At 33.9% G+C, this 57,671-nt stretch carries 58 protein-coding genes (2 of these 58 cut by a window edge); 27 read left to right on the forward strand and 31 right to left on the reverse strand.

The annotated features are described in order from the left end of the window. Positions 1-2,455 carry the 3' portion of a carboxypeptidase-like regulatory domain-containing protein gene (locus Q0893_RS04515; RefSeq protein WP_298900773.1) on the forward strand. Its footprint begins 119 nt before the window's first position, so only the last 2,455 of its 2,574 coding nucleotides appear in the window; the start codon falls outside the window, past its left edge; it ends in the stop codon at positions 2,453-2,455. 11 nt (positions 2,456-2,466) lie between these two features. Then, on the forward strand, positions 2,467-4,158 hold the full coding sequence (locus Q0893_RS04520) for a choice-of-anchor J domain-containing protein (RefSeq protein WP_299272784.1): 1,692 nt from the start codon (positions 2,467-2,469) through the stop codon (positions 4,156-4,158). 72 nt (positions 4,159-4,230) lie between these two features. Here Q0893_RS04520 and gldD read toward each other — a convergent pair whose 3' ends face one another. From gldD to mutY, 4 genes are all read right to left on the reverse strand, one after another. Beyond that, positions 4,231-4,812: a gliding motility lipoprotein GldD gene (gldD, locus tag Q0893_RS04525; protein WP_298900771.1), complete on the reverse strand. Its 582-nt coding sequence runs from the start codon at positions 4,810-4,812 to the stop codon at positions 4,231-4,233. A 14-nt stretch (positions 4,813-4,826) separates the two neighbouring features. Then, the gene (locus Q0893_RS04530) at positions 4,827-6,158 is read right to left on the reverse strand and encodes a gliding motility-associated protein GldE (RefSeq protein ID WP_298900770.1); all 1,332 of its coding nucleotides are present in this window, start codon (positions 6,156-6,158) and stop codon (positions 4,827-4,829) included. A gap of 24 nt (positions 6,159-6,182) precedes the next feature. After that, positions 6,183-6,635 carry a single-stranded DNA-binding protein gene (locus tag Q0893_RS04535; protein ID WP_298900769.1) on the reverse strand — a complete coding sequence of 151 codons (453 nt, stop codon included), beginning with the start codon at positions 6,633-6,635 and terminating at the stop codon, positions 6,183-6,185. An 83-nt stretch (positions 6,636-6,718) separates the two neighbouring features. Beyond that, on the reverse strand, positions 6,719-7,759 hold the full coding sequence (gene mutY, locus Q0893_RS04540; RefSeq protein ID WP_298900768.1) for an A/G-specific adenine glycosylase: 1,041 nt from the start codon (positions 7,757-7,759) through the stop codon (positions 6,719-6,721). Between the two features lie 134 nt (positions 7,760-7,893). Here mutY and Q0893_RS04545 point away from each other — a divergent pair, with 134 nt between their 5' ends. Together Q0893_RS04545 and Q0893_RS04550 are read left to right on the forward strand one after the other, a co-directional pair. Next, complete coding sequence (locus Q0893_RS04545; protein ID WP_028870804.1) at positions 7,894-8,184, forward strand: HU family DNA-binding protein; 291 nt, start codon at positions 7,894-7,896, stop codon at positions 8,182-8,184. A gap of 315 nt (positions 8,185-8,499) precedes the next feature. After that, positions 8,500-10,044, forward strand: a complete 1,545-nt coding sequence (locus tag Q0893_RS04550; RefSeq protein ID WP_298900766.1) for a ribonuclease E/G — start codon at positions 8,500-8,502, stop codon at positions 10,042-10,044. Positions 10,045-10,119: 75 nt separating this feature from the next. On the opposite strand, the gene Q0893_RS04555 is transcribed toward Q0893_RS04550, so the two are convergent. From Q0893_RS04555 to Q0893_RS04575, 5 genes are all read right to left on the reverse strand, one after another. Next, positions 10,120-10,590, reverse strand: coding sequence for a hypothetical protein (locus Q0893_RS04555; protein ID WP_299272787.1), 471 nt, complete (start codon positions 10,588-10,590; stop codon positions 10,120-10,122). Between the two features lie 11 nt (positions 10,591-10,601). Beyond that, the gene (locus tag Q0893_RS04560; protein ID WP_299272789.1) at positions 10,602-12,176 is read right to left on the reverse strand and encodes a hypothetical protein; all 1,575 of its coding nucleotides are present in this window, start codon (positions 12,174-12,176) and stop codon (positions 10,602-10,604) included. Between the two features lie 469 nt (positions 12,177-12,645). Then, positions 12,646-13,683 carry an aldo/keto reductase gene (locus Q0893_RS04565; RefSeq protein WP_298900763.1) on the reverse strand — a complete coding sequence of 346 codons (1,038 nt, stop codon included), beginning with the start codon at positions 13,681-13,683 and terminating at the stop codon, positions 12,646-12,648. A 117-nt stretch (positions 13,684-13,800) separates the two neighbouring features. Further along, positions 13,801-14,760: an OmpA family protein gene (locus Q0893_RS04570; protein ID WP_299272791.1), complete on the reverse strand. Its 960-nt coding sequence runs from the start codon at positions 14,758-14,760 to the stop codon at positions 13,801-13,803. A 25-nt stretch (positions 14,761-14,785) separates the two neighbouring features. After that, positions 14,786-15,547 (reverse strand): exodeoxyribonuclease III, encoded by a 762-nt coding sequence (locus tag Q0893_RS04575; protein WP_299272793.1) that lies wholly within the window; start codon positions 15,545-15,547, stop codon positions 14,786-14,788. Positions 15,548-15,659: 112 nt separating this feature from the next. On the opposite strand from Q0893_RS04575, the gene Q0893_RS04580 reads away from it, so the two are divergent. Together Q0893_RS04580 and Q0893_RS04585 are read left to right on the forward strand one after the other, a co-directional pair. Beyond that, on the forward strand, positions 15,660-19,070 hold the full coding sequence (locus Q0893_RS04580) for a hypothetical protein (RefSeq protein ID WP_299272795.1): 3,411 nt from the start codon (positions 15,660-15,662) through the stop codon (positions 19,068-19,070). A 114-nt stretch (positions 19,071-19,184) separates the two neighbouring features. After that, positions 19,185-19,730, forward strand: coding sequence for a DUF3575 domain-containing protein (locus tag Q0893_RS04585; protein ID WP_299272797.1), 546 nt, complete (start codon positions 19,185-19,187; stop codon positions 19,728-19,730). A gap of 56 nt (positions 19,731-19,786) precedes the next feature. Here the strand turns inward: Q0893_RS04585 and Q0893_RS04590 are convergent, their stop codons facing one another. Continuing rightward, positions 19,787-20,743, reverse strand: a complete 957-nt coding sequence (locus Q0893_RS04590; protein ID WP_299272799.1) for a hypothetical protein — start codon at positions 20,741-20,743, stop codon at positions 19,787-19,789. A 3-nt stretch (positions 20,744-20,746) separates the two neighbouring features. Further along, entirely contained in the window at positions 20,747-21,076 is a 330-nt protein-coding gene (locus tag Q0893_RS04595) for a TM2 domain-containing protein (RefSeq protein ID WP_299272801.1), read from the reverse strand. A gap of 98 nt (positions 21,077-21,174) precedes the next feature. Between Q0893_RS04595 and Q0893_RS04600 the strand changes: the two genes are divergently transcribed. Further along, entirely contained in the window at positions 21,175-22,044 is an 870-nt protein-coding gene (locus Q0893_RS04600) for a hypothetical protein (RefSeq protein WP_299272803.1), read from the forward strand. A 51-nt stretch (positions 22,045-22,095) separates the two neighbouring features. Here Q0893_RS04600 and Q0893_RS04605 read toward each other — a convergent pair whose 3' ends face one another. After that, positions 22,096-23,637: a glycine--tRNA ligase gene (locus tag Q0893_RS04605; RefSeq protein WP_298900756.1), complete on the reverse strand. Its 1,542-nt coding sequence runs from the start codon at positions 23,635-23,637 to the stop codon at positions 22,096-22,098. Positions 23,638-23,700: 63 nt separating this feature from the next. Beyond that, positions 23,701-24,585 carry a hypothetical protein gene (locus Q0893_RS04610; RefSeq protein WP_298900755.1) on the reverse strand — a complete coding sequence of 295 codons (885 nt, stop codon included), beginning with the start codon at positions 24,583-24,585 and terminating at the stop codon, positions 23,701-23,703. A gap of 69 nt (positions 24,586-24,654) precedes the next feature. On the opposite strand from Q0893_RS04610, the gene Q0893_RS04615 reads away from it, so the two are divergent. Together Q0893_RS04615 and Q0893_RS04620 are read left to right on the forward strand one after the other, a co-directional pair. Continuing rightward, positions 24,655-25,335, forward strand: coding sequence for a ComF family protein (locus tag Q0893_RS04615; protein WP_298900754.1), 681 nt, complete (start codon positions 24,655-24,657; stop codon positions 25,333-25,335). Between the two features lie 64 nt (positions 25,336-25,399). Continuing rightward, positions 25,400-27,004 (forward strand): Ig-like domain-containing protein, encoded by a 1,605-nt coding sequence (locus Q0893_RS04620; RefSeq protein ID WP_299272806.1) that lies wholly within the window; start codon positions 25,400-25,402, stop codon positions 27,002-27,004. On the opposite strand, the gene Q0893_RS04625 is transcribed toward Q0893_RS04620, so the two are convergent. From Q0893_RS04625 to Q0893_RS04635, 3 genes are all read right to left on the reverse strand, one after another. Further along, on the reverse strand, positions 26,991-27,770 hold the full coding sequence (locus Q0893_RS04625) for an amidohydrolase (RefSeq protein ID WP_299272808.1): 780 nt from the start codon (positions 27,768-27,770) through the stop codon (positions 26,991-26,993). The two genes, Q0893_RS04620 and Q0893_RS04625, sit on opposite strands and share 14 nt — an antisense overlap. Before the next feature lie 96 nt (positions 27,771-27,866). Further along, positions 27,867-28,457: a hypothetical protein gene (locus Q0893_RS04630; protein ID WP_299272810.1), complete on the reverse strand. Its 591-nt coding sequence runs from the start codon at positions 28,455-28,457 to the stop codon at positions 27,867-27,869. Between the two features lie 66 nt (positions 28,458-28,523). After that, entirely contained in the window at positions 28,524-29,666 is a 1,143-nt protein-coding gene (locus Q0893_RS04635) for a methionine aminotransferase (protein WP_298900750.1), read from the reverse strand. 302 nt (positions 29,667-29,968) lie between these two features. On the opposite strand from Q0893_RS04635, the gene Q0893_RS04640 reads away from it, so the two are divergent. The 3 genes from Q0893_RS04640 (at position 29,969) to Q0893_RS04650 (ending at position 33,526) form a co-directional block, all read left to right on the forward strand. Continuing rightward, complete coding sequence (locus Q0893_RS04640) at positions 29,969-30,523, forward strand: hypothetical protein (protein WP_299272812.1); 555 nt, start codon at positions 29,969-29,971, stop codon at positions 30,521-30,523. 57 nt (positions 30,524-30,580) lie between these two features. After that, positions 30,581-32,671 (forward strand): S46 family peptidase, encoded by a 2,091-nt coding sequence (locus tag Q0893_RS04645; protein ID WP_299272814.1) that lies wholly within the window; start codon positions 30,581-30,583, stop codon positions 32,669-32,671. 90 nt (positions 32,672-32,761) lie between these two features. After that, positions 32,762-33,526 carry a hypothetical protein gene (locus Q0893_RS04650; RefSeq protein WP_298900747.1) on the forward strand — a complete coding sequence of 255 codons (765 nt, stop codon included), beginning with the start codon at positions 32,762-32,764 and terminating at the stop codon, positions 33,524-33,526. A gap of 125 nt (positions 33,527-33,651) precedes the next feature. Here the strand turns inward: Q0893_RS04650 and Q0893_RS04655 are convergent, their stop codons facing one another. Together Q0893_RS04655 and ahcY are read right to left on the reverse strand one after the other, a co-directional pair. After that, positions 33,652-33,945, reverse strand: coding sequence for a GIY-YIG nuclease family protein (locus Q0893_RS04655; protein WP_299272817.1), 294 nt, complete (start codon positions 33,943-33,945; stop codon positions 33,652-33,654). 201 nt (positions 33,946-34,146) lie between these two features. Continuing rightward, the gene (gene ahcY / locus Q0893_RS04660; RefSeq protein ID WP_298900746.1) at positions 34,147-35,460 is read right to left on the reverse strand and encodes an adenosylhomocysteinase; all 1,314 of its coding nucleotides are present in this window, start codon (positions 35,458-35,460) and stop codon (positions 34,147-34,149) included. 136 nt (positions 35,461-35,596) lie between these two features. On the opposite strand from ahcY, the gene Q0893_RS04665 reads away from it, so the two are divergent. The 8 genes from Q0893_RS04665 to Q0893_RS04700 all read left to right on the forward strand — a co-directional run bounded on the left by Q0893_RS04665 (position 35,597) and on the right by Q0893_RS04700 (position 42,989). Next, positions 35,597-36,223 carry a 4'-phosphopantetheinyl transferase superfamily protein gene (locus Q0893_RS04665; protein ID WP_299272819.1) on the forward strand — a complete coding sequence of 209 codons (627 nt, stop codon included), beginning with the start codon at positions 35,597-35,599 and terminating at the stop codon, positions 36,221-36,223. Further along, positions 36,224-36,949 (forward strand): geranylgeranylglyceryl/heptaprenylglyceryl phosphate synthase, encoded by a 726-nt coding sequence (locus Q0893_RS04670; RefSeq protein ID WP_298900744.1) that lies wholly within the window; start codon positions 36,224-36,226, stop codon positions 36,947-36,949. 7 nt (positions 36,950-36,956) lie between these two features. Beyond that, positions 36,957-37,217: a hypothetical protein gene (locus Q0893_RS04675; RefSeq protein ID WP_299272822.1), complete on the forward strand. Its 261-nt coding sequence runs from the start codon at positions 36,957-36,959 to the stop codon at positions 37,215-37,217. Next, complete coding sequence (pnuC, locus tag Q0893_RS04680) at positions 37,201-37,842, forward strand: nicotinamide riboside transporter PnuC (protein ID WP_298900742.1); 642 nt, start codon at positions 37,201-37,203, stop codon at positions 37,840-37,842. The genes Q0893_RS04675 and pnuC overlap by 17 nt, the downstream gene beginning before the upstream one ends. A 5-nt stretch (positions 37,843-37,847) precedes the next feature. After that, positions 37,848-38,369 (forward strand): AAA family ATPase, encoded by a 522-nt coding sequence (locus Q0893_RS04685; protein ID WP_367180638.1) that lies wholly within the window; start codon positions 37,848-37,850, stop codon positions 38,367-38,369. After that, entirely contained in the window at positions 38,366-39,922 is a 1,557-nt protein-coding gene (locus Q0893_RS04690; protein ID WP_298900740.1) for a DUF4301 family protein, read from the forward strand. Before Q0893_RS04685 ends, Q0893_RS04690 begins: the two co-directional genes overlap by 4 nt. Before the next feature lies 1 nt (position 39,923). After that, a complete protein-coding gene (gene arfB, locus Q0893_RS04695) occupies positions 39,924-40,331 on the forward strand; it encodes an alternative ribosome rescue aminoacyl-tRNA hydrolase ArfB (protein WP_298900739.1) in 408 nt (135 codons plus the stop codon). Between the two features lie 264 nt (positions 40,332-40,595). Further along, entirely contained in the window at positions 40,596-42,989 is a 2,394-nt protein-coding gene (locus Q0893_RS04700) for a TonB-dependent receptor (protein ID WP_299272828.1), read from the forward strand. 77 nt (positions 42,990-43,066) lie between these two features. On the opposite strand, the gene Q0893_RS04705 is transcribed toward Q0893_RS04700, so the two are convergent. After that, positions 43,067-43,501 carry a hypothetical protein gene (locus tag Q0893_RS04705; protein ID WP_299272830.1) on the reverse strand — a complete coding sequence of 145 codons (435 nt, stop codon included), beginning with the start codon at positions 43,499-43,501 and terminating at the stop codon, positions 43,067-43,069. A 191-nt stretch (positions 43,502-43,692) separates the two neighbouring features. On the opposite strand from Q0893_RS04705, the gene greA reads away from it, so the two are divergent. Beyond that, positions 43,693-44,166, forward strand: a complete 474-nt coding sequence (gene greA, locus Q0893_RS04710; RefSeq protein ID WP_299272832.1) for a transcription elongation factor GreA — start codon at positions 43,693-43,695, stop codon at positions 44,164-44,166. A gap of 87 nt (positions 44,167-44,253) precedes the next feature. Continuing rightward, the gene (locus Q0893_RS04715) at positions 44,254-44,643 is read left to right on the forward strand and encodes an HIT family protein (protein WP_298900735.1); all 390 of its coding nucleotides are present in this window, start codon (positions 44,254-44,256) and stop codon (positions 44,641-44,643) included. Here Q0893_RS04715 and Q0893_RS04720 read toward each other — a convergent pair whose 3' ends face one another. Both Q0893_RS04720 and Q0893_RS04725 read right to left on the reverse strand, forming a co-directional pair. Continuing rightward, positions 44,644-45,000: a hypothetical protein gene (locus Q0893_RS04720; protein WP_298900734.1), complete on the reverse strand. Its 357-nt coding sequence runs from the start codon at positions 44,998-45,000 to the stop codon at positions 44,644-44,646. Positions 45,001-45,009: 9 nt separating this feature from the next. Then, positions 45,010-46,215: a HAMP domain-containing sensor histidine kinase gene (locus Q0893_RS04725; protein ID WP_298900733.1), complete on the reverse strand. Its 1,206-nt coding sequence runs from the start codon at positions 46,213-46,215 to the stop codon at positions 45,010-45,012. Positions 46,216-46,367: 152 nt separating this feature from the next. Between Q0893_RS04725 and Q0893_RS04730 the strand changes: the two genes are divergently transcribed. The 3 genes from Q0893_RS04730 (at position 46,368) to aat (ending at position 48,547) form a co-directional block, all read left to right on the forward strand. Next, positions 46,368-47,237 carry a flavin reductase family protein gene (locus Q0893_RS04730; protein WP_299272836.1) on the forward strand — a complete coding sequence of 290 codons (870 nt, stop codon included), beginning with the start codon at positions 46,368-46,370 and terminating at the stop codon, positions 47,235-47,237. A 40-nt stretch (positions 47,238-47,277) separates the two neighbouring features. Then, a complete protein-coding gene (locus Q0893_RS04735; protein WP_298900731.1) occupies positions 47,278-47,649 on the forward strand; it encodes a DUF3127 domain-containing protein in 372 nt (123 codons plus the stop codon). Positions 47,650-47,920: 271 nt separating this feature from the next. Continuing rightward, on the forward strand, positions 47,921-48,547 hold the full coding sequence (gene aat / locus Q0893_RS04740) for a leucyl/phenylalanyl-tRNA--protein transferase (RefSeq protein WP_299272838.1): 627 nt from the start codon (positions 47,921-47,923) through the stop codon (positions 48,545-48,547). Between the two features lies 1 nt (position 48,548). Here the strand turns inward: aat and Q0893_RS04745 are convergent, their stop codons facing one another. Beyond that, entirely contained in the window at positions 48,549-49,112 is a 564-nt protein-coding gene (locus Q0893_RS04745; protein ID WP_298900729.1) for a DNA-3-methyladenine glycosylase I, read from the reverse strand. A 145-nt stretch (positions 49,113-49,257) separates the two neighbouring features. Here Q0893_RS04745 and Q0893_RS04750 point away from each other — a divergent pair, with 145 nt between their 5' ends. Then, a complete protein-coding gene (locus Q0893_RS04750) occupies positions 49,258-49,878 on the forward strand; it encodes a thioredoxin family protein (protein WP_298900728.1) in 621 nt (206 codons plus the stop codon). Here the strand turns inward: Q0893_RS04750 and Q0893_RS04755 are convergent, their stop codons facing one another. The 9 genes from Q0893_RS04755 to Q0893_RS04795 are packed head-to-tail and all read right to left on the reverse strand — an operon-like array spanning position 49,879 to position 55,651. Next, positions 49,879-50,640 carry an energy transducer TonB gene (locus tag Q0893_RS04755; protein WP_298900727.1) on the reverse strand — a complete coding sequence of 254 codons (762 nt, stop codon included), beginning with the start codon at positions 50,638-50,640 and terminating at the stop codon, positions 49,879-49,881. A gap of 58 nt (positions 50,641-50,698) precedes the next feature. Continuing rightward, positions 50,699-51,238: a hypothetical protein gene (locus tag Q0893_RS04760; protein WP_298900726.1), complete on the reverse strand. Its 540-nt coding sequence runs from the start codon at positions 51,236-51,238 to the stop codon at positions 50,699-50,701. 35 nt (positions 51,239-51,273) lie between these two features. Then, positions 51,274-51,969 carry a tRNA pseudouridine(55) synthase TruB gene (gene truB, locus Q0893_RS04765; protein WP_298900725.1) on the reverse strand — a complete coding sequence of 232 codons (696 nt, stop codon included), beginning with the start codon at positions 51,967-51,969 and terminating at the stop codon, positions 51,274-51,276. Next, positions 51,966-52,757, reverse strand: coding sequence for an undecaprenyl-diphosphate phosphatase (locus tag Q0893_RS04770; protein ID WP_298900724.1), 792 nt, complete (start codon positions 52,755-52,757; stop codon positions 51,966-51,968). The genes truB and Q0893_RS04770 overlap by 4 nt, the downstream gene beginning before the upstream one ends. Before the next feature lie 50 nt (positions 52,758-52,807). Next, positions 52,808-53,071: a DUF3098 domain-containing protein gene (locus tag Q0893_RS04775; protein WP_298900723.1), complete on the reverse strand. Its 264-nt coding sequence runs from the start codon at positions 53,069-53,071 to the stop codon at positions 52,808-52,810. 9 nt (positions 53,072-53,080) lie between these two features. Next, on the reverse strand, positions 53,081-53,458 hold the full coding sequence (locus Q0893_RS04780) for a hypothetical protein (RefSeq protein WP_299272844.1): 378 nt from the start codon (positions 53,456-53,458) through the stop codon (positions 53,081-53,083). 57 nt (positions 53,459-53,515) lie between these two features. Beyond that, the gene (locus Q0893_RS04785; protein WP_298900720.1) at positions 53,516-54,205 is read right to left on the reverse strand and encodes a hypothetical protein; all 690 of its coding nucleotides are present in this window, start codon (positions 54,203-54,205) and stop codon (positions 53,516-53,518) included. A 12-nt stretch (positions 54,206-54,217) separates the two neighbouring features. After that, positions 54,218-54,772 carry a hypothetical protein gene (locus Q0893_RS04790; RefSeq protein ID WP_299272846.1) on the reverse strand — a complete coding sequence of 185 codons (555 nt, stop codon included), beginning with the start codon at positions 54,770-54,772 and terminating at the stop codon, positions 54,218-54,220. Then, a complete protein-coding gene (locus Q0893_RS04795; protein WP_298900718.1) occupies positions 54,773-55,651 on the reverse strand; it encodes a permease-like cell division protein FtsX in 879 nt (292 codons plus the stop codon). Positions 55,652-55,773: 122 nt separating this feature from the next. On the opposite strand from Q0893_RS04795, the gene leuS reads away from it, so the two are divergent. Continuing rightward, positions 55,774-57,671, forward strand: the 5' portion of a protein-coding gene (leuS, locus tag Q0893_RS04800) for a leucine--tRNA ligase (RefSeq protein WP_299272849.1). It continues 946 nt past the right edge of the window; 1,898 of the gene's 2,844 nt are visible here — the first part of the coding sequence; it begins with the start codon at positions 55,774-55,776; the stop codon falls past the right edge of the window.

Here is a 57,671-nt window from a genome sequence, read left to right on the forward strand (position 1 = left end):
TGGAGCAAATATCATTGAAAAGGGAACATCAAATGGTACCAACACCGATTTTGATGGAAATTTCACCCTTAAAACTCAAGCGTCGTCTGGAGAAATAGTAATTACTTTTGTGGGTTATAACTCGCAAACAATTACTTTTTCAGGAGATATGGATCTTGGGACGATTACTCTTGTTTCGAGCGAAGTAGGCTTACAAGAAGTTCAAATTATTGCATCTGTAGCAGTAGACAGAAAAACACCTGTTGCTGTATCAACGGTAAGAGCTGCAGATATTCAATTAAAATTAGGAACACAAGAATTTCCTGAAGTATTAAAATCTACACCTGGTGTTTATGCTACTAAAGCAGGTGGTGGTTTTGGTGATGGTCGTATTAATTTACGTGGATTTAATTCTGAGAATGTTGCCGTAATGATTAATGGTGTTCCAGTAAACGACATGGAAAATGGTCGTGTATTCTGGAGTAACTGGGCTGGATTAGGAGATGTTACTAGTTCAATGCAAGTGCAAAGAGGTCTTGGAGCAGCAAGAGTTGCCGTGCCATCTGTAGGAGGAACAATCAATATCTTGACTAAAACGACAGATGCTGAAGCTGGTGGAAACATTATGACAACACTTGCTAATGATGGGTACCGAAAATTTGGAGTAACGTATTCTACAGGTTTAATGGAAAATGGTTTCGCTGTTACAGTTTCAGCCGCTAAGACTGATGGTGATGGTTATGTAAGAGGAACACCTTTTAATGCTGTTTCATATTTTGTAAACGTATCTAAAGAACTTAATGATCAACACAAATTATCTTTTACCGCTTTTGGCGCAAAACAACGTCATGGTCAAAGACAAAACAGACATTTAATTGATACATATAGATTGAGTGAAGATGGTATCAAGTATAACTCAGATTGGGGTTATAAAAATGGTCAGTTAACATCTATTGAAGATAACTTTTATCACAAACCTCAGATCTCTTTAAATCACTATTGGGATCTCAATGATAAAACAAGTATCTCAACAGCAGCCTATGCGTCCTTTGGTACTGGAGGTGGAGGTGGAACTCTAGGAAGTGATGCCGAAACACCAGGATTTGAAGGTGATGGAAGATTTAAATTCACAAGTCCAGATTACCGTATAGGTGTACTTGGTCCTTTAGATTTCGACCGCATAGTTGATGAAAATATTGCAAATGGAGCAAATGGTTCTAGTGCTGCTTTAAGAGCATCACGTAACGACCACAATTGGTACGGGATCCTATCTACATTGAAATCGGATTTATCAGATGACTTAGTGCTTTTGGCTGGATTAGACTGGAGAAGCTATACAGGAAAACACTTTAGAGAAGTTACAGATTTATTAGGTGGTCAATTCATAATTAATGAGGATAACGTTAATAACCCAACAGGTATCGCAAGAGTAGGTGATAAAGTGGCTTATAATAATGACGGAATCGTTGGGTGGTTAGGAGCATTTGCTCAGTTAGAATATGATGTAAACGAAAACTTCAACACATTCATATCATTAAACGCGTCGAACACATCTTATAAGAGAAAAGATTACTTTAACTATTTAAATAGCGATCCTCTTCAGGAAACAGATCGTTTCAACTTCTTTGGTTTTGGAGCGAAAGGTGGTGCTAACTATCGAATCGATATGAACCATAATGTATTTGTTAACATAGGGTATTTTGAAAAAGCAGCTGATTTTGATGCGGTTTTCCCTAACTTTAACAATGATGAGATTAATGAAAATGCCGAAAATCAAAAAATAACAAGTTATGAAATCGGCTATGGTTTCAGAGGCGAACGTTTTTCTGCTAATGTTAACTTATATAGAACTGCTTGGAGAGATAGAACGGAAACATTGTCTTTTCAGTTAAATGAAGATGAAACAGGGTTTGCTAACATTTTAGGTGTAAATGCAATTCACCAAGGTATTGAAATTGATTTTGTATATAAAGCAACAGATAAATTAGACATTACAGGTATGGCATCTCTTGGAGATTGGAGATGGGAAGAAGATGTTACTGGAGTTAATATTTTAAATGAAGAGCAGGAAGTAGTAGATACAGTAAACTTGTTTATTGAAGATACACCTGTAGGTGATGCTGCTCAAACAACTATGGCATTAGGTGTTAACTATAGATTTGGAGTAAAGACAAGATTATCTGTAGATTACAACTATTTCGATCGTTTGTATGCAGATTTTGATCCAAGTGATAGAGGAACACAAGGTGCTCCAGATCCATGGGAAGTACCATCGTATGGCGTATTTGATGCTGCTATTACTCATGGTTTCTCGTTTGGAGATTTCGACGCATCGTTAACAGCTAGAATGAATAATGTATTTAATACAGAATATATCGCTGATGCCTTAGATGGTGCAGATTCAAATGCTGAAACAGCTTTAGTTTATTATGGTTTTGGAAGAACATTTAGTGTTGGAGCAAAACTTAAATTTTAAAAAATAGAACAATGAAAAGAATAGTTTATGTATTAGCCTTTATAGGCGCAATTTTCACAGGATGTAATCCTGTAGAAGATATTAATGATGATCTTGCCAATCTGGGCGACCCAATAATTGGTGTTGATGAATTTACATTAACATCAGATGATTATGCAGCTCTAGTTGATCAAGGAGACGATGAAGATCCTGATTTTTACGAAACGTTTGAAGCATTTAGCGACATAGAGGACGCTAAAGTTATCTTACCTCCGTTTTTAGCAGATAGATACCCTTTTTGGGGAGACGGTTCATCAGTTACTGTTAGCTTTAACTTAATAGATGGTAACCCAGAAGATGTAAGTGCGTTCACTAATGCAGATGTATATAGTTTGGGATCTAGTGATTATCCAACAAGTAATAGTAATGCATTTTTGCCTAGTGAGAATGCTGGAAATACATTAGAAAATGTACTAGCCGATCAATTCGCCAGTCCAACAGAAGGACAAGTAGTGAGATTAGGTTATAATAGATTTACAGCAGAGCCTGAAGTTGGTTTGGCTAGCGTTTACGAAGCATCATTTCCACTTGATTTTGGTAATTTTGAACTTGTAGAAGTATTAGATGACGGATTAGAAGGTGATGATGATAATTTAGGCTGGAGAGATGAAGCTGCTTATGCTGAAGGGTCTGGTTTTTCAGGTGGTGCTAATGCCACTGAAGAATGGCTAATTTCTCCTGAATATGACTTATCTGGTAGTACAGGTTTATCATTTCAAATTACTCAAGAGATTGACTTTTTAGGAGATGAAACCTTATTTGATGTCTTAGTATCTATGGACTATACAACTGGTGGAGATCCTACGACTGCAACATGGACTGCTGTTGCTTTTGATAAAACAATGTTTGGAAGTATGACGACATCTGCTGATTTAGATTTTACTGCTTATGATGGACAAACTGTTCACGTAGCTTTAAAGTATAGCTCTACAGATTCTGATTCACCACGTTGGAGAGTTCAAGATTTTGCTATTAGAACTATCGGTTTTTCTGGCGATACCGAGTCATTATCTGCATATTACAAATATTCTGAAGGTGAATGGGATGAGGTAGATGGCGTGTACTATTTAAGTAGTGCTGATTATGATTCAATGGGTGAAGGTTCTGGTCAGCCAGGTGCATTTAATAACTTTAGTGGTTCTGTTTTACCAGAAAACTATTTACCACAGTTCTTAAGTATTAACTACCCGTTTGCTCAAGAAGGAGACGAACTATTTATAATCTATAGATTCTTTGGTGGTAGTGGTGTAGGTACTGTAACTAAAGGAAACTTATACACATTTAGTGGCGGAAACTGGTCACCTAGTATATCTTCTCTACAATTTGGTTTAGAAAATGGTATTTGGGTTCCAGATAATACAATTAGATATACCTTAACTGGTAGTGATTATACATTAGTAGCGTCAGAGTTAATAGCTGTTGAAGGTTTTGAAGCAGCGGCTGATAACTTAGATAACTTTGGTAACTTTAATAGAGCTGGAGGAAGTACTAACTGGACAGATGAGATGATAGTTACTGCATTAAATATTGTACTAGATAATTTGAATCCTTCTGCAGCAGATGGACAAAAATATATTGTTACAATAGCAACTTGGGCACCTGGAAATTCAACCGAAGATTTCTCGATGATTAAGAGTAGCGGTGAATGGGTTATTAATAACTAATTTTAGTAATATTCATAAAAATAAAAATGCCTATCAAAACTGATAGGCATTTTTTTATGTTTTAAATAGAATTTATTCTTTCCATTCTACAGACTCCATGATGCGCTTTATATCATTTTTTAAATATACTGCTGCTGGATAAATCGAATCGTAATTAGGTATGGCATGAAAGTATAAAGAGCCGCTTAAAAAATGTTTGGTACTATCGGTAACATAAAATTGTGATTGTGATGCTGCATTACCTCCAACTTCGTAAAACATTCCATATACATTTTGTTCGGGGTTTTCATAAAGAACACTTTCTATTTCATCGGCTTTAATTGTATGTTTCTGTGTTAACGTCTGTGCATCGCGAAGTAATGAATCTAAGTTGGTGGTATTAACTTGCTTATAAGTAAGGTAAATGGTGCCTTTCATGGCAGGATAATTTATATTCACACCAATAGAATTGTTAATGCCATCAAGTTTAATGTTCGAAATTTTATCGGCATTACTATTTTTTTCAAAAGTGAATGGTAAACGTACATCTACTTTTGTATATACAGGTTTTTTATAGTCCAATCTTAGCATAGCCTTTGGTTTTGGCAACGGATCATTTCCGCAGGAAAAACAAGCAATAGCAATTAATGGGATAACAAATTTTTTAATAGTCATAGAGAGGAGGCAATTTAGTCCAATATAGTAAATTTGATTTGTTTGATTCGCTTTTTGTCGATAGCTTCAATAGTAAAAACGTAATTTTTGAAATTTATTTTACTTTGACGTCTAGGGAATATGCCAGAAATTTCCAAAACAAACCCTGCAACAGTTTCGGCTTCACCTTTATGGTCTTCAAATTCTGATGTATCATCCAATTTCAGAATTCTATAAAAGTCTTTCAAGGTAGTCTTGCCTTCAAAGGAGTAGTTGCGGTCATCAATTTTAGTATATATCACGTCATCATCGTCAAACTCATCACTAATATCACCAACAATCTCTTCAATTACGTCTTCTAAGGATACCACACCAGATGTTCCGCCATATTCATCAACTACAACAGCTAAATGAACCTTTTTTTCTTGGAATTCTACCATTAAATCGTCCAGTTTTTTGTTTTCAGGAACGAAAAATGGATCACGCAAGAGTGTAGTCCAATCAAATTCTTTTCGATCTATAAATGGCAGTAAGTCTTTAATGTATAAGATTCCAATGACATTATCTATACTATCCTTATAAACAGGAATTCGAGAATACCCATTTTTGATAACCTCTGGAATGATTTCGTCATAGGTTAAATCTTCGTTGAGCGCAAAAATATCCATTCTAGGTCGCATGACTTGCTTCGTATCTGTATTTCCGAAGGAAACAATGCCTTCTAAAATCTTTTGTTCTTCATCTGTTGTGTCTCCATCAGAAGTTAGTTCTAGAGCCTGAGACAATTGATCAACACTAAGGTTTGATTTTTGCTTTCCTAATTTCTTATGAATACCCAATGTTACATTACGCATAGGTAAACTAATAGGTGAAAAAATAACATCTAAAACTTTAAGCGGTAAGGCCATGAATTTTGAAAACTTCATGCGATTTCTACTGGCATAAATCTTTGGAACAATTTCACCAAATAGTAAAATTAAAAATGTAATGATTACTACATTTAGGAAGAAAACAAGATCAACTTTAAAAAAATAAAAACTAATAGAAGCATCAACGCCTTTAAATAGAATATCGCTTAAGGAATCAAATAGTAAAACGATGCCAATGTTAATGAAGTTATTGGCTACTAAGATGGTTGCTAATAGTTTTTTTGGACGGTCTAATAGTTTAGAAACGATACTGAAATGTTTAGCGTTGTCTTCTAAACCCGAATCGATATCTGACTTTGATAATGAAAAAAGAGCGACTTCCGCACCAGAAATTAAAGCAGAGCAAAGCAATAAAATAAAAAGTAATACGAGCCCAGAAATTAAAGAAACGTTTACATTAAGCATTAAGACTATTAAACTCGCGGGTTCGGGATCCAAAGTAAATAATTTAGTTTAGGTTATTTAAAACGGAAGATCATCATTATCTTCTGTTATGGGTTTAGATACTGAATTGCTAGGTGTTTGCTCAGCCGCAGGCTGTGGATTGGCCGCTGGCGGAGTACCACCTTGATTTTCATTTTTAGTAGACAAGAAGGTAAAATCTGTACATTGTATTTCTGTTGAGTAACGATCTGCTCCTTTGTCGTCTTGCCACTTTCTGGTTTTAAGTCGTCCTTCAATATATACTTTATCACCTTTAGATAAGTACTTTTCACAAATTTCGGCGGCTTTATTGCGTACTACAATATTGTGCCATTCTGTATTAGTAACGCGCTCGTTGGTTTGCTTATTAGTATAAGTTTCATTAGTAGCTAATGGAAAACGCCCTACACAATTACCACCATCAAAATAATGCATCTTTACTTCATCTCCTAAATGCCCAATTAGCATCACTTTATTTAATGTTCCTGACATAATTATTGTTGTTTAAGACTACAAAATTAAGCATTTTAAAGTCTGATTATTAAAAGTATGAAAAATTTATGAGTTCTCTAAAATCAGAAATTGTACTGGTCTATAAAATTACTTATCAAAATTGGTGTTGGATAGGTTTCTATATCTGAAATAGAAATGCTTTTTGACGGAAATGTTTCAGGTTTGACAATCCAAAATTTGGTGTATAAATGCTGATGTGATAGTTTATGAATGATATCTGTTTCATTATATAAATAATGTTCCATAACATCGTCTATTAGAGGTGTGTTTCCCAAATTAAGAAGATGAAATTCATGGGCTTCCAAACTTCTATCTGATTCTAATAGAGGAAATTGATATAAATTTCGCCAAATTCCTTTATCCATTCTCTGTTCGAAAATCACTCTGTTATCCTGGGAGAGGATGACCAAAAAATTAAAATACTTCTTAGTGACCTTGGTTTTTTTTAATTTAACAGGTAATTGATCTATTGTTTTGTGTTGAAATGCTAGGCAACTATCTGTTAATGGGCAATTGCTGCAATTGGGGCTTTTAGGTTTGCATTGTGTGGCTCCAAATTCCATTATAGCCTGATTGTAGTCTCCTGGATGTTTGGTGTCAATTAGTGTTGTAGCGAGCTTTTTAAATGCCTTAATACCTTTAGTAGAATTAATAGGTGTGTCAATCGCGAAATATCGAGATAACACCCTATAAACATTACCATCAACAACGGCATGAGGTTCATCAAAACAAATAGAAGAGATGGCACTGGCTGTATAATCTCCTACACCTTTAAGTTTTAGAAGCGCTTCATATGTATTTGGAAATTCACCATTGAGATCATTAACAATGTATTGAGCAGAGGCATGTAAATTTCTAGCTCTAGAGTAGTAGCCTAAACCTTGCCAAAGCTTTAAAACCGCCTGTTCGCTGGCATTTGCTAAGTCGAAAACAGTAGGGAAATGGGTAACAAAAGCTTCATAATAAGGTAATCCTTGGGTAATTTGAGTTTGTTGCATAATAATTTCAGACAACCAAATGTGATAAGGATTTTTAGTTGTTCTCCATGGTAAATTTCTCTTATTGACTGAGTACCAATGCGTTAAAATTTCGGTAAAATTCATTTATATGACTAAATTTTTACAAAAATAAATCTTTACAAGGTTAAATTTTAATTAATTACGCTTGAAATATTGAAATTAAATTACCTATATTTGCATCCCTTATAATTAATAGATAACCCTAAAAATTAATAACAATGACAAAAGCTGATATAGTAGCGAAAATTTCTGATAAATTAGGAATTGAAAAAGGAGATGTTCAAGCAACAGTTGAAACATTCATGGAAGAAGTAAAATCTTCATTAGAAGGTGGAGATAATGTATATCTAAGAGGTTTTGGAAGTTTTATCGTTAAAACTAGAGCAGAAAAAACTGGACGTAACATTTCAAAAAATACAACAATCAAAATACCTGCTCACAATATACCTGCATTTAAACCTGCAAAAGTATTTGTTGAAGGTGTTAAGACTAACGTTGAAGTAAACTAAAGCATTAAAACAAATATTAATTTAAAAAAGACTTATTTATGCCAAGTGGTAAAAAAAGAAAAAGACACAAGGTAGCGACGCATAAGCGTAAAAAACGTAGACGCGCTAATCGTCACAAAAAGAAATAAATTAAGAAAAGTAGTTTTTTAACTACTTTTCTTAATTTTAAAAACAACGTTCTTTGATATAAAATTCATGAGTTTTATTACGTTTTACCTTCGTAATACATGAATTTGCTGGATTAAATATCCTGTGTCAAAATAAAGTAATATCCATCTATCTCGAAATGAATCGAGGTGGATTAAAATGAACAACATGGAAAAAGAATTGATTATAAGATCGAGTTCTGATATTGTTGATTTTGCCTTATTAAAAGATGGAAAACTTATCGAGTTACACAAAGATGAAGATGATAATAACTTCTCGGTTGGTGATATATTTATTGCCAAAATACGAAAAGCTGTTCCTGGTCTAAATGCTGCATTTGTAAATGTGGGTTATGAAAAAGATGCTTTTTTGCATTATCATGATTTAGGACCTAAATTACCTTCACTTTTAAAATTCGTTAAACGTGTAAGCACAGGTAGACATACCGATTTTTTACTGAAAAATTTTCAGTTTGAGAAAGATATTGATAAAAACGGAAGCATTGCTAATGTTTTAAAATCAAATCAATCTCTATTAGTACAAATTGTAAAAGAGCCAATTTCAACCAAAGGACCTCGTATTAGTAGCGAGTTGTCTATAGCTGGTCGTTATATAGTCTTAGTACCGTTTTCTGATCGTATTTCAATTTCTCAAAAGATTGAATCTAAAGAAGAAAAAGAGCGTTTAAAACGCTTGGTAAAGAGTATTACGCCTAAAGGTTTTGGTGTTATCATTCGTACAGTCGCAGAAGGCAAAAAAGTTGCCGAACTCGACAAAGATTTACAGAACTTGCTGAATAGATGGACAGCAATGTGTAAAAAATTAAATAAAGCACATCATCCTAGTAAGGTCTTGAGCGAAATGAACAAAGCCTCTTCTATATTAAGAGACATTTTTGATGATTCATTTTCAAGTATTACAGTAGATGACGAAGTGCTTTATGGACAAATTAAAGATTACGTGCAAGAGATTGCACCTGCTAAAGAATCCATAGTAAAGATGTATAAAAATGGCGTGCCACTCTATGAAAAGTATGGTATTGAGCGTCAAATAAAAACCTCTTTCGGTCGCACAGTGTCTATGGCAAAAGGCGCTTATTTGGTAATAGAACATACCGAAGCGATGCATGTGATTGATGTGAATAGCGGAAACAGATCTAACAAAGAAAAAAACCAAGAAGACACTGCTTTAGAAGTCAATTTAATTTCTGCTTCGGAAATTGCTCGCCAATTGCGTTTACGTGATATGGGTGGTATTATCGTAGTTGATTTTATTGATATGGGAAAGGCAGAGAATCGAAAAAAATTGTACAATCATCTTCGTGACGAAATGAAAGATGATAAGGCAAAACATAAGATTTTGCCACCTAGTAAGTTTGGTTTGATACAAATTACCAGACAACGTGTTCGCCCAGAACGCAATATTAAAACAAAAGAAGAAAATCCTAATGGTGGAGAAGGCGGAGAAATTGAAGCACCAATTGTAGTGATTCAAAAGATTACGCAAGACCTAGAAAGGCTTTTCAAAAAAGACTATAAAAAGATTACGCTAAATGCGCATCCATTTATAGCAGCCTTTTTAACCAAAGGGTTTCCATCAGTACGTTCTAAATGGTTTATAGAACACAAAAAATGGGTAAAAGTTTTACCTAGAGATGCTTACACATATCTTGAATATCATTTTTATGACAAAAATGGTAAGGAAATTAAATAATATCTAAAACCCCCTTTTCACATCATGTGGAAAGGGGGTTTTTATTTACTCAAACATTATTAAAAAATCACTGTATTATGGTTTGTTTTTCTTTTTTGTAATGGTGTCTACTTTTACTTTCATATTTATCATTAAACTACTATCAATTTTTCTCATATATTTTTCAAGTTCTTCAAGCGATTCAATGTTCAATCGGCGACCTTTAAACTGATTTGTGCGATCAAAATCAAACTCTCCCTTCAATTTTAATTGATCGATATTTAAGGCCATCAGCATTTCATCTTTCAAATAATTACCACTTAAAAAAGAATCGATACGTCTGTTTGTTGTATAAAATTTAACTTCTTTATCCATAGATTCAGCTATTTCATATAATATAGAATCTTGATGTTTAATTAGTTTGATTTCCTTTGGTGTTAAGTTAAACGAACTTTTAATCTGGCTTATCCTTTCTTTTTTCTCTTTAATACTTGAAAAAGGCTTATAAGAGGTACAGCTAATTATCAAAAAAAAGAATACGATGGTTACTAAAGATTTTGTTTTCATTAATGGTATGTTTAATTATTGGTGTTATGCCAGTAGCAGTAATTTTCATTGATTTCTGCTGTAGAATAATCATAGGTAATCACGACTGTAATTAAGTGTCTAAATCTAATAGGATAGTTACTTATGTTTAAGCCAACAAGCATTTCACCTTCAATAGAAATTTTGACACGATTTAAATCTTCATTGATTTCAACCAGAATTCCATCGCTATCATCGGGATCTTCGCTATCAAGTTGAGTCCAATCGAAAAATGTGTTATTCCCTTCTAATATAGTTCTTGCATTTATAACATTCAAATTTTCCAAAGTGTTATTGTTATTCGGAATCGCGATTTTAACCGTAGTTACTAAATCTGCTTGGGGAAAACTATTGAATTCCAGCGAATGTACATCCCTTCTAATTGAGCCATCTTGAAACGTAGAAGACATTGTGGTATAACTATTCCCATTTAAATTATCATAGTAGTCTTCGAACTCGTCAAAAGACCCAAAATTTAGTGTGTTGGTATTAATGTCATTTGAGGAGTTATGTTCAAAGCTAATACTTGGATTATTCATCAAAAAATTAATCATACTTATTGCAAAATCTAATGCCTCCTGCGATATTTCGGTCATTTGATTTGGGTTTAATCCGTCGTTTTCTATGCCATCAGGAGAGGTGTTTTTGTCTTTAGATCTATTGGCATTTAAAAAGTTGGCAATAGATGTTAGCTGCTCTTGCGATGCCTGATTTAAAAGCCAATCAGCTTCTGGTAGTGCAACATGTTCTAATTCTAAAGCCATAATGATAGAAAGTGCATTAGCACTAACTGTATTGTCTAGCCACCAAGGTTCTTCAATATTACCATTAGCACCTGCTGTACTATCATCTAAAGCTGGGATGCTAAACCCTGGATTTCCAAAGCTGGAATCATCAAAAGGTCCTCCTCCTGTGTTAGAATCTCCTACAGCAATGATTTCTACAAGGTCATTTTCAATAAATCCATCTATACCAAACCAATCACCACCAACCCAGTCTATAAGGCAACCTATACTATCAAAGGGACTTTCACAATCACCATCATTCGTTCGATTTAATGTGCTATTTACGAGGGAAGGGAGACCCTCTGCAACACGTTGACCATCTGTATATTCATAGGAATACTCAATTTGTCCATCTAAGTTGTAAATCATCATAAAACCAGAAAAAGCCCCGCTGTTTTCTGCTTGTTTATATAGCAGTATAAATAGTTTAGATTGCATCTCATTATTAACTTCTACAGAGCCCACAAAACTTTTTGCTTTACCAGCTGTAGGTAAATAAATAGGTGTGTATAAAATGTCTAGAGATTCTTGAGGTTCATCTTTGTATTTTTTTGCCTTAGATAGATCCCAATCCGAATTTAGAAGACTTTCCCCATTCCTAAGTGAGCTGGATCCTAAAGAAGAAAGGTTAATATTATCATTAAAGTAGGCTTTGGCTGTTTCAATACTTGGTATGTTGTATTGATTGCTGTTCTCTAATGCATCATCATCTTTTTGACATGATACTGTTGCTAACAATCCTACTATGAGAAGAAAGCAAACAAATTTAAAATTATGTTTCATTGTATTGTTGATTTATGTTAGTGTTCAATGTGAATAATTAATGTATAGAATATTTTCTACATAATCAAATATAGAAAATATTCTATACAATTACAATGATGTATATGATTTTTATATTTTGAAAGATGATAAAACAAAAAAAAACCTAGGCACTGCTTAGGTTTTTAAGGTGTTTGTTTTTTACAAAAAAAAATGAGATTAGTAGTTATCAAGCTCACGTTGCATGAGTTTGATCTTTAAATTGAGGTATTTTATAAGTTTAAAGGCTATTGTAAATGAAATTACGATGACGCCTACCAGTATAAAAATATTAAAAAGAGACCACACAAATATATCGGATGAAACACTACTGTTCATTGAATGTTTACTTTGTAGCAATAGGTTATATAGTGTCATGTTGGTTAGTTTAGTGCAACTAATATAGAATATAATCGACAAACCACCAATTTTTTAAATTAAAATTTTAGCATTAAGGTGCTGGGTTTGGAATTTCGGCATGTACCTCGGCAATAGCCTTTAAGATATCATCACTTAATTCTATATCGATACTATCAATGTTTTCTTCCAATTGCTTTAATGTGGTTGCTCCAATAATATTACTTGTTATAAAAGGTCTATCGGTTACAAAAGCCAATGCCATTTGAGCTAAGGTCATACCATTATCTTCTGCAATTTGAAGGTAACGTTTCGTTGCTTCAGTAGCCTTATCTCCACTATAACGCGCAAATCTAGGGAACAGCTTTAATCGTGCATCATCTGCAGCTGTACCTTTAATATACTTACCAGAGAGTACTCCAAATGCCATAGGAGAATAGGCTAGAAGCCCAATGTTTTCGCGAATAGCAATTTCTGCCATATCGCCTTCAAAAACTCTATTTAATAGAGAATAGGCATTTTGTATGGTAATCATTCTTGGTAAATCATGTAGCTTAGACTCTTCTAAATAACGCATTGTTCCCCATGCTTTTTCATTCGAAATTCCTACTTGACGCACTTTTCCGGTTTTCATAATCTCATTAAGATTATGTAAGATTTCATTAAAATTATCTGTCCAAGGATCGTTTGCATTATGGTTGTAATCTCTAACACCAAAAGTATTGGTATGTCGCTCTGGCCAATGCAACTGATACAAATCTATATAATCGGTCTTCAGGCGTTTTAAACTATTATTTACTGCATCGTTAAGCGCAGCTTTACTAAAACCGTTGGTTCTAATATGAGCGGTATAATCTCCAGGTCCGGCAATCTTGGTGGCTAAAACAACTTTGTCTCTTTGTCCGGTTTTTTCAAACCAATTGCCTATAATACGTTCTGTTTCAGCGTAGGTTTCTGCAGTTGCTGGGACAGGATATAATTCGGCAACGTCAAAGAAATTAACACCTTTATCTAGGGCTAAATCCATTTGTGCAAAGCCTTCATCTTGGGTATTTTGATTTCCCCAAGTCATCGTGCCTAAACAGATTTTGCTAACTTTTATATCGGTTTTTGGTAATGTGGTATATCTCATGATGTTGGTTTGGTGTTAAGACAAGCAAAGATAAGAAGACCTTTCAGCTTTTAAAAAACTGAAAGGTCTAAATCTATGTTAAGGTTTTAGAATTTGATGGTGTGCTTCAATATCGATTTAAATGTCGTTCAGCAATTTTGAAATCTCATCCAATTTAGGTGTTAGAATGACTTCTATACGACGATTTTTTGCTTTACCTTCAGCAGTGTCGTTGGTTGCAATTGGTGCAAATTCACCACGACCAGCAGCTGTTAGGTTTTCTGGATTGATAGACGAGTTTTCTCTTAGAATATTAACAATAGCTGTTGCACGCTTGGTTGATAAATCCCAGTTACCACTAAGTTGAGAGTTCCCTTTGTATGGAACATTATCGGTGTGTCCTTCTATTAAAATGGCAATTTCAGGATTGTCTGCTAAAACACTACCAAGTTGTTTAACGGCTTGTTTTCCTTGTGTACCAACAGCCCAACTTCCTGATTGAAAAAGGAGTTTGTTTTCCATAGATACATAAACTTTACCATTACGCTGTTCTACTGTAAGTCCTTTCCCTTCAAAGTTAGTTAAGGCTTGAGAAATAGCATTTTTCAGTTTGGTCATTGCCGCGTCTTTAGAAGCAATTACATTTTCTAATTCGGCAACACGTTGCGACCTAGATTCTAATTCTTTTTTAATCTTTTCTAATCTTGCGTTTTCAGCGGCTAAGGCTTGCTCTTTAGCTTCCAATTGTGCTAATAGTTCTCGGTTCTTTTTTGAGTTTGCTGCAATAGAGGCATTGCTGTTTTTTTCTAAAGCATCATAAGAGGTTTTTAAGTTATCGAGATTAGACTTGGTCGCGTTATAATCGGTTTGAAGTTTATTACGCTGCGCTAACGTTTTATCATAGTCTTGCTGAAGTTTTGATAAATCGTTTTGCGCCTTATTCAATGTTGTTTCTAGATCGCGATTTGAATCGGCTAATTTTCTGTTTTCTTTTTTAAGATTGGCGTATTTATCTTCTAAATCGGTATATATTTTTTTTGATACGCAGGACGTAGTTAATATTAGAGTTAGTGCTATTAATGACAATTTTTTAATCATACTATTTGGGTTATGTACTTAATAATTAATTTTCAATTTCTACTAAAATCGGACAATGATCACTATGAACCGCTTCCGTGAGGATAACGCTTCGTTTTATATTTTCTTGCAATGGTTGGCTCACCATGGCATAATCTAAACGCCAGCCCTTATTATTTGCTCTAGCATTAGCGCGATAGCTCCACCATGAAAACTCTTGTTTTTCTGGGTGTAGATGTCTAAACGAATCGACAAATCCACTATTAATGAAGCTACCAAGCCATTCACGTTCTTCTGGTAAAAATCCAGAAACACCTTTCATTTTTGGATTATGAATATCGATGGCTTCATGACAAATATTATAATCACCAAGCACAACCAAGTTTGGAAATGATTGCCTTAAGGTGTTTAAATATTCATGAATCATGTCCATGTACTCAAATTTATGAGCGAGTCTTGCATCATTAGTACCTGATGGTAAATACATACTCATAACAGATAATCCATTAAAGTCTGCTCTAATGTTTCGACCTTCAAAATCCATAGATTCAATTCCGGTTCCATATTCAACATGGTCTGGTTCTGTTTTACTTAAGATAGCAACACCACTGTATCCTTTCTTTTGAGCGCTAAACCAATAATTGTATTTATAGCCAGCATTTTCAATGGCTTCTATATCCACCTGCTCCTTCATGGCTTTAATTTCTTGCAGGCAAATCACATCAGGATCTGCACTTTTAAGCCAATCAATAAAGCCTTTATTCATTGCTGCTCTAATCCCGTTGACATTGTATGAGATGATTTTCATTCTAGATAAGTTAAGATTTCAGCTAAATTAAATAATACTGTACTTTTACACTATTATTTTAACCCGATTTTAAGGATAAAATAATTTCCGCCTTTAGAAGTTTATATAGGGAATGAAAATTGCTATTTCACTAATATGTTTTATGATGTCTTTTTATGCTTTGGCACAAGAGGAGCAGTCTAACTATAGAACAAAGAAGGTAGCCGTTAGAGATTCGATTAAAGTGGATACTGTAAGTATCAACTCGAGTTGGTTTATACTTAAGCGTAAGGATAAAACAACGATAGATACCTCCTATTACAAAGTTGATTTTGCGAAAGCCTTGCTAACGTTTAAGAAACCCATAGATATAGATTCGGTAGAGATTAGCTATTTACGTTATCCCGATTTTTTAACGCGGAAATATTTCCAACTAGATGATAAGATTATTGTAGAGAATACAGATAACCTTCAACGTCTTTATAAACTCAACCAATCAAATATTGAGCAAAACTTCACACCCTTTGATGGTCTGAGTACCTCAGGGAGTATCTCTCGAGGTGTAACACTTGGAAACAATCAAAATTCGGTATTAAACAGTGAACTGGATTTACAAATTTCAGGAAAATTAAGCGATAAAGTCTCGCTTAGGGCATCTATACAAGACGCTAACATTCCGTTACAAGAAAGTGGCTATTCTCAACGATTAGATGAATTTGATCAAGTTTTTATAGAGTTGTTTAGTGATAAATGGAATATTAGAGCAGGTGATATTGATTTGGCAAATCCCAATAGTTATTTTGCCAACTTTACAAAGCGTGTACAAGGGCTTCAGGTTACAACAAATTTTGAAGGTGAGGCCTCTAAAACCAGTGTTTTTGCATCGGGGGCATTAGTTCGTGGTCAGTTTACAACGAGTCAGTTTGTGGCTCAAGAAGGAAATCAAGGACCTTATAAACTCACTGGACCAAATAATGAATTGTTTGTGCTTATTGTTTCAGGAAGTGAAACCGTATATGTTAACGGAATTCCTATTGAACGTGGCGAAAATAAAGATTATATAATCGATTATAACGCAGGTGAAATTATCTTTAATTCGACCTATCCTATTACTTCGGAAATGCGAATTACAGTAGACTATCAGTTTAGTGATAGAAACTTTTCGAGATTTACAGTATTTGGAGGGAGTACGTATGAGACTGAAAAATTAAAACTAGGTGTATCGGTCTATTCTGAAGCAGATGCTAAAAACCAACCACTACAGCAAAACCTTTCAGCCGAGCAGGTAGAGATTTTATCTAATGCTGGAGATGACCAATCGTTAATGGTAGCTCCTTCTGATGTGGCAGAGGCCTTTGATGATAATAGGATTTTATATAGGAAGGATATTGTTAATGGTACAGAAATATTTGTGTTCTCTAATAATCCTGACGATGAGTTGTTTAGTGTACGGTTTACGTTGGTGGGTGAGAATCAAGGAAATTATATAATTATAAACAGTAATGCTGTTGAAAATATTTTTGAATATGTTGAGCCTATAAACGGCATACCACAAGGAAATTATGAGCCCATTGTTAGGCTAATTGCACCCGAAAAATTGCAGATAGCAATAATTAATGGCGCCTATAGACCAAATGAGAATACCGATGTTTACTTTGAATTGGCTGGAAGTAAAAATGACGTCAATTTATTTTCTAATCTTGATGATAATGACAATGATGGCTTTGCAGCGAAATTAAAAGTAAATCAAAACATAATTAAGTCTGATAGCTTATGGAACTTAAATGCCTATGCCGATGCCGATGTTATTCAGAAGAATTTCAGAACAATTCAGCGTTTATACAGAGCTGAATTTAATCGAGATTGGAATTTAGAAAACCCGTTAGGAAATCAACTATTATGGTCTTCAGGAGTAGATGTATTACATTCTAAAAAAGGTTTAGCTAGTTATAAATTTGAACATCTTAACTATTCAGAAAATTTCAATGGAAATCGTCATAGTATCTTAGCAAACCTTCAATTGAATAAGTTTAATATATTTTCGAATTCGAGTTTTCTAAGTAATAAAAGTAGTACCTCCACATCCACGTTTGTGCGATCGTTTAATCGCGCTACCTATAATTTTGGTAAGCAATGGGTTGGTGCTAAAATAGCATTAGAGGATAGTGAACAACGAGAAAGAGCTACAGATTTATTGACAAATTTAAGTCAGCGTTTTAATTCCTATGAAGTGTTTACGGGTTATGGAGATAGCACGGGAGTTTTTGTTGAACTTGGTTATAAATATAGAGTAAACGATAGTCTTCGCACCAATGAAGTTACGCGTGTTAATACCTCAAATACCTACTATTTAAAATCACAGATCCTACAGAATAAAACAACTAATTTAGGACTGTATGTGAACTATAGAACCTTAAAAAATGAAGATGATACTATAGAAGACGAAAATTCATTGAACTCAAGATTAAATTTCAACCAAAGATTATGGAATAACTTGGTACTATGGAATACCGTTTTTGAGACCAATTCTGGGACATTGCCGCAACAAGACTTTACTTATGTTGAGGTTGAACCTGGTCAAGGTGCTTATACATGGATTGATTATAATGAGAATGGTATTCAAGAACTCAATGAGTTTGAAGTTGCTCAATTTACAGATCAAGGTAGTTTTATTCGCGTGCTATTGCCAAATCAGGTCTTTGTAAAAACCCATCAAAATAGGTTTAGTCAAACTTTAATTATAAATCCAAAACAATGGTCGACATCAGAAGAAAAAAGCAAAAAATTCTGGTCACATTTTTATAATCAAACCTCTTTTCTTATTGATAGGAAAAACAGGCGTGTTGATGATGGCTTTAACTTAAATCCATTTTCTACAGATGATGACAATCAACTTGCACTAAATAAAAGCATAAGAAATGTATTGTTTTATAATAGGGGGAAACAAGATTTCACAACGTCTTATACGTTTTTATCTAATACGAATAGGTCTACCTTGTCTGTAGGGTTTCAGGAAAATAAGTTGGAAAGTCACCAGGTTCAGTTTAATCATAAATTTTGGACAAGTTGGTTGATTAATTTACAGTCAAGTTTGGAAACTAATGAAAGTTTGAATGAAAATTTCACTACAAGAAATTATAAACTCGATGAGGTGAGATTTCAACCTAAGTTATCCTATATATTTAATGAAAACGCACGTTTTGATATGTTTTATCAATATACGTCTAAAGACAATGTAATAGGTAATATGGAGCAATTAACACAGCGTAATTATGGCCTATCATTTACATATAATAATGCCAATAAAATTGCCTTAACAGGAGAAGTTAACTTCTTTAAAAATGAATTCGACGGAAATGCTAATACACCAGTTGCTTATCAAATTCTGGAAGGATTGCAACCAGGAAATAATTTTACGTGGAATCTACTAGCTCAGAAAAAACTCACCAAGTTTCTGGATTTAAATTTGAATTACTTCGGAAGAAAAACAGAAACTAGTAAAACAATTCACACAGGAACAGTTCAGTTAAAGGCCTACTTTTAGTGCATAGACAAATAAGATATATTGTTTTGTACGCAACCTTTTTAGTTTAAGTGCATCTTCAATTGGTACAATTGTTGTGACAGTAAACCAAATTAACTTTAAACTAAATTATTTATGAAAAACTCTATTTTATGCACATTTCTGTTCTTATTTTCAATAGTATTATATGCTCAAGATGACCCAGTTAATAGCGATGTTAAACAGGCTTCTAATGAAGTAAAAGTTAATGCACTTTATATGGTTATTGGAGCCGTTGATTTAACTTATGAGCGTTTACTAAATGAAGAATCAGGCATTGGTCTTAATGTGTTTTTGCCATTTGATGACGATATAAAAGATGACATTGATTATTACATCTCACCATATTACAGACTTTATTTTGGCAAGAAGTATGCTTCGGGTTTTTTCTTAGAAGGTTTTGGATTGCTTAGTTCTGTAAAAGAAAATACTTTAGCTCTTGTTGGAGGTGATATACTCGTTAATAGAGAAGAAACGGTTACCGATTTTGCTCTAGGAATTGGATTAGGAGGAAAATGGGTCACTAATAATGGCTTTATTGGCGAAGTGAGTTTTGGTGTTGGCAGAAATTTATTTAATAGCAATGAGTTTAATAACGATTTTGTCGCGAAATTAGGGATTAGTGTTGGCTATCGATTTTAGATAAAAAAAGCCCAAACTTTAAGTTTGGGCTTTTTTATTACGTATTGTTAGAAAACTTATTTTACTTTCGAACCTATTCTCGAAATATCTTTTCTTTTAATATTATAAGATAAGGTTTGATAGTCTCTATAAATCATTTCGCCAGTATAGCCATTCATTACAGCAAGTATTTTTTGTGAATTAACACGTACATACATCAAGTAATAAAAATCTTCAGTAGCGTTCAGAATTTTTTCGTTAAGTGCATCTTTTGAAACCCATTCATAGGGATGGTCATATTTTTTAAACAACCCATCTTTATCATCGCGCTCCTCTTCTGTACCACCTTTAGATGACATCATCCAAGCATGGTATTTGTTTTTTATAAAATCAGGAACATAAAGCGTTTTGTTTTTTAATGCTTTAAGTTTCTTCTTATCATAATCTTCGGCATAAGCGAACGAATAACCTTCATCCTCAAATTCACTATTTATCTTTTGCAAATAATTTTTAAGATATCCTAAACCATAATTAGTATAACCTTCGTCAAGATCACCAAATTTTTTGCTCGCAAGTGTTGCCCAGATTGTTTCAGGACTTCCACTTAAAAAGACACCTGCAATCGTTCTCTTTTTGACTTTGGTTTTCTTTTTTCTCTTTTTAAAAGTGTAATAGTAATAATGATAATAAATGTAAACATATTCTGAAACCATACCACTTGAGCTGGTTACTGTTTTATTAAAACCTTCTACCACAAATGGTGCATATTGTTCTGTTTTGTAAGCCTCTTCATCATAGTTAGCACGATCTACAACAATATATTTATTGTAAGTCCATACGTCTTTAATCATATTTTCAAATTCTGAAACGTCTAAATCATCAACAACAAAGACTGTTGTTTTTCCTTTGATAATTTTATACTCACCTTTATCAAAATCTTGAAATGAGCCAAACATCCTTGTACCAACAGTAACTTGGGCTTGAGCAGAAATGGCAATCATAAAGATTGCCATTAGTGTAAATAAATGTCTCATAGTTTAAAAGAAACTCTTTTTGTATCGTCCTTGAGCCGGAGTATAAGTACCAGCAATGATACCAATTAGATCGACTAATGCCCAAATACCAAGGCCTCCTAAAGTAAGAATGAAAAATACATTCCATACCCACGGACTTCCTAAATACCATCTATGGCCAGCTAATGCTCCTAATAAGAAAAAGAATACTAAAGCTAATCCTTGGCTTTTTTCGGCAGCTTTTGCAGCAGGAGAGTAGAAAGTACTACTGTCTTCTGTGTCCGCATTTGCCACTACCTCTGTACTTGTTGTTTTAGCTTTTACAACCGGAAAAGAAGCATAACTTAAATTCATCGTTAGAATAATCGCTAAAAACGAAAGAATAATTTTAAATTTCATATGATCTAATTTATAAGTTTATATTTACAAGTATAATAATTAATACGATATTAATGAGAATTTTCCTATGTTTTTTATGTTCACTTATGTATTTCTTTTCTCAGGCACAGGCCAAGTCAGAATTTATGGGAGCTATTAAATTAAATGATACTTCATTTATTACTTACACAATACACTTTACTGAAAAAGAAGGGGTTATAGATGGTCATTCTATTACAGATGTTGGTGGACCACATGAAACTAAATCTATGATTAGCGGGTTTTTTAACGATAAAGAAAATAGAATAACATTTAAAGAACAGGGTATTGTATATACCAAATCTGAAGTTAATACCGATGATTTTTGCTTTGTTAATTTCAAAGGAAAACTTAGAAAGTTAAATGGTAAAGGAGAAATTAAAGGTGATTTTAAAGGCTTATACAGTGATGGTCAGGAATGTATTAGCGGACAAATTTTGATGACCGACATGAAAAAAATTGACAAAAAGGCTAAGAAATTAGATCGTAAAATTGATCGCAGCATTTTTGTAAAAAAGGAAATAAAGGAACAGATAAATATGGTGAAGTTGGTAGATTCCTTAAAAACAACATTCATTTCTAAAGATGAAACACTTAATTTTTTCAGTAAGGATAAAAAAGTAACTATCGTGTTGTATGATGCTGGCCAAGAAGATGGTGATAAAATCAATCTTAAAATTGATTCTAAGATTGTGCTTAGAAACTATGTGGTGACTAAAGAGAAGAAGAAGATTGAAATCATTTTAGATAAACCCCAAACAACCTTAGAACTTGAAGCCTTAAATATTGGGAAGGTTTCACCTAATACGGTGTTTTTGGAAATAGAAGATTCTAAAAATAATTATAAGGCACTCACCAATTTAAAGGAGAAAGAAAAAGCAAAGATTACCTTATTGAAGAAATAAAAAAAAGAGCCTTGATATTATTCAAGGCTCTTTTTTTATGTGTATAAGAGATTATTTCATTTTCATTAGCCAATGTTTAACATCAACTTCTTTTTTGATAATAGCTCTTAAATCTTCAATTTTAACACGTTGCTGTTCCATGGTATCGCGATGACGAATTGTTACAGTGTTATCATTTAATGTATCGTGGTCAACAGTAATACAAAATGGTGTTCCTGCTGCGTCTTGACGCCTATAACGCCTACCTACGGCATCCTTTTCATCATATATAACATTGAAATCCCATTTTAAATCTTCTATGATTTCTCTAGCGATTTCAGGTAAGCCATCTCTTTTAATCAAAGGTAATACAGCCGCTTTTGTTGGCGCTAAAACCGCTGGTAATTTTAATACAGTTCTAACACTTCCATCGTCTAAAGTTTCGTCTTCTAATGAATTTGAGAACACAGCTAAGAACATACGATCTAAACCAATCGAGGTTTCTAAAACATAAGGTATATAACTCGCATTATCTTCATGGTCAAAATATTGTAATTTCTTTCCAGAAAACTCTTCGTGTTGTTTTAGGTCAAAATCAGTACGAGAGTGAATGCCCTCTAATTCTTTAAACCCAAAAGGAAATTTAAATTCGATATCTGTAGCCGCATCTGCATAATGAGCCAATTTTTCATGATCGTGAAAGCGATAATTTTCATCACCCATTCCCAAAGATTTGTGCCACTTTAATCGTGCATCTTTCCAATGTTCAAACCATTCTTTTTGCGTACCTGGTTTAATAAAAAATTGCATTTCCATTTGTTCAAATTCACGCATTCTAAAAATAAATTGTCTTGCAACAATCTCATTTCTAAACGCTTTACCAGTTTGAGCAATTCCAAAAGGAATTTTCATACGTCCTGTTTTCTGAACGTTTAAAAAGTTTACAAAAATACCTTGGGCTGTTTCTGGACGTAAGTATAAATCCATAGCGCTTTCTGCACTGGCTCCTAACTTCGTTCCAAACATTAAATTGAATTGTTTGACTTCCGTCCAATTACGAGAACCAGATAGAGGGTCTGCAATTTCTAATTCCTCTATAAGCGCTTTGACATCTGCTAAGTCTTCTTTTTCTAAAGATTGTCCTAGGCGTTTTAGAATACTGTCTATCTTTTCTTGATAACCAAGAACTCTACCATTCGTGCTTACAAATTCTTCTTTGTTAAAAGCATCTCCAAAACGTTTTGCCGCTTTTTTGACTTCTTTTTCAATTTTGTTTTCAATTTTAGCGCAATAGTCTTCAACCAAAACATCTGCACGATAACGCTTTTTAGAGTCCTTATTATCAATTAAAGGGTCACTAAATGCATCAACATGACCAGACGCTTTCCATGTTGTAGGATGCATGAAAATTGCAGCATCAATACCTACAATGTTTTCATTCATCTGTACCATAGCCTTCCACCAGTAGTCGCGAATGTTTTTCTTGAGCTCTGCTCCATTTTGAGCATAGTCATATACTGCGCTTAATCCGTCATAGATTTCGCTACTTTGAAATACGTAACCATACTCTTTTGCGTGAGAGATTACTTTTTTAAATTGATCTTCGTTTGCCATGATGCAAAAATAAAAAACCGCTCCAATTAACAGAACGGTTTTTAAGAAATTATATAGTGTTGGTTATTTTAATCTAACTTCTGTATTGCCTAGTTTTCTGTCTTCATGAAAGATTGAGATATAATATGTACCGCCAACTAATGGTTGTTCATCAATATCTGCATCTACATCAATACATACTTCAAGAACTTTGTTGTCGTAATTCACAATTTTCTTGGCGCTGTAAATTAATGAAGAGTTGCCAAAATTAATAGCACCTTTGTCTGCAACAACATTATTTCTAGGGTTTAATATTTGAATGTATAACTCTTTCTCTCCTGCTTCGGTTAGTGAGTTCTCGGCAAGCGTAAAGCACACTTCAATACTTTCAACACGCTTTGCTCTATTACTTGAACGTCTAGCTCCAAAGAATTTTTCAAATCCTTTAGCTCGAAAAGAATTAGCTGTAAGCTTTGCTCCAATTTCTATACTTTTTTCAAGATTTTCATTTTCTTTTAATAGTGTAGAGTTTTCGCGTTTTTGCTTTCTAAGTTCATTATAAGCTAGAAGTTTTTCTTTTTCTAAGCCTTTATTAACTTCGTCTAAGGAGTCTACCGTTTTAAACAAAGATTTGTTTTTACTTTTTAAGTTGAATAACTGCTGCTTAAATTTTGATAATACAGATAGGTCACTACGAACCATCCTAAGAGAGTCCAAAGCTAATTGGGTATTTCTTTTAGCATCTTCCAGTTGGGAAGAAATCAGATCATTTGAAATTGAAACGTCATCATAGCGCGTGATCATTTGGGAGAGTTCACTTTCAACTAGCTTCTTTTCCTGTTCTAAAAATTGCTGGTGCGCCACAATGGATTGGTAACTTGTAAAACTGTAAACAGTTAAAACTGCGACCGCAACTATTAAAGAACCAATAATTAATCTGTAGTTAAATGATTGAGGGTTAACTATCATTATTAATATCGTTATTTTATCTTGCGAAACTAATTAATATGTTATCGAAAACTGATTTTAATCGTTGAAATGATAAAAAACTTGTTAAACTTATTTTTTCCGCAAATTTGTGGTGCTTGTAGTAATCAATTGTCAGACAATGAACTACATATTTGTACGAATTGTAGACATCAATTACCATTAACTAATTTTCACGATGACCCTGAAAATGCAGTCCATAAAATACTTTATGGACGGGTTAAATTACAACAGGCAACGGCATTATTACATTTTTCCAAAAAAGGAATGGTTCAGCAATTGATGCATAATCTTAAATATCGAGGGCAGGAGTCCATTGGCGAATGTCTTGGAGCATGGTTAGGAGAATCCTTGAAGGATATGGCGTCGTATCAAAGCATTGATGTTGTTGTGCCAGTGCCATTGCACAAGGCAAAACTAAAGTCTAGAGGTTATAATCAAGTTGATAAATTTGGACAAACTTTGGCAACGGCATTAAACGCAACATACAACACATCTGTATTGGTCAAAACAACAAATACCAAAACTCAAGTATTTAAAGATCGATTAAAAAGACAAACTGGCAACAACAGTAATTTTGAGCTTAAAAACGGCCATTTTTTAAAAAATAAACATGTTCTTTTGGTTGATGATATTATTACAACTGGAGCAACCATTGAGGATTGTGCCAGTCAACTTTTAAAAATTGAAGATCTAAAGCTAAGTTTAGCTACAATGGCAATTACTGATTAAAACGAAGTTAATTGTTTTGAGGATAAAGAGGTTTGTCGTTAATTTGCTGAAATTTCGTGTGATAATGCATAAAAATGTTTTACAAAGTTTAGTGCTAGTTATATTGGTGACTATGTTGATTGGTTGCGCTAACAGAGGCACGCCATCTGGTGGGCCAAAAGACGTAGAGGCTCCTGTAATTATTAGATCAACACCTGAAAACTTTACGACAAATTTTAAAGGCAAAGAGATTAGAATTTATTTTGATGAATATGTCAAGATAAAAAACCTTCAAAAGCAACTTATCATTTCTCCTCCAATGGATGTAGAACCTACTGTGACCCCTTTAGGAACTGCAAGTAAATCGATTAAAATTATCATCAATGATACTTTAGAAGCCAATACAACTTACGCCTTTAATTTTGGGCAAAGTATTGTTGATAATAATGAAGAGAACCCTTACGATTATTATAAATATGTATTTTCAACTGGCGATTATATAGACTCTCTTTCTGTTAAAGGTAAAATTCTTGATGCCGAAAGTAGATCTCCAGATTCTTATATTTCGGTAATGCTATATGAAAAAGATTCTACCTATACAGATTCTACAGTGTTTAAGAAAAAGCCTAAATACATCACCAATACTTTAGATAGTATTACGACATTCAGTATTGACAATATTAAACCTGGAACCTATAAATTGATAGCTTTAAAGGATGAAAATGGAAACTTTACATTTCAGCAGGATAAAGATAAGATAGGTTTCTATGAAGGCTTTATAACAGCTCCATCAGATGAAGAATATACCATCAAATTGTTTAAGGAAGAATTAGACTTTGATGCTAAACGTCCAAAGCAAATTGCTGGGCAAAAAATTGCTTTTGGTTTTGAAGGCGATTATAAAACTATGGACATTGAGATGTTAAGTGCGAAGCCAACCGATTTTAAAACACGACGCACTAAAGATGAAAAATCAGATACTTTATACTATTGGTACAAGCCAAAGATTGAAGCAGATTCGGCCTTATTTCTTGTGAAAAATAAGACGTTTATTGATACCTTAACGCATCGATTTAGAAACTTAGAAAGAGATTCATTGGTTATAAAAGCTGTAACATCAGGAACTTTAGGGTTTAATGAGGATTTCGGTGTTTCTGCTAATATCCCATTTGAAACCATAAATGAAAAAGACATTACAATTTTAGATAAAGATTCTCTAAACGTACCTTTTAAAACTTCATATAGCAACTATGACAATATTTATAGTTTGCAGTTTGATAAAAACCAATCTAATACCTATAAAATAAGAATGCTTCCTGGTGCGCTTACAGATTTCTTCGGAAATGTGAATGACACACTTAATTATAATATAAAGACTAAAACCTTTGCCGATTATTCTAACATTCGAATAACACTCAGGAATGCGCAATACCCAATGATTATTCAGCTAACTAATGAACGAGGAGAAGTAAAATACGAACAATTTGCTGATCAGGAACAGTTATTTGATTTCAGAAATCTCAACCCAGGTAAATATTACATTCGTGTGATTTTTGATACTAATGGAAACAAAAAATGGGATTCAGGTAACTATTTAAAGCAACTACAACCAGAGCGTATTGCACACTATCCAGATTTAGTGGATGCTCGGGCTAATTGGGATCCCGTTATTGAAATTATTTTAGAGTAAACCCGTCTTTGTCATTTAAAAAGCCAAGCTTTCCTCTATATTTTGAAATATGTGCCTTATCAAGGGTAATAATGGCAGTAGCTTCTTTACCATGAGGGATATCATCTAAGCGCTCCCCAAGAACATCATAAGCTGCAGAATGCCCAGAATATTCATAATTATTAAAATCTAAACCTACGCGATTAACGCCAATACAATAACTCATGTTTTCTATAGCGCGTGCTTTAAGAAGCGTATCCCAGGCAGAAATTCGCACTTTAGGCCAATTCGCAACATAAATTAAAGTATCATAATCTTCAGTGTTTCTTGCAAAAACAGGAAAACGCAAATCATAACAAACCAACGGACAAATTTTCCAGCCTTTATACGTTACAATTAATCTGTGGTTCCCAGACTCATAAACTTTGTCTTCACCAGCAAGGGTGAAGGTATGTCGTTTATCATAGCTGCTAATTTTGCCATTAGGTTCTACAAATAGTAATCGGTTATAGAATTTTTTATTGTCTTGTATAATACAACTCCCAACAATGGCAACATCTTTTTCTTTGGCAATATGTGTCATCCATTTAACAGTAACCCCGTCCATTGATTCGGCAATACTTTCAGGATTCATGCTAAAGCCTGTTGTAAACATTTCTGGTAATACGATAAGGTCTACAGGTTCAGGAATTTCATCGATTTTGTCTCTGAGGTTAATACGATTTTGAATTGGGTTTTCCCAAACTAAGGTCGTTTGAATTAAAGCAACTTTTAAATGATTTTGCATGTCTTAAAATTACAAATTTTAAGCATAAAAAAAATCTATTTTAACTGGTAAATCACCAATCAAAATAGATTTCAAAACCTACTATAAACAATCGAGTTATAGTCTCTTTTCGGCTTTTTTAATATTTTCTCTCAAATCCTCAAGTTTTTTTAACCACTTGGCTTCTGCATTTGGAGATAATTTTCCTTTACGTTTTAGTTTATCATATTTTTTTTGAGCCGCACTTAATTTCTTATTCGCTTTCTCAAATTTGTCTTGAGCTTTTTGTTTTTTCTTTAATGCTTTCTCGGCCCTTTTTGCTTCTTTTTCAGCCTTTTTTTGCGCTTTTTCGGCTTTTTGTTTCTCTTTTTCGAGTTTTTTGGCTTCTTTTTCTTTTTTCTTTTCGGCTTTTTCAGCCTCTTTTAAGGTCTTTTCTTCCATTTTTTCTTTTTCATCAGTAATAGCCTTTTTTTCTTTGCCCTTAGCTTTTCCATTATTATTACCTTTCCCTTTCATTCTTTCTGAAGTCATTGCTGCTTGCTTTAAAATGAATTCTTTCTCTTCTAATTTTAAGGTTTTAGTAACGTCCTTTCCATCAAGGAAGATTTTTTCATTTTTAACTTGGTATGTTTTACCGTCTATTTTAACTTTTTGAGCATTCATAGTTAAACTAAATGCCATAAAAAAAAGAATAATAATATATTTCATGTTATGTGTTTTTTGTTTGTTCCATTCATTAGAAACAAAAATACCTGAAAAGTCACTTTAATGAAGTTAAATTGAATTCAAAATTTTTGCTGCTGCCTCTAAAGTATCATCGGTTTTTGCAAAACAAAAACGCAGGACTTTATCATCACGTTGATGATCATTAAAAACAGAAAGAGGAATAGAAGCAATGCCATGGTCTATAGTAAGGTGTTTTGCAAAATCAATATCGCTTTCGGTGGTTATTTCAGAATAATCTAACACCTGAAAATAGGTGCCTTTTGATGGTTTGAATTTAAATCGAGAATCTTTAATGAGGTTAAGGAATGTATTCCTTTTTTCTTGATAAAAATGTGGTAATTCTAAATAATGTTTTGGTGTTTCTAAGTAATCGGCTAAGGCCTTTTGAGTAGGATGATGTACTGAAAACACATTAAATTGATGAACGGCTCTAAAGGCTGTCATCAAGTGTTTTGGAGCGCAACAATAGCCTACTTTCCAGCCGGTATTATGAAACGTTTTTCCAAATGATGCAGTAATGAAACTTCGCTCTTTTAAACCAGGAAATAAACATACACTTTGATGTTGTTCTTCGTCAAAAATGATGTGCTCATAAACTTCATCACTTAGAACCATGATATTAGTGCCATTGGTGAGTTCTTGAAGTTTAAGCATATCAGCTTTGCTCATAACAGTGCCACTTGGATTATGAGGTGTGTTAATAATGATTAGTTTGGTGTTTTTAGAAATGACTTGTTTTACTTGGCTCCAGTCGATGCTGTAGTTTGGAGCCTCCAAGGCAATCGCTATAGTTTTTCCTCCATTTAGCGTAATGGCTGGCTCGTAACAGTCATAAGCTGGTTTAAATATGATGACTTCATCTTGAGGTTTTACGAAAGTCGAAATAATGGTAAAAATAGCTTGAGTTGCTCCTGCAGTAACTGTAATTTCGGATTCTGGATGATAAGTGGTATCGTACAAAAGTTCTATTTTTTTTGAAATAGCATCTCGTAACGCTAGATGTCCAGGCATTGGAGCATATTGATTATAACCTGAATTCAAGGCCTTAGAAACCCCATCGATAAGTTGTTGGTCGCTTTTGAAATTTGGAAATCCTTGAGAGAGATTAATGGCATTATGCTTATGTGCTAAAGCGCTCATTACTGAAAAAATCGAAGTTGCTACGTTGGTAAGTTTTGGATCTATTTGCATCTTGTAAAGATACTAATGATAATAATTATACGAAAAAAGAGTTATATTCACTGTAATTAATACACCTAGCTATTAAACCATTTTTAGTCTTCATTATTCTGCTAAGTTTTTCCTGTAAAAAAGGAAATGAAACAATAGTTAGTACTAATCCAAATACCGAAGAAGTAGCGAAGACAATACCTAAGACAGATGAAAAGATAGCATCGTTAGATTCGGTAAAACTCGACATTAGTTTCAAACCAAAAGGAGACTACATTTCCATTTTAAGTGCTATTAAAAATGATAGAACTAATTTCAACCGTTTGTATCAAACCAATCCAGAAAAAGCAATTGACTCGGCCGCAAAGTATGTCTATTCTAAATTAGTGAATACTATAGTGCCACATTGGTACGGAACCGAGTGGGATTTTAATGGTCATACCAATACGCCAAATGAAGGTGAAATTGCATGCGGTTATTTTGTTTCAACCACATTAAAGCATTTAGGGTTTAACTTAAATCGATACAAAATGGCGCAACAGGCAGGTTTGACCGAAGCCAGAATGTTGCAACCAAGAGCCAATCTCAAGATTTTTTCTAATCTATCGTTTAAAGCCTTAAAAGAAAACATTAATGCTGTATATACTGATGGTATTTATTTTGTTGGCCTCGATAATCATGTGGGTTATGTAATACTAAAAGATAAAGAACTTTACTTTTTACATTCAAGTTATTACGATGATAAGGTGATGATAGAAGATGCCGAAAAATCGCCTTGTTTTTCTTCAAACATTTATGTATTTGCTGAAATATCTACAAACAAAAAACTGATAAAAAGCTGGATTTTAAATGAGCGCTTGAATGTACCTGCTCATTAGAATTACTTTGCGTAACTTTTTTATCTTTACAAACATTCAAATTTAAAATCATTGACTATGAGATTTCTAAAAATTATCTTCTTTTTTATTGCGTTTCAAATGACCGCCCAACAAGGTGGCATGTGGATTCCTTCATTGTTAGAAGGAATGAATGAAGATGAAATGCAAAGTTTAGGCAGTAGGTTAACTGCACAGGATATTTATGACGTTAATAATTCTAGCCTTAAAGATGCCATCGGACATTTCAATGGTGGTTGTACTAGTGAGGTTATCTCTCCTAAAGGACTACTCCTAACAAATCATCATTGTGGATTTAGTCAGATTCAATCACATTCATCATTAGAAAATGATTATTTAAGGGATGGTTTTTGGGCAATGACTTTAGAGGAAGAAATACCAAACGATGGTCTTTTTGTAGAATTCATAGTACGAATTGAAGATGTTACAGATGCGATGTTGGCAGGTGTAACCAATGAGATGAGCCCTAGAGCTAGGCAATCAAAAATTGATATTAATAGAAACGCCGTTGTAAAAGCAACACAAAAAGAAGACTGGCAAGGCATTAAAATTAGACCTTTTTATAAAGGTAATGCGTATTACTTGTTTGTAACAGAGCGCTTTGAAGATGTGCGATTAGTAGGTGCTCCTCCAAGTAGTATTGGTAAATTTGGTAGCGATACAGACAATTGGGTTTGGCCAAGACATACAGGAGATTTTTCAATGTTTAGAATCTATGCCGATAAAAACAATCGTCCAGCAAAGTATAGTAAAGATAATGTGCCTTATAAGCCTAAGCACTTCTTACCTGTGTCATTAGATGGTATTGAGGAAGGTGACTTTACAATGGTTTTTGGATTTCCAGGTCGTACTAATGAATACTTACCAGCTGTGGCTATAGAGCAAATTACACAAAAAGTGAATCCATCAAATATTGCAATTAGAGAAGCTGCTTTAAAAGTAATTGATGCTAATATGAAAGCAGATGACCAGATTAGAATTCAGTACGCATCAAAGCAAGCACGAATTGCTAATGCTTGGAAAAAGTGGATTGGTGAAAACTTAGGAATTCAAAAAAGTGGTGCCATTGCCATTAAACGCAAATTTGAAAGTGATTTTACAAAGGCCTTAAAGGCAAAAGGTATGGAAGCTGAATATGGAACTATATTACCAGAGTTTAGTCGTTTGTACAATGAATTTGAAGCTGTAAATGTAAAGCGAAACAACTTTATTGAAGTCTTTTTTAGAACCAATGAATTGATGCAAATGGCGTTTAGAGCTTTTCAAATGGAGCAAGCTATTATCGCTAATCCTAATAATTTAGATAAAGCTGTAGCAAGTTTTAAAAACCGTTTGAAGCGTATACATAAAAACTATAATGCTAATGTAGATAAAGGTGTTTATCAAGCGGTAATGCCATTATATACGAGTACGATTGATGCTTCAATTTATGATAAAACAGCTTTCACAGATATGGATAGCGCGTCGAAATTATTAGAGGGAACTGGTGACGAAATTCTTGAAAAATTAAATAATGATGCCGCTTACCAATATGCGAAACCTTTAATCAAGGAATTTTATACCAAATTAGAGCCAGAATTTCAGCAAATCAATACGCAGATTAATGCACTTCAAACGAAGTATATGACAGCTTTAATGAAAGTGATGCCAGAAGAACGCTATTTCCCTGATGCTAATAGTACACTTCGTGTGACCTACGGAAAAGTAAATGGGTATGCGCCTCGTGATGCTGTATATTATGATCCTGTGACGTATTTAGATGGTGTCATTGAAAAGTATGTGCCAGGCGATTATGAATTTGATGTACCTCAAAAACTAAGAGATTTATATGACGCTAAAGATTATGGGCAATATGCTGATAAGAACGGAAAGCTCCCAATTTGTTTCTTAGGAACAAATCATACTACTGGAGGGAACTCTGGAAGTCCTGCCATTGATGCCGAAGGCAATCTAGTGGGATTAAACTTTGACCGCGTTTGGGAAGGTACCATGAGTGATATTTATTACGATCCTGAAATTTGCCGAAATATTATGGTTGATTTACGCTATGTTTTATTTATAGTAGATAAGTATGCTGGAGCTAAACGCCTTATTGATGAAATGAAACTAGTGCATCCAAAGAAAAAATAACAGCACGTACATAGTAAAGAAAAACCATTCTAGAAATAGGATGGTTTTTTTGTACTATACTATAAACTCCTATAATGACGTTCTTTATTTATGAAACCACTAGTACTCTTTATTTCTGTTCTATTATCATGGACTGCCTTGTCGCAAACCAATCCTAAAACCATTCATGTTTTTGTCGCTTTATGTGATAATGTTAATCAAGGTATTGTGCCTGTTCCTGCAAAATTGGGTAATGGTCAAGATATTAAAGGGAATTTATACTGGTCGGCATTATATGGTGTAAAAACCCACTTTAAGAATAGTAAAGATTGGACTTTACTGTCTTCGGAAAAAGATATAGGGAATCATATACTAGAACGCGTATTGTTTAAGCACAAAGCCACGAATACATATCTTTTAGCAGATGCTTACGACGGAAAGTACATTAAGCAAACCACAATCGATTTTTTGGAAGCCTCGGCAGGACGAAATCCTGTTAAGGTAAAACACAAAACAGAAACGCTCAAGTTTGGAGGTGATGCTCAGCTATTATCTTACATTGGTCATGATGGATTGATGGAGTTTGATGTTGAAGGAAATTTTAAACCTGCCAATGAACATAAACGCGATGCTATTATTCTGGCATGTATTAGTAAAGATTTTTTTAAACCTTATCTTAAGCAAACTAAGGCGAATCCCTTAGTTTGGACAACAGGTTTGATGGCACCAGAAGCCTATACCTTAAAATGGGCTATTGATGGTTGGATTCTAAATGAATCAGATACTCAAATTACTGAGCGTGCTGCAAAAGCCTATAATCATTATCAAAAATGCGGACTTAAAGGCGCGAAGCGATTGTTGGTGACTGGTTATTAACTTCTCGATACAATGACTCATACTTCGTCATCACTCGAAGTGACGACAAATAATTATAGGAGATTTAAAATAGCTTGCGACGTCAGTTCGAGTGTCCCAACCAAAAGTAGGGATGTATCGAGAACTTAAGATTTAAATGACTTCTTGGCCAAGTTTGGAAGGGCTTCAAAATCACCATTAATTAATACTTCCTTTTTAGCCCTAGACCATTTTTTGATTTGTTTTTCTCTTTGTATCGCTATATTAATATCAGAGAATTCAGTATAGAACACTAACTGTAAAGGTCTTCTTCTAAAAGTGTAGCTGTCTTCGTGCTTTCCTATTTTATGTTCAGTAACTCTTTCAGTAAGGTTTGAAGTAACTCCTGTATAATAGGAATCATCTGAACACTTTAAGATATATACGTAAGACGGTTTCATGTCTTAAATATAAGACTTCTCGATACAATGACTCATACTTCGTCATCACTCGAAGTGACGACAAATAATTATAGAAGAGTTAAAATAACTTACGACGTCAGTTCGAGTGTCCCAACCAAAAGTTGGGATGTATCGAGAACTTCATAATTAAAAAACCCTCACATCGCTGTAAGGGTTTTAATATTTAATATAGAACTATTATTAGTATCTGTAATGCTCAGGCTTAAATGGTCCTTGAGGTGTTACACCAATATATTCAGCTTGATCTGGACGAAGTTCTGTCAACTCAACACCAATTTTTTCTAAGTGTAATTTTGCAACTTTTTCATCTAAATGCTTAGGTAACATATATACCTCATTTCCGTAGGCATCAACATTATTCCATAATTCGATTTGAGCTAAGGTTTGGTTTGTAAATGAGTTACTCATTACAAAACTTGGGTGACCTGTTGCGCAACCTAAGTTTACTAATCGACCTTCAGCTAAAATGATAATATCTTTACCATTTACAGTGTATTTATCTACTTGAGGCTTAATCGTATTCTTTGTATGACCATGATTATCATTTAACCAAGCCATATCAATCTCATTATCAAAGTGACCAATATTACAAACGATCGCTTTATCTTTTAATGCCTCAAAGTGACGTGCTTGTACTATATCTTTGTTTCCAGTTGTTGTAATAACAATGTCAGAGTTTCCAACAACAGTTTCTAATTTCTTAACTTCAAAACCGTCCATTGCAGCTTGTAATGCACAAATTGGGTCAATTTCAGTAACTGTAACAATACTTCCAGCACCTTTAAAAGAAGCAGCTGTTCCTTTACCTACATCACCATAACCACAAACAGTAACACGTTTTCCAGCAAGCATAACATCTGTTGCACGACGAATCGCATCTACAGCACTTTCTTTACAACCGTATTTGTTATCAAACTTTGATTTAGTAACAGAATCGTTAACGTTAATCGCAGGCATTGGTAAAGTTCCATTCTTAACACGCTCGTACAAACGGTGTACACCGGTAGTTGTTTCTTCAGATAAACCATTAATACCATCAGCTAACTCTGGGTATTTGTCTAATACCATATTCGTTAAATCACCACCATCATCTAAAATCATATTTAAAGGCTTGCGGTCTTCTCCAAAAAATAAAGTTTGTTCAATACACCAATCAAACTCTTCTTCAGTCATGTCTTTCCAGGCGTATACAGGCGTTCCTGCATCTGCAATAGCAGCGGCAGCTTGATCCTGTGTCGAGAAAATGTTACAAGAACTCCAAGTAACCTCGGCACCTAATGCTTGTAATGTTTCAATTAAAACAGCCGTTTGAATCGTCATATGTAAACATCCAGCTATACGAGCACCTTTTAAAGGTTGAGCGTTTTTATACTCTTCACGAAGACTCATAAGTCCTGGCATTTCAGCTTCAGCTAATTCAATTTCTTTTCTTCCCCAAGCAGCAAGAGACATATCTTTTACTTTGTAAGGCACGTAAGTCGTTGTTTTATCCATTTGTTTGTTTTTATTCTTTCTTAATTTTTAAAATACTTCACCTTTTAGAGATTAAAATTGGTTAAATTCGCTTGTCTAAAAATGTGAATTTCACCTAAGGCGCTGCAAAGATAACCATTAAGTTTCAGATAATTAAATGCCACTTTATAAAACTATTCAACCAAACTCACAAACTACTGTTAAAATCTGGAAGATTACAGAGTCTTATGAGGCATTAATCAAACCCTTAGATCTAAAACCCAATAGCCTAAATCGTGTGTTAGGAATGAAAAGCGAATTGCATCAACGTGGGTTTCTAAGCGTGAGACATCTTCTAAGAGATTTTGGGTACACAGATCAGGATTTATATTATAACGACAATGGAAAGCCGCATTTAAAAGATGGTAAACATATTTCCATTACACATTCGTTTACATTTTCTGGTGTCATTATTAGTGATAATGCGGTTGGAATAGATATTGAAAAGCAACGAGAAAAAATTGCTATTATCGCCAAGAAGTTTGTGGATTATGAGTTCAAGTATTTGTCTGATTCAGATGACAGCTACATTAAAAAGTTGACCATAATTTGGGGAATTAAAGAGTCTCTTTATAAGTTGTTTGCTACACCAGGCATGTTATTTAGAGAACATTTTTTGGTGATTCCGTTTATGCTAGAAGATGGAGAAACTATGGCGTGGATAGATTATGAGAATAAAAAATATAGATACAACACACGTTTCTTGGAGTTTGAAGGATTTACTTGTGCTTTTGTTACTACTTAAATGAAGGAGATTTATAGCAACATATTAAGCTCTATTTCTGAAGGTAAACGACTATTGGCTGTGCTCATTGATCCTGATAAAATGACGGTTGAAATGGCCTCTGGTTTTATTAAAAAAGTTAATGAATCTATAGCTACTCACATTTTTGTTGGTGGTAGTATTGTTGACAATCATGCTACCGAAAATCTTGTTGTTGAAGTAAAAAAATATACAGATTTACCTATAGTGCTTTTTCCTGGTGATGTGACTCAATTAACAAATTATGCAGATGCACTATTATTCTTGGCACTAATCTCTGGTGATAATCCTGAGTACCTTATAGGAAAGCATATTCAAGCAATATCCAAATTAAAAAATTCTAATTTAGAGGTGATTCCCACAGGTTATATCTTGATTGAAAGCGGAAGACAAACAGCCGTTGAAAAGGTGACAAAAACGAAACCTTTGTCGAGACAAAATATTCTGCAAATTGTCGATACAGCTAAAGCAGGAGAGCTTCTAGGAATGCGATTAATTTATCTCGAAGCAGGTAGTGGAGCTCTCCATCCTTTGACAGCAGAAATGATTAGTTTTGTGAAACAAGAATTAAAAGTGCCACTCATTGTTGGCGGAGGGATTAAATCAAAACAACAATTGGAAACGGCATACAATAATGGAGCCGACCTCGTAGTTATTGGTACCGCTTTTGAAAACGATGTATCCTTTTTTAATGAACTAAGACCATAAAAAGCACGTGAAAATATCAGTAGAATTAACGCTAACACCATTGCATGACAACTATGAGCCTGCAATTATTCAGTTTATAACAAAGTTAAGAGCTTCAGGTTTAAAAGTACTTGAAAATCCGCTTAGTACACAAGTCTATGGTAACTATGATGAGGTGATGACCATATTGACGTCTGAAATAAAAGACGCTTTTGAGTTAATTGAACACGGATTATTATTTATGAAAATTGTAAAATCTGATCGTCACGATTATGAACCACATTTTTGAAGTTTTATTTGGACAATACAGTACATATTCAACTACTGATATTGTATTGGAGATTGTAGCAGTCTTTTTTGGATTCCTGTCGGTGTGGTTCTCTAAGCAAAATAAAATATTGGTGTTTCCAACGGGAATGATAAGTACTGCTATTTTTGTGTATCTATTGATAAAATGGGAGTTGTTGGGAGATATGATGATAAATGCCTACTATTTTATTATGAGCGTTTATGGTTGGTACATTTGGACTAGAAAAGTAGATGAAACTCATGTAACACCTATTTCTAGAACGACATTTAAGGAGAAACGTATAAGCGTTTTGATTTTTATAGCCACTTTGTTGTTCGTTTTTGTTATTTATAAATCTTTTGATAAATGGACAAGTTGGGTAGCTTATGTTGATACCATTACTACGGCTATATTTTTTGTTGGGATGTGGTTAATGGCAAGACGAAAATTAGAAAATTGGATATTTTGGATTATTGGAGATATTATTTCTGTACCGCTTTATTTCTATAAAGGTTTTACCTTTACAAGTCTGCAATATTTCGGATTTACTTTTATTGCCATTTTTGGCTATTTAGCATGGAAGAAACGTTTAAACAAATCAGTGGCCTTAACACAAAGTGTATAAAAATTGTGTTGTTTGGTCCAGAATCTACAGGTAAATCATCTTTGGTGGAAGCATTAGCCAAACACTACAATACGGTTTATGTGGAAGAGTTTTCTCGTAAGTATGCTCAAAAAAAAGCAGACAACAATGAGTTGCTTTCAAAAGACGATGTTTTACCCATTGCCATAGGCCAGATGCAATTGGAAAATGCACAATTGAAGAACGCAGATAAACTCCTTGTTTGCGATACCGATTTACTAGAGACTCAAGTATATTCTCAATTTTATTATGATGGATATTGCCCAGATATCATCAAAAAATATGCACTCGAAAATACTTACGATTTGTATTTTTTAACTTATATTGACATGGTTTGGGAGGCAGATGACATTAGAGATCAACCTCATAATAGATTGAATCTGTTTAATCGTTTTGAACAAGCCTTAATTGATGCTAAAAAGCCTTACATTGTGGTAAAAGGGAGGTTTGAAGAACGGTTAGAGACTTGTAAAAAACATATAGATGAACTTTTAAAAAAAGCAAATTGAATTTTTCTAAAAAAGACATAAAACAAATAGAGAATAAAGGATTAACCTTAGAAAAAGTACATCAACAAATTAAACTTTTTCAAAACGGACTCCCTTTTGCAAACTTGGTTTCTGAAGCCACGATAAGTAATGGAATTCTTAAAATAAATACGCAACATGCCGAAGAATATATAACATCTTTTGAAGCAAAAAAAGATGGTATTTCTATATTGAAATTTGTGCCAGCATCTGGTGCGGCAACGCGAATGTTTAAATTTCTTTTTCCTTTTTTAGAGGAGTATGATATTGAAAAAGAGAGTATCAATTCATATATAAACACACATAAAGGTAAAGATTTATCGATTTTTTTTATTGGTTTAGAAAAACTCCCTTTTTACAATATTGTTAGAGAAAGACTAAAGGAGGCCTATCCAAATTTTGATGACCTATCTATTGACGAACAAGGATTTAAATTTGTTCAAATGATGTTAGATAGCGATAAGTTAGACTATGGAAATTTCCCTAAAGGATTGTTACCTTTTCATGAGTATAAAAATCAGGTGGTTTCAACTGCATTTGAAGAACATTTATACGAGTCGGCATTGTACTCTTCAACAAATGAAGCTACGAAATTACATTTCACGATTTCAGAAAAACATAATCATAAGTTTGATGAAGAATTCTCGCGAATAGAGAAAAAAGTTGAAGATAAAACAGGTTCAAAGTTTGATATTTCGTTCTCTTATCAAAAAGAATCCACAGATACAATCGCTGTGACTCCCAAAAATAAACCCTTTAGAAATGATGATGGGTCATTGCTATTTAGACCTTCTGGCCATGGCGCTCTTATTGAAAATTTAAATGATTTAAATGCCGATGTTATTTTTATTAAAAACATAGATAACGTCGTAACTTATAAGTATAAGACCGAAGTTGCTAAGCACAAGAAGATATTGGCTGGGATTTTAATAGACATTCAAGAACAGGCCTTTAAATATCTAAACATATTAGAAAAGGAAAATCCTGCAGAAGATCAACTTATTGAAATAGCCGAGTTTCTAATCAATAGAATGAGTGTAAAAATTAGCTCTGAGTTTGAAAAATACTCTCTTAAATATCAAATTGAATATCTGGCTGAAAAATTGAACCGACCAATTCGAGTATGTGGTATGGTAAAAAATGAAGGAGAACCTGGAGGAGGTCCATTTTGGGTAAAAGATGAAAGCGGAAATGTATCACTTCAAATTGTAGAGTCGGCACAAATAAATAAAAAGAGTAAGCAGCAAAAAGACATTTTAAAGGGCGCGACACATTTTAACCCTGTAGACCTTGTTTGTAGCGTTAAAAACTATAAAGGTGAAAAGTTTGATCTAAGAAAATTTGTTGACACCAAAGCTGCTTTCATTTCTATGAAAACCAAAACAGGGAAAGATTTAAAAGCTCTTGAACTTCCCGGATTATGGAATGGTAGTATGGCCAATTGGAATACAATTTTTGTAGAAGTACCGTTAATTACATTTAATCCTGTAAAAACGGTGAACGATTTATTAAAGGCGCCACATCAAATTAAATAAAATGTTTGATGAACAAGCCATATTGAATGAGTTGAGATTTAAGGCGATTAGAAGCTCTGGAGCTGGCGGTCAACATGTAAATAAAACGTCGTCTAAAATAGAATTGACTTTCGATTTAGAGCAGTCTCAAATTTTTTCGGCTGAACAAAAGGAACGACTTAAGATTAATCTTCAAACAAGACTGTCAAAAGATCATATATTAATTATGCAGTGTGGTGAAAGTCGAAGTCAATTTCGAAATAAAGCCATTATTATCCAGCGTTTTTTAGAATTATTAAAAGTAAACCTCCTTGAAGAAAAAGAACGCATTCCTACCAAAATACCTAAGGCTGTTATAAAAAAGAGGCTTTCTAATAAACGCAAAAATTCAGAAAAGAAGGCCAGTCGCAAACCACCGCAAATTGATTAATTAAAAAAAACAAAAATCTTGATTGGCAAATGATAAATCTATTTTATCTTTGCAACGTTCTCAAAAAAGGGGTGCCTATTATCGGCTGAGATCATACCCATTGAACCTAGAACAGGTAATGCTGTTTAGGAAGCGAGCGTAAAAAAGGTCTAGTAGACCTTTTTAGCGAGTGCAAAAGTGAAACTATGTTTCACGTAACAATTGTTTAATAGTATTAACCAAGAATAATGACCTCTTTTTATTCGATTATTTACGTATAGTCGTATGAAAAATTTATTCGCTTTTTTATGTCTTTTTGCACTGTCATCTGGTGCATTTTCTCAAGAAAAATTTACTGTCTCCGGAGTGGTTACAGTAGATACTCAACCTTTACCTGGAGTTAGTATTATAGTTAAAGGTACAACTACCGGAGTCCAATCTGATTTAGAAGGAAAATACCAATTACAATTAGAAGAAGGACAGTACATTTTGATTTTTAGTTACTTAGGACCAAAACAGGTAGAACGATCATTTTATTTAAGTAAAGATCTGAGTTTAGATGTTGAACTTACTGAAGAACCACAAACGTTAGACGAAGTCCTTGTTAAATCTGTTAGAGTAGTAGCTACGTCACCAATTACGCATAGCAACGTGACGAAAAAACAATTGGCTAAGCGCAATTTAGGACAAGACATTCCTGTGCTTTTAAACTATTTACCTTCTGTAGTTACTACTACAGATGCTGGAGCAGGAGTAGGGTATACAGGAATTCGTGTTCGTGGTATTAACGCCCAATCTACAAATGTAACGATCAATGGAATTCCATACAATGATGCCGAATCTTTAGGCACTTTTTGGGTGAATCTCGGTGATTTTGCCTCGTCTGTAGAAAGTTTGCAACTTCAACGTGGTGTTGGCACATCCACCAACGGTTCTGGTGCTTTTGGTGCCAGTATCAATGTATTAACCGATGCCGTTTCTACAACATCTAATGGAGAAATTTCTAACTCCTTTGGAAGTTATAATACAAGAAAACATACTGTAAAGTTTAGCACTGGGTTACTAAATGAGCACATCGAAATTGCTGGTCGCTTGTCAAATATCACATCCGACGGCTATATCGACAGAGCAGAAACCGATTTAAAATCATACTTCTTGCAAGGGTCTTTTATTGATGATAACACCTTGATAAAGGCCATTACTTTTGGAGGGAAAGAAGTTACTTATCAGGCTTGGAATGGTATCGATGCCGAAACCTTAACTAATAACAGAACCTTTAACCCTTCAGGGATGTATACCGATGCCAACGGAAATACGCGTTTCTATGATAATGAGGTTGATAACTATAATCAAGATCATTATCAATTGCATTGGAATCAACGTTATAACAATAGATGGTCTACCAACATTGGTCTAAATTATACCTACGGAAGAGGCTATTTTGAGCAATATAGGGAAGATGAAGATTTTTCAGATTATGACCTGACACCTCTAGAGATTGGCGGAGAAACGGTTAACACAACCGATTTAGTAAGACGTAGATGGTTGGACAACGATTTCTATGTGTTAAACGCAAGTGCAAACTATAAAAACAATGAGGTTAATTTAATATTTGGAAGCTCTTACAGCTTCTATGATGGAGATCATTTTGGTGAAATTATTTGGGCAGAATTTGCTAGTGATAGTGAAATAAGAGATCGTTATTATGAAGGAAATGGTCAAAAAACAGATTGGAGTTTGTTTACAAAAGCCACATATCGTGTTAATGATAAAGTGAGTTTGTATGGTGATCTACAATTACGATTGGTTGGTTATGAAACTTCAGGTTTAACTTCAGATAGAATTCCGTTTAATATTGATGAAAGCTATAGTTTCTTTAACCCAAAAGCAGGAATTACCTATAAAGTTAATGGAACTAATAGTTTGTATTTTTCTTATGCCAGAGCAAATCGAGAACCAAATAGAAGTGATTTTGAGAATAATGCAACGGTAAAACCAGAACAACTTAATGATTTCGAATTAGGTTGGAGACATAACGATCAGAAATTTAGATTGAACGTGAATGCTTACTACATGTTGTATAATGAACAGTTGGTTTTAACAGGTCAAATAGATACAACTGGAGATCCAATTAGAGCAAATAATGGTGATAGTTACCGATTAGGTTTAGAAGTAGATGCGGCAATTGCCATTACTGATAAATTTTCGGTACAACCAAACTTTACAATTAGTTCTAATAAAAACAAGGAAACCTTCGAATCTGTGAATGGTGTATTATTAGATTTAGGAAAAACAGATATTTCTTTCTCTCCAGAATTGGTTGCTGCTAACGCTTTTGTGTTTCAACCAAAGGAAGGTTTTCAAATGGCATTACTTAGCAAATTTGTTGGCGATCAATTTATGGGAAATACTGAAAACCCAGATTCTAAATTAGATAACTACTTTGTTAATGATTTAAATATTACCTATGAATGGAAGCCAAAATCAATATTTAAGTCGGTTGTATTCTCAGGTTTAGTTAACAATATATTTAACGAAAAATACGTGTCAAATGGCTATTTCGGATCGTTCGATTTTGATGATGCTTCGAGTCCAACAGGAACAACTACTGGATATTTCTCCGGATTTTATCCTCAAGCTACTACAAATTTTTTAATAGGTGTTACTCTGAAATTTTAAAACTATAATTGACTTTATAAAAAAACTCCCAATTGTTAATTGGGAGTTTTTTTATTGATCTTATATTAAACTTTGAATTAATTGCTAACCACCAAAGTATTACCAGATACTGTGACACGGTATTCTTTAAGTCCGCAAGGTAAAGGATCTCCAATGGCCTGCCCTGTAAACAAACTGTACTCATTCTCATCAGCACAGCCGCAAGTTACATTTACGCCATCTCTTTGTAAAAACGAGCAAGTTGAAGGCGCATGATTAGGGTCATAGGCGTCCCAGGCACGATAATTACCGTTTCCAACATTTGTTACATAAACCCCTCCATTTCCTTGATTAGGGATATATACCGAATTACTAATAAACATAAGTTGACTAAATTCTGGTAAGTTTAAATTAAGCGATGCATTAACACCAACGTTGAGTAAGAAATTACAATTATTTATTCTGTCGTCACTTCCGCAGTTCGTTAACAACAGAAGAGATAAAATGATTGATATTTTTTTTATGTTGTTCATTTATAAATAACTAATTTTAGATGCTATGGGTTTAATATGGGCTGCAAGTTACAATATTTTAAATGTTGAATTAAATATTTTGTATCTTTGTATTTCAATCTCGTGATAGCGAGATTTTTTTTATGCTGAACGAGTTTAGCTTATGCTAGTTCTTAGATTTCAGCATCTTTTTATTATTAAACGAATGAATTATGAGTAAAGTATCTTATTATACGGTCGAAGGTTTAAAAAAATTAAGAAACGAGCTGCAACAGTTAAAAGATATAGAACGACCTAAAGCATCTCAAGCTATTGCAGAAGCTAGAGATAAAGGTGACTTGAGTGAAAATGCAGAGTACGATGCAGCCAAAGAAGCTCAGGGTATGTTAGAAATGAAGATTTCTAAATTAGAAGAAACCTTAGCAGGAGCACGTGTTATTGATGAATCTCAAATGGATACATCCAAAGCCTTAGTACTATCTAAAGTGAAAATAAAAAACCAAACCAATGGAATGGAAATGACTTATACTTTAGTAGCCGACGGTGAAGCAGATCTAGCTTCTGGTAAAATTTCTGTAAATTCTCCAATAGGAAAAGGACTTTTAGGAAAGTCTGTTGGTGAAGTTGCAGAAGTACAAGTGCCTAATGGAATTATGAAATTTGATATTTTAGAAATATCAAGATAATAGATTAATCTTGTTAATATATAGATAAAAGATTCCTTCAAAAGAGGAATCTTTTTATATTTACATATACTCTAATACTTCAGTGCCATGGCATCTATCTTTACAAAAATAATTAGTGGCGACATCCCTTGTTACAAAATAGCAGAAACAGAAGATTATCTCGCCTTTTTAGATATTAATCCTAATGCTAATGGGCATACATTATGTATTCCAAAACAAGAAGTTGATAAAATTTTTGATTTAGATGAAACGGCCTATCTTGGGTTGATGGCATTTTCCAGAGAGGTGGCGTTGGCCATTGAAAAGGCTGTGCCTTGTAAGCGCGTTGGGATGACTGTTATTGGGTTGGAGGTTCCGCATGTGCATGTACATTTAATCCCACTTAATACTATGGAAGATGCACGATTTATTGATAAAACAGCTTTAACCAAAGAAGAGTTTGAAGCTACTGCAAATAAAATTGCGTCGTTCTTGTAGTTAAAATGATAACACTCCAGTCACAAAAAGAACCACAATAAGTATCAATAATGCGTCTGCAATAATTAAAATCCAAGCTAATTTTTTCAGTTTTGTAGATTGTGGTTTAGCTTTTATTGCGCGTTCTTGGTAAGCTACTACTTGCTCAATATCGTTGGTCCAACGTACAGGGAAAATGTTAGTATTACAAGTGTTGCAATACATTTCGTGAATGGTCTCTCCTGTTATTGCCTTGTAAAATGCGTTTTCAACAAAACGCTGCTTAAAGGTTAATTGCAGCCCTTCATTAGAATAACACTCTGGGCAATTGTTGTTGAGTTGAACTTCTTTTAATGTAAAATATTGTTGTGCTTTCATGGTCTACAACTAAGATAACAATTTCAATGAAATTTGCATTGTTGTTCCTTTACCAATTTCAGAATTAAGAACTTTAATCTTTCCTTTATGGTAATCTTCAATAATGCGTTTGGCCAAAGATAAGCCTAGTCCCCAACCACGTTTTTTAGTTGTAAAACCAGGTTGAAAAACCGAATTGAAATTTTGTTTCGAAATGCCTTTACCTGTATCTTTTACAGTTATTTTTACGTATTTATCATCATGAGATATCGCAAGTTTTAATGCGCCTTTTCCCTTCATGGCATCTATGGCATTTTTAACCAGATTTTCGATAGTCCAGCTATATAATTGCTTGTTTAGATTTACAGGAAGTTCTTTTTCCGGAGCTGTAATTTCAAAATCGATTAACTTCGACGATCGTGCCTTAAGATATTCAAAAGATTCTATTGTTTCTTGAACAATATCAGTTTTTTTAAGTGTTGGGACAGACCCTATTTTGCTAAAACGATCCGTAATAGTTTGTAATCTTGTGATGTCTTTTTCAATTTCAATGAGATAATCGGGATTGACGCTTTCGCTTCTTAAAATTTCAGTCCAGCCCACTAATGACGATAAAGGTGTTCCTATCTGATGAGCTGTTTCTTTTGCCATACCTGTCCAGAGTTTATTTTGATCTGCCGTTTTTGAACTCTTATAAAAGAAGTAAGCAACAGCAGCAAATAAAATAATAATTAACAATAGGGCCAGTGGATAATATTTCAGTTTATTTAATAAAGGCGAATTCCCATAGTAGATGGTTTTATTATTATTTTCAATTTCAATAGGTTTATTTTCTTTACCATATTTAGAAATGAGCATTTTTAAATTTTGATTTACATATTCAGATTCTTTGATGTTATGTATGGAATCAGCTTCAGTTTTTTTAATAATATTTCTAAAATTCACTAATATCGAATCTGCTTCAATAAGAATCATTGGTGTGGTGTTGTTGTTGTCTAAGACTTCAAAAGCAAGATCTAAATCGGCAAGCACATCATCACTATTATTCATGTCTGATTCTTCTAGAGCTTTAAATATGTCGCGCTGAGCAGATGAACTTATTTCCATTTTACTTCGTTCTTCTGCTTTAAAATTTTGGAAAAACACATACGTATTCCAGAGAATAAGAGAGATTATAATAAATGAAGTAACGATGATAATCCATCGTATCATATTGCGGTTTATGGTAACGGCCATTAACTATATTTTTGAATTTTAAATATAAAGGATTTATGTTAATAATATTGTGTTGAGATAGAGTGAATTCATTTTTATAACACTATCAATATGGTTACATTTGCATTTCAATATCTTGAAACGGCTACGTTTAGGGTAAAAACAATAACAAAATGGCATCTTTTAATCCAAAAGACATTTCAACAGGACGATTACATAGTTACTTATTAAGTGCTGTGGCGCCTAGACCTATTGCTTTTGCGAGTACAATGGATGCAGATGGCAAACCCAATTTATCACCTTATAGTTTTTTTAATGTGTTTAGCGCTAATCCGCCAATTATGATATTTTCTCCAGCACGTCGTGTGAGAAATAATACCATAAAACACACTTTAGAAAATGTTGAAGCGACAAAAGAAGTGGTGATTAATGTTGTTAATTATGATATTGTACAACAAATGTCGTTGAGTAGTACAGAGTATGCAAAAGGAGTTAATGAGTTTGATAAAGCTGGACTAACGATGTTAGCATCTGATATTGTAAAGCCATTTAGAGTTGCCGAGTCTCCAGTTCAATTTGAATGTAAAGTTAATGAAATTGTGCATTTGGGAACCGAAGGAGGAGCAGGTAATTTAGTGATTTGTGAAGTTGTAAAACTGCATATCTCTGATGAGGTTTTAGATGATCAAGATGTTATTATTCAAGAAAGATTAGACTTAGTTGCTAGAGCAGGAGGAAGTTATTACAATAGAGCAAGAAAAGGCTTTTTTGAAATCCCAAAGCCTATTTCGACTTTAGGAATAGGGGTTGATGCCATGCCACCTGCCATCAAAAACAGTATGATTTTAACTGGTAATGATCTTGGTATGCTTGGAAATGTGGAAGCCTTGCCAAAACAAGTTGAAATAGACGAATTTATAACTAATGTGAGTGAACGTTATCCAAATATTAAAAATATGTCTCACCGCGAAAAACATAAAATAGCCAGAAATTATTTGAGCTATGGTGATGTAGAGAGCGCTTGGAAATTGCTCTTGTCTTAAATATTAAAAACAATCTAAATTAAATATAAGTAAATACAAAATGGAAGTACAAGGAAAAATCAAAATGATTGGAGAAACTCAGACGTTTGGAAGTAATGGGTTTAGAAAGAGAGAATTGGTAGTAACGACAGAAGAACAATATCCACAGCATATTTTGGTTGAATTTGTTCAAGACAAAACAGATTTATTAAACACATATCAAGTTGGGCAATCTGTAAAAGTAAATATCAATTTAAGAGGAAGAGAGTGGGTAAACCCTCAAGGCGAAACCAAATATTTTAACTCTATACAAGGGTGGAGAATTGAAGCATTACAAGCAGAAGCTGGAAACATGCCTCCTGTGGCACCAACCGAAGCTTTTGAGCCTGCAACAAATTTAAATGAAGAAGATCACGATGATCTGCCATTCTAATTAGAGCTAATTCAAATATGGTGTTCATCACTATTAAACTAAAAAACCTCAATAAGCATTGAGGTTTTTTTTATAAAAAAAGTCCCGAAAATTTCGGGACTTAGTATTGTGGTTTTAGGTTTGACCTTTACAAACAAACTCAAAAAAAAGCAATGATGAACAAAATTTAATTCACAAAGGTCATTTCAAATATGGCGAAAATTGAATACTTTTCAAAGTTTAAAGCCAGATTTAACATACAAATAGATAATTACAACGTTATAGTAAGCACATGCATTTTCTTAATCAAGACATAGCGTTTCCAGATGTATCCGAAGCTACAAAGGAAGGGATTCTAGCAGTTGGAGGTGATTTGTCACCTGAACGACTACTATTAGCATACCAAAGTGGCATTTTCCCTTGGTTTGATGATGAAGAACCCATTATTTGGTGGTCTCCAGATCCTCGTTTTGTCCTTTTTCCGCAGAACATAAAAGTATCTAAAAGTATGAAACAGGTATTAAGAAACACCAGTTTTGAAGTTACTATAAACAAAGATTTTGAAGCTGTTATAAGTAATTGTGCTTTAATGAAACGTTATGGGCAACAAGGGACCTGGATTTCGCCTAGTATGAAATCTGCTTACACCCAACTTCATACATTAGGGTATGCCATTTCGGTTGAAGTATGGTTAAATAATGAGCTTGTAGGTGGTTTATATGGGATAGATGTTGGTAATGGGGTGTTTTGTGGCGAAAGTATGTTTAGTAAAGTAAGTAATGCCAGTAAAGTTGCACTTATCATTTTTATTCAAAACTCTAACTACAAATTAATAGATTGTCAAGTATATACCAATCACTTAGATAGTTTAGGAGCAGAAGACATGCCTAGAGCAGAGTTTATGACCTATTTAAAATAAATCAAACCTCGTTATATCTAAAACAATTAACCTCGTGATCATTTACCATTCCGGTAGCTTGCATATGGGCATATATGACTGTCGAGCCCACAAACTTGAACCCGCGTTTTTTTAAGTCCTTACTTATAGCATCGCTAAGTGGCGTGTTAGCAGGTGCTTTTCTATAATCTTCAAAACGATTCTTTATAGGTTTACCATCTACAAAATCCCAAATGTATTTTGAAAACGAGCCAAATTCGTCTTGTATTTTCATAAAGGCTTGCGCGTTAGTAATTGTGGCATTTACCTTTAATTTGTTTCTAATAATACCTTCATTTTGAAGTAGTTTGTCTATTTTTTTCTGATTGTACTTGGCAATTTTTTTATAGTCAAAATGATCAAATGCTTTTCTGAAATTTTCACGTTTTTTTAAAACGGTTATCCAACTTAAACCCGCCTGAAATGTTTCTAATATTAAAAATTCAAATAAAGTGTCGTCATCATGAACAGGTACGCCCCATTCCTCATCGTGATAAGCCTCATAAAGTGTATTTCCTTCACACCAACCGCATCTGTGTTTAGTCATAATAAATTGTATTGAACTTTAAAAGTAGTAAGTTTTTTGTTAATAATACGTCTTATGTCTACACGATGTAATGTGCTTGAATAATTTCATGATTAAAATCATTTTTCATTGCATTTGTTTACTTTAAATTGCACAAATAAATACTATGACAACATTGGAACATATAACAGTAAAAGACATTATAACCGAGAGCTTGAAAAAAGGAATTTCGTATCAAGATTATCGCACACTCGTGCATCAATATGTTGAGGATGGCTCTACAAGCGGAAATGAGAAAACCGATGCATTGGTTAATTATACTATGCTTAACGATAGACGAATGAAACGTTGGGATAAAACGGTTAAAGTATCTGAAGAGATTAAAGAACGATTAGTCAAATTTGACGGACACGTGACTTGGTTAGTTATTACAGAGAGTTGGTGTGGTGATGCAGCGCACGTAATACCTGTACTAAATAAACTTGCAGACTTATCGGAAGGCATCGATTTAAAATTGGTATTTAGAGATGAGAATGAAGAATTAATGGATCAGTTTTTAACAAATGGTGGTCGTGCCATTGCAAAATTGATTATGATTGATCATACCACAGAAGAAATTGTGCATACGTTTGGACCTAGACCTAGTAAGGCAACTCAGTTGGTGAACGATTACAAAGAAGAACACGGTACGTTAACTCCAGAGTTTAAAGAAGATTTACAAGTGTGGTACAACAAAGATAAAGGTCAAAATATAATTAGTGATATCGTTGCGCTTTTAGGCGTGTAGTTATTTGCCTTGGAAATAATAAGTAATAGAACCAATCTGACTTTTTCGTTTAGCATCAGAGAATACAGCATTTTGAGCATATTCTAAAGCCGTATCAATTAAACACTGATTTTTACTAGACGAAGACGAATTGATATAAGTGTCGGTTACCTGACCTTGAGCGTTTACCGTAATATTTATTACAATTTTTCCACCTACCTCACATAAATATACTGGAGGTGGTAACTTTACTTTATTACGATTGGTCAATGAAAATGAAACACTACTATTGGCATTGCCTTTACTGTTTTTTGTGCTTTCTTTAGGTGTATGCATTGCCAATATATCGTTGGCTTTATTGAAAGTTTTTCTTTCCTTTTCTTGTAAAGCGTAGTTTTTAGAATTACTGTATGATGAATTAGAATTAGAGGTCATCACATCATCTGTGGTATTTGAAGCGTCTTCAATGGGTTCATCAGGTGTATCAGAAGTGTCTTCTTCTGGCTGAGAATTCATAGATTTAAAATTACGCATCATTTCCTTGAACTCTTCATCCTCATTAAAGGCTTCGTTGGTTTTAGGATTAGCGTTTTCCTTGTCTTCTAATGCTTTTAGACGTTCCAATTTTTCGAGTTCCTCAATGGTTTGAGGTTCAATTTCATAATAACTTTCAGCTATAAATTCAGACTTTTTCTTAATATGAAAACTGAACATACCAAGAACTATCGTTCCTGTAATTAAGGACGTTATAAGTAGTGCTTTATGTTTTTCAACAAAATTCAAGTAGGCAAAAATTTAAATATAGTTTGTCTTATATATACGTCAATATAGGCAAATTGGATTAAAAGAGCATAAATTCGAGGAAAATGGCGAAGCTTGAGAGCTTTTCAGTTTGTCTAAAACCAAAGCGTTTCCTACTAAAATCGAAACCAATTAAAAAGGAGTTTTTAAAATTATCATCATAAGCACGATAACCAATTCCTACTTTATATGTGTTTCCATTTTCAAAGGCTTTTCCTAAATCGACTAATTTTCCATAGCCACCACGAACAAATACTTGATCGTCAAAATCCAAAATATTATAAGTAAAATCGAGATAGACTGGCAGGAAATTTAAATTTTGATCGATGTAATGATCGTATTCCACATTAAGTCCTATACTGGATCTCGTATCAAATTGATAGCCAATCGTGTTGTTTATAAAAAGACCGTTGAGGTTAATAAATGATTCGCCATCGTCGTTGGCAATAGTATAATTATCGTTAGTGGTTAACGTTGCAGATAACGAGACCTTATAAAATAACCCGTTCGTCTTGTCTTCTTCTTGTGAAAAACCTGCGGTAAAATAAAATAAAAGAAGTAGTGTATAAAGATGCTTCATAATTTTTTAGTTAGAAGCAAAATAGATATCAAGAATTATTCCGAAGAGAGTCTTGCAATAAAATCTTCTGGAGCTATTGCATTTTTCACATCGAATGTTCCAATTTTCGTACGACGTAATGCCGAGAGATGTGCTCCAGAGTTCAGTGCTTTCCCAAAGTCGTGCGCTAAAGACCTAATATAAGTACCTTTACTGCAAACCACTCTAAAATTAAGATGATTAGCATCAATAGCTGTGATTTCAAATTCTGAAATGTTTACTGTTCGAGATTTTATCTCTACCTGTTCACCGGCACGAGCGTATTCGTATAAACGTTTACCATCTTTTTTTAATGCCGAAAATACAGGAGGAAACTGTTCGATATGTCCTATAAACTGTTGAACGGTATCATGAATTAAACCTTCGGAAATGTGCTCAGTAGGAAAGGTTTCATTAATCTCTGTTTCTAAATCGTAAGATGGTGTTGTACTTCCCAAAACAAAGGTGCCTGTGTACTCTTTATCCTGACCCTGAAACGTATTAATTTGTTTGGTCATTTTGCCTGTACAGATAATCAATAAACCTGTGGCAAGTGGATCTAAAGTCCCAGCATGTCCTACTTTGATTTTTTTAATATTAAAAGCCTGTCTAATCTCCCAACGCAATTTATTTACAGCTTGAAAGGACGTCCATGTTAATGGCTTGTCTATAAGTAAAACCTCTCCAGATTGGAAATCTTCTCCTGTTTTCATAGTAAAGTAAAAATGATAGCTGTGATACCTACAATAACACAATAAAGTGCGAAATATGAGAGCTTGCTTTTCTTTACAAGAGCTATCATCCAAGTACATGCAAATAAGCCAGAAATAAAGGCAGCAACAAAACCAAAACCTAATGTTGTAAAGTTGGCACTTTCATAACTAATATCTCCACTTACTATATCTTTAGCAATTTTCCCGAAAATTAATGGTACTACCATCAAAAAAGAGAAACGAGCAGCTCTGGTTTTATCGTTTCCTAATAATACTGATGTTGAGATGGTTGCGCCAGATCTTGAAATACCTGGAAGCATAGCAATGGCTTGGGAAATTCCAATAATAAAGGCATTAGAAAAACTCACTTTTTTATTGGTGTCTTTCGCTCTATCTGCTAGAAACAAAAGCGCAGCAGTTACAATAAGCATACAGCCTACGAGTAAAATGTTGCCACCAAATAATTGTTCAAGTTGATCTTCAAAAAAGAGACCTACGATAACAGCAGGTATCATAGATAAAGCGATTTTAGATACAAACTTTAAGTCGTCGTTCCACTCAAATTTTAAAACCCCTTTAGCAAGATCTATAATGTCTTTTCTAAACACAACCATAGTGCTTAATGCCGTTGCAAAATGTAAGACTACAGTAAATAATAAACTTTCTTTTGGAACAGAATTATCTCCAAGAATGGCTTTACCTAATTCGAGATGACCACTTGAAGATACTGGTAAAAACTCGGTAAGCCCTTGAATAATTCCTAATACAATTGAATCGATGATATCCATGAGGCAAAAATATCAAAATAGATGCAGCTATTGTTAAAAAGAGTTGATTTTTAAGATTTAGATCCTTTGTTAGGATTTAATAAAATCGCATAAACCTGAATTCCAAATCCTATTAAGACCAATGTTGGTGCCAATCTTATACGTCTCCAACTAAAAATTGAAGGGTCGAATACATTAGGATCATCACTACCTCCACCAGACATTAAAATAAAACCAATGGCAATACAAGCCAAGCCTATAAGCATAAATTTATAGTTCTTCTTTCCGAAGATAAATTCACCTTTTGCAGTTTCTTTACGTTTCTGTTCTCCCATAATCTTATATTAATCCTCTTTGCTATTTGCCTCAGTATTAAACTCAGTAAAAATAATTTCATCGTCAATAGCAAGTTGTGCTATATGCTCTGAAGTTCCAAAAAATAGTTTTGGTAGGTGCAAAGTAACAGTTTTATTTAAAACTTTTGCGTTAAGAGAATCTAAATTTAGCCCACGTTCTAATCCGCGATTAATATAGTAGTGATCTCCATGGTCATCACTAAAAATAATATCAAAGGAGGTTCCTTCTTTAATGCTGATAATTTTTTCGATTTCAACATCACATTCTTCGGGTTTCGGATTTTCAATGATGCAGGAATGAAATGATAAGAGAATTATGATAATAAGACTGAGGGCTAGAACAAAAAAAGAACGCTGTTTTTTCATGACTAGGGTATTGGTTGATACGAGGATAACGGTTTTTTATCCCATATAGTATAACGTCTAGCTTTTCTTTTTAGACTGTCCTTCAGTAAATACAATGCGATTAACCATGGCCTCAAGTTCTTCACGTTGTTCGTCTGTATCATAAGAAATCACCAGTAACAAACAAAACCCTTTTGTTATTGTAGCCATATACTGTTGATGAAACTCCGAACCTAAATAGTCTACATCAACATTCATCATATCAAAAGAATGATTCCCAATAGTTTTAGGCGCATCTAGATAGTTAAAAGTATAATCCATTTGCATTTGTTCCATTATTTTTTGAGCTTCTTTTAAATAATCTTGTCCGTGTTTTACTTGTGGATGCTGACTTACATTCTCGGCAATAATGGATATAGAAGGGTTGTAGCCTAGTGTCGATCCTAGTTCATATTGATATGCCGTAAATAAACTAGCGTTATTAATAGATGATGCATCTATAGCGCGTTTTAAATCTTCGTCTTCAACAAGTTCTTTGCCGTACTCTGAAATCTCTTTTCGTTCTTCTTCAGATTGTACGTCCCAACTTGTATCAAAAGGAACACGCATCTTAAAATAGTCATTAGTATACACGCCGTTTTCAACCTTACCATAATCAAAGCTTTCTGGCAATCCTGGTGATTCTGTTTTACATGATGTGACTAAGGTTAAAGTCAACGCCATTGTAATAATGCATGTGAACAAATTAATACGATTTTTTACAGCCATTGGTTTTATGTTTTAATATGTTTTTAGTTTTCCAAGAAATAAGAAGGGTCTATCAAAAAGACCTACACCTGTTTCGATTGTAATTACTTGTTTTTCGCGTAACCGAGACTCATCTTCAGGAGTGAATTTATTAAAAACAGTAAATCCATTTTTATTATTTGAAGTTCTTAATGTAACTTCAAATGTATCATCCACGTCTCTAATATACTTTATTTTATACGATTTTAGCACTGTTTTTTTTGTATATAATCTATTGACTTGAAATACAAAAGCCGAGTCGAAAGCGGCAATAATCACTCCTAATGTAAGTCCGATAAAAATACTATAAGCAAAACTTTTTGCTATTCTAATAAAGAGATCCTTTTCAGTAGACACCCAAAATATAACGATTGCAGAAAGCAAAGCAAGTGGTATTACAATATAAAGAACTTGGACAATCTCAAGGTCAAATGGTTTGTAATCTTCGTAATCTGAAAATAGTGCTTTCCCTAAATCTGAGTTTATAAAAAAGTATAAGGCTATAGCTATAATAACCCAAAATACTCTCTTAAAAAAAGACCTATCCATCTAATAATACAATTGATCTGTCTTTAAGTTTAAGAAGCGCTGTGTTGCGATAAATGTACTTACCCAAGTAATTAAAATACCTAAGAGAAAAATACCAATAAATAACGCGCTAATTAATACAGGTTTTTGAAGTAATTCTAACTCTGGAAAAGTTTTATTGAGATAATAAAGTACAACGCCCATACCTATCAAGGCGACTATAGCACCAATAATTCCTAATTGGATACTTTTAAATACAAAGGGTTTTCTAATGAAACGCTTAGTGGCGCCTACCATTTGCATCGTTTTAATAATAAAACGTTTAGAATATACAGCCAATCGTATGGAACTATTAATCAATAACACTGCAATTAACGTAAAAACAGCGCTAAGGATAAGTACCCAAAACGTAATCTTTTTGACATTATCATTCATTAATTCAACGAGGTTATTATCATATTTAATGTCTTCAATAAACGCCTTGTTAGCTAGTTCGGCAGTGATGCCATCTAAAGTTTCGTTAGTTACATAATCTGCATTTAAGTATACATCGATAGAATTTTGCAACGGGTTAGTCCCTAAGAATTCCGTAAAATCTTCACCAAGATCAGACTTAACAATTTGAGCGGCCTCTTCCTTCGATACATATTTTGCCTCTTTGGTGTAATCTGCCATGGCTAAACTTTTTTGAAGCTGATTAACTTCTACATCTTTTGCCGAGTCGTTCAAATAAATAGTAACCACAACTTGCTCTCTAAAATGATCTGCTACTTTTTTGGCATTTAAAACCAATAAACCTAAACAGCCCAATAAAAACAGGACTAAAGCGATACTAATGACTACAGAGAAGTAAGAGGAAATTAATTTTCGTTTTTGATATTGATCAAAAGATGATGCCATAAATAGAACAGATTAATGCTGTAAAAATAAAAAACAATTTGTTTGTTTAAGGTTTACAACGCTTAAACTTTTAAATGTGTTGTAATACCTTTAAATTTGCGGTCTAAATTTGCAAAGAAACCATGAGTTATCATTTTAATGAGATTGAAGCCAAATGGCAAAAATATTGGGCAGACAACCATACCTTTAAAGCTGAAAATAAAAGCGACAAGCCTAAATATTACGTGTTAGATATGTTCCCTTATCCTAGTGGAGCAGGCTTACATGTAGGGCACCCATTAGGTTATATTGCAAGTGATATTTATGCGCGTTATAAGCGTCATAAAGGGTTTAACGTATTGCATCCTCAAGGCTATGATAGTTTTGGATTGCCTGCAGAGCAGTACGCTATTCAAACAGGACAGCACCCAGCAATAACTACAGAAACTAACATAAAAACCTATCGTCGTCAACTCGACCAAATTGGGTTTTCATTCGATTGGAGTAGAGAAGTACGTACCAGTAATCCAGATTATTATAAGTGGACACAATGGATTTTTATCCAATTGTTTGAATCTTGGTATTGTAAAAATCACCAGAGCGCTTTTCCAATTTCAGAATTAGAAAAAGTATTTTCTTCGGAAGGAAATGAATCTGTTGAAGCCGTTTGCGATGATAATGTGAATGTGTTTACTGCAGAAGAATGGAATCAATTTTCTTCGGAAAAGAAGCAAGACATTTTATTAAAATATAGATTGACTTATTTGGCAGAAACCGAAGTCAACTGGTGTCCTGCATTAGGAACAGTTTTGGCCAATGATGAAATCGTTAATGGTGTTTCCGAACGTGGAGGACATCCCGTTATTCGAAAAAAAATGACCCAATGGAGTATGCGAATTTCGGCCTATGCAGAACGCTTACTTCAAGGATTAGATACTATTGATTGGACAGACTCACTTAAAGAGAGTCAGCGTAACTGGATAGGGAAATCTGTTGGGGCTAGCGTTACGTTTAATGTGAATGACCACGATGCCGTAATTGATGTGTTTACAACACGACCAGATACCATTTATGGCGTGTCTTTTATGACTTTAGCTCCAGAACATGACTTGGTATCACAAATTGTAACAGACGAACAAAAAGCTGAAGTTGAAGCCTATATTGAGGCTACAGCAAAGCGTAGTGAACGTGATCGTATGGCAGACGTTAAGACGATTTCAGGTGTCTTTACGGGAGCTTATGCAGAGCATCCATTTACAAAAGAGCCCATTCCTATTTGGATTGGTGATTACGTATTGGCAGGTTACGGAACAGGAGCAGTAATGTCTGTACCTTGTGGTGACCAACGCGATTACGATTTTGCAAAGCACTTTAATATTCCAATTCCGAATATTTTTGAAGGTGTAGATATTTCCGAAGAAGCCTTTTCAGATAAAGAAAATACGATTATCGCTAATAGTGATTTCCTTAACGGAATGAATTATAAAAAAGCAACCAAACGTGCCATTTATGAATTGGAACAATTGGGTCAAGGCGAAGGTAAAACCAATTACAGATTGCGAGATGCTGTGTTTTCGCGCCAACGTTATTGGGGAGAACCGTTTCCGGTGTATTACGTAAAAGGGATGCCTCAAATGATAGATCTTGAACATTTACCAGTACGTTTACCAGAGGTTGAAAAATACCTGCCAACAGAAGAAGGTGAGCCACCATTAGGTCGTGCCGATGTTTGGGCTTGGGATACGAACACTAACACAATAGTATCTAATAATCTTGTCACCCTGAGCGGAGTCGAAGGGTCTCATGACAATGGTATTTATCCATTAGAATTAAACACGATGCCAGGTTGGGCAGGAAGTTCTTGGTATTTCTTTAGATATATGGAAGAAGCTGCCAATAGAGGTGAGCATTTTGCAACCGAGGATGCGCTAAAGTATTGGGAAAATGTAGATTTATATATTGGAGGTAGCGAGCACGCCACAGGACATTTACTCTACTCACGTTTTTGGGTGAAGTTTATGCACGACAGAGGTTTTGTTGG

It is taken from the genome of uncultured Psychroserpens sp., from assembly GCF_947494225.1.
Lineage (GTDB): Bacteria > Bacteroidota > Bacteroidia > Flavobacteriales > Flavobacteriaceae > Psychroserpens.

What these genes read in the sequence shown, in the direction of transcription:
- mutY (WP_298900768.1), bottom strand. Translation starts at nt 7,759, where the DNA reads ATGAATTTTACCGAAATTTTAACGCATTGGTACTCAGTCAATAAGAGA.
- Q0893_RS04790 (WP_299272846.1), bottom strand. Translation starts at nt 54,772, where the DNA reads ATGGATAGGTCTTTTTTTAAGAGAGTATTTTGGGTTATTATAGCTATA.
- Q0893_RS04555 (WP_299272787.1), bottom strand. Translation starts at nt 10,590, where the DNA reads ATGAAAACAAAATCTTTAGTAACCATCGTATTCTTTTTTTTGATAATT.
- Q0893_RS04725 (WP_298900733.1), bottom strand. Translation starts at nt 46,215, where the DNA reads ATGGCCGTTACCATAAACCGCAATATGATACGATGGATTATCATCGTT.
- Q0893_RS04520 (WP_299272784.1), top strand. Translation starts at nt 2,467, where the DNA reads ATGAAAAGAATAGTTTATGTATTAGCCTTTATAGGCGCAATTTTCACA.
- Q0893_RS04565 (WP_298900763.1), bottom strand. Translation starts at nt 13,683, where the DNA reads ATGAGATATACCACATTACCAAAAACCGATATAAAAGTTAGCAAAATC.
- Q0893_RS04545 (WP_028870804.1), top strand. Translation starts at nt 7,894, where the DNA reads ATGACAAAAGCTGATATAGTAGCGAAAATTTCTGATAAATTAGGAATT.
- Q0893_RS04630 (WP_299272810.1), bottom strand. Translation starts at nt 28,457, where the DNA reads ATGAAATATATTATTATTCTTTTTTTTATGGCATTTAGTTTAACTATG.
- ahcY (WP_298900746.1), bottom strand. Translation starts at nt 35,460, where the DNA reads ATGGATAAAACAACGACTTACGTGCCTTACAAAGTAAAAGATATGTCT.
- Q0893_RS04750 (WP_298900728.1), top strand. Translation starts at nt 49,258, where the DNA reads ATGACAACATTGGAACATATAACAGTAAAAGACATTATAACCGAGAGC.
- Q0893_RS04670 (WP_298900744.1), top strand. Translation starts at nt 36,224, where the DNA reads ATGAAGGAGATTTATAGCAACATATTAAGCTCTATTTCTGAAGGTAAA.
- Q0893_RS04665 (WP_299272819.1), top strand. Translation starts at nt 35,597, where the DNA reads ATGCCACTTTATAAAACTATTCAACCAAACTCACAAACTACTGTTAAA.
- Q0893_RS04615 (WP_298900754.1), top strand. Translation starts at nt 24,655, where the DNA reads ATGATAAAAAACTTGTTAAACTTATTTTTTCCGCAAATTTGTGGTGCT.
- Q0893_RS04585 (WP_299272797.1), top strand. Translation starts at nt 19,185, where the DNA reads ATGAAAAACTCTATTTTATGCACATTTCTGTTCTTATTTTCAATAGTA.
- Q0893_RS04780 (WP_299272844.1), bottom strand. Translation starts at nt 53,458, where the DNA reads ATGAAAAAACAGCGTTCTTTTTTTGTTCTAGCCCTCAGTCTTATTATC.
- Q0893_RS04715 (WP_298900735.1), top strand. Translation starts at nt 44,254, where the DNA reads ATGGCATCTATCTTTACAAAAATAATTAGTGGCGACATCCCTTGTTAC.
- Q0893_RS04795 (WP_298900718.1), bottom strand. Translation starts at nt 55,651, where the DNA reads ATGGCATCATCTTTTGATCAATATCAAAAACGAAAATTAATTTCCTCT.
- Q0893_RS04645 (WP_299272814.1), top strand. Translation starts at nt 30,581, where the DNA reads ATGAGATTTCTAAAAATTATCTTCTTTTTTATTGCGTTTCAAATGACC.
- Q0893_RS04650 (WP_298900747.1), top strand. Translation starts at nt 32,762, where the DNA reads ATGAAACCACTAGTACTCTTTATTTCTGTTCTATTATCATGGACTGCC.
- Q0893_RS04605 (WP_298900756.1), bottom strand. Translation starts at nt 23,637, where the DNA reads ATGGCAAACGAAGATCAATTTAAAAAAGTAATCTCTCACGCAAAAGAG.
- Q0893_RS04560 (WP_299272789.1), bottom strand. Translation starts at nt 12,176, where the DNA reads ATGAAACATAATTTTAAATTTGTTTGCTTTCTTCTCATAGTAGGATTG.
- Q0893_RS04625 (WP_299272808.1), bottom strand. Translation starts at nt 27,770, where the DNA reads ATGCAAAATCATTTAAAAGTTGCTTTAATTCAAACGACCTTAGTTTGG.
- Q0893_RS04535 (WP_298900769.1), bottom strand. Translation starts at nt 6,635, where the DNA reads ATGTCAGGAACATTAAATAAAGTGATGCTAATTGGGCATTTAGGAGAT.
- pnuC (WP_298900742.1), top strand. Translation starts at nt 37,201, where the DNA reads ATGAACCACATTTTTGAAGTTTTATTTGGACAATACAGTACATATTCA.
- Q0893_RS04720 (WP_298900734.1), bottom strand. Translation starts at nt 45,000, where the DNA reads ATGAAAGCACAACAATATTTTACATTAAAAGAAGTTCAACTCAACAAC.
- Q0893_RS04590 (WP_299272799.1), bottom strand. Translation starts at nt 20,743, where the DNA reads ATGAGACATTTATTTACACTAATGGCAATCTTTATGATTGCCATTTCT.
- truB (WP_298900725.1), bottom strand. Translation starts at nt 51,969, where the DNA reads ATGAAAACAGGAGAAGATTTCCAATCTGGAGAGGTTTTACTTATAGAC.
- Q0893_RS04600 (WP_299272803.1), top strand. Translation starts at nt 21,175, where the DNA reads ATGAGAATTTTCCTATGTTTTTTATGTTCACTTATGTATTTCTTTTCT.
- Q0893_RS04580 (WP_299272795.1), top strand. Translation starts at nt 15,660, where the DNA reads ATGAAAATTGCTATTTCACTAATATGTTTTATGATGTCTTTTTATGCT.
- Q0893_RS04785 (WP_298900720.1), bottom strand. Translation starts at nt 54,205, where the DNA reads ATGGCTGTAAAAAATCGTATTAATTTGTTCACATGCATTATTACAATG.
- Q0893_RS04730 (WP_299272836.1), top strand. Translation starts at nt 46,368, where the DNA reads ATGGCATCTTTTAATCCAAAAGACATTTCAACAGGACGATTACATAGT.
- Q0893_RS04550 (WP_298900766.1), top strand. Translation starts at nt 8,500, where the DNA reads ATGGAAAAAGAATTGATTATAAGATCGAGTTCTGATATTGTTGATTTT.
- Q0893_RS04635 (WP_298900750.1), bottom strand. Translation starts at nt 29,666, where the DNA reads ATGCAAATAGATCCAAAACTTACCAACGTAGCAACTTCGATTTTTTCA.
- Q0893_RS04570 (WP_299272791.1), bottom strand. Translation starts at nt 14,760, where the DNA reads ATGATTAAAAAATTGTCATTAATAGCACTAACTCTAATATTAACTACG.
- Q0893_RS04705 (WP_299272830.1), bottom strand. Translation starts at nt 43,501, where the DNA reads ATGAACAACATAAAAAAAATATCAATCATTTTATCTCTTCTGTTGTTA.
- arfB (WP_298900739.1), top strand. Translation starts at nt 39,924, where the DNA reads ATGTTTGATGAACAAGCCATATTGAATGAGTTGAGATTTAAGGCGATT.
- Q0893_RS04620 (WP_299272806.1), top strand. Translation starts at nt 25,400, where the DNA reads ATGCATAAAAATGTTTTACAAAGTTTAGTGCTAGTTATATTGGTGACT.
- Q0893_RS04700 (WP_299272828.1), top strand. Translation starts at nt 40,596, where the DNA reads ATGAAAAATTTATTCGCTTTTTTATGTCTTTTTGCACTGTCATCTGGT.
- greA (WP_299272832.1), top strand. Translation starts at nt 43,693, where the DNA reads ATGAGTAAAGTATCTTATTATACGGTCGAAGGTTTAAAAAAATTAAGA.
- Q0893_RS04770 (WP_298900724.1), bottom strand. Translation starts at nt 52,757, where the DNA reads ATGGATATCATCGATTCAATTGTATTAGGAATTATTCAAGGGCTTACC.
- Q0893_RS04575 (WP_299272793.1), bottom strand. Translation starts at nt 15,547, where the DNA reads ATGAAAATCATCTCATACAATGTCAACGGGATTAGAGCAGCAATGAAT.
- gldD (WP_298900771.1), bottom strand. Translation starts at nt 4,812, where the DNA reads ATGACTATTAAAAAATTTGTTATCCCATTAATTGCTATTGCTTGTTTT.
- Q0893_RS04735 (WP_298900731.1), top strand. Translation starts at nt 47,278, where the DNA reads ATGGAAGTACAAGGAAAAATCAAAATGATTGGAGAAACTCAGACGTTT.
- Q0893_RS04610 (WP_298900755.1), bottom strand. Translation starts at nt 24,585, where the DNA reads ATGATAGTTAACCCTCAATCATTTAACTACAGATTAATTATTGGTTCT.
- Q0893_RS04655 (WP_299272817.1), bottom strand. Translation starts at nt 33,945, where the DNA reads ATGAAACCGTCTTACGTATATATCTTAAAGTGTTCAGATGATTCCTAT.
- Q0893_RS04760 (WP_298900726.1), bottom strand. Translation starts at nt 51,238, where the DNA reads ATGAAGCATCTTTATACACTACTTCTTTTATTTTATTTTACCGCAGGT.
- Q0893_RS04745 (WP_298900729.1), bottom strand. Translation starts at nt 49,112, where the DNA reads ATGACTAAACACAGATGCGGTTGGTGTGAAGGAAATACACTTTATGAG.
- aat (WP_299272838.1), top strand. Translation starts at nt 47,921, where the DNA reads ATGCATTTTCTTAATCAAGACATAGCGTTTCCAGATGTATCCGAAGCT.
- Q0893_RS04775 (WP_298900723.1), bottom strand. Translation starts at nt 53,071, where the DNA reads ATGGGAGAACAGAAACGTAAAGAAACTGCAAAAGGTGAATTTATCTTC.
- Q0893_RS04595 (WP_299272801.1), bottom strand. Translation starts at nt 21,076, where the DNA reads ATGAATTTAAGTTATGCTTCTTTTCCGGTTGTAAAAGCTAAAACAACA.